The 57,534-nt window shown below is 69.5% G+C and carries 51 protein-coding genes and 1 pseudogene; 16 read left to right on the top strand and 36 right to left on the bottom strand.

What is annotated here, in order from left to right:
• Positions 1–321: 321 nt before the first annotated feature.
• From ACFXN1_RS18940 to ACFXN1_RS18925, 4 genes are all read right to left on the bottom strand, one after another.
• On the bottom strand, positions 322–2,703 hold the full coding sequence (locus ACFXN1_RS18940; RefSeq protein ID WP_379439974.1) for a hypothetical protein: 2,382 nt from the start codon (positions 2,701–2,703) through the stop codon (positions 322–324).
• Between the two features lie 75 nt (positions 2,704–2,778).
• Positions 2,779–3,093 (bottom strand): WXG100 family type VII secretion target, encoded by a 315-nt coding sequence (locus ACFXN1_RS18935; RefSeq protein WP_379439972.1) that lies wholly within the window; start codon positions 3,091–3,093, stop codon positions 2,779–2,781.
• A gap of 184 nt (positions 3,094–3,277) precedes the next feature.
• Positions 3,278–3,778 (bottom strand): hypothetical protein, encoded by a 501-nt coding sequence (locus ACFXN1_RS18930; RefSeq protein WP_379388871.1) that lies wholly within the window; start codon positions 3,776–3,778, stop codon positions 3,278–3,280.
• A gap of 272 nt (positions 3,779–4,050) precedes the next feature.
• Complete coding sequence (locus tag ACFXN1_RS18925) at positions 4,051–5,376, bottom strand: DNA polymerase IV (RefSeq protein ID WP_379439970.1); 1,326 nt, start codon at positions 5,374–5,376, stop codon at positions 4,051–4,053.
• Positions 5,377–5,606: 230 nt separating this feature from the next.
• On the opposite strand from ACFXN1_RS18925, the gene ACFXN1_RS18920 reads away from it, so the two are divergent.
• Together ACFXN1_RS18920 and ACFXN1_RS18915 are read left to right on the top strand one after the other, a co-directional pair.
• Positions 5,607–6,485 (top strand): UTP--glucose-1-phosphate uridylyltransferase, encoded by an 879-nt coding sequence (locus ACFXN1_RS18920; RefSeq protein ID WP_354842978.1) that lies wholly within the window; start codon positions 5,607–5,609, stop codon positions 6,483–6,485.
• 223 nt (positions 6,486–6,708) lie between these two features.
• Positions 6,709–7,716: an alpha/beta hydrolase gene (locus tag ACFXN1_RS18915; protein ID WP_379437076.1), complete on the top strand. Its 1,008-nt coding sequence runs from the start codon at positions 6,709–6,711 to the stop codon at positions 7,714–7,716.
• 43 nt (positions 7,717–7,759) lie between these two features.
• Here ACFXN1_RS18915 and ACFXN1_RS18910 read toward each other — a convergent pair whose 3' ends face one another.
• Positions 7,760–8,206 carry a MarR family winged helix-turn-helix transcriptional regulator gene (locus ACFXN1_RS18910; RefSeq protein WP_379437075.1) on the bottom strand — a complete coding sequence of 149 codons (447 nt, stop codon included), beginning with the start codon at positions 8,204–8,206 and terminating at the stop codon, positions 7,760–7,762.
• Positions 8,207–8,261: 55 nt separating this feature from the next.
• Here ACFXN1_RS18910 and ACFXN1_RS18905 point away from each other — a divergent pair, with 55 nt between their 5' ends.
• Complete coding sequence (locus ACFXN1_RS18905) at positions 8,262–9,329, top strand: hypothetical protein (RefSeq protein WP_379437073.1); 1,068 nt, start codon at positions 8,262–8,264, stop codon at positions 9,327–9,329.
• Between the two features lie 7 nt (positions 9,330–9,336).
• Here the strand turns inward: ACFXN1_RS18905 and ACFXN1_RS18900 are convergent, their stop codons facing one another.
• On the bottom strand, positions 9,337–9,876 hold the full coding sequence (locus tag ACFXN1_RS18900) for a TetR/AcrR family transcriptional regulator (RefSeq protein WP_379401661.1): 540 nt from the start codon (positions 9,874–9,876) through the stop codon (positions 9,337–9,339).
• 110 nt (positions 9,877–9,986) lie between these two features.
• On the opposite strand from ACFXN1_RS18900, the gene ACFXN1_RS18895 reads away from it, so the two are divergent.
• On the top strand, positions 9,987–10,400 hold the full coding sequence (locus tag ACFXN1_RS18895) for an organic hydroperoxide resistance protein (protein ID WP_354842991.1): 414 nt from the start codon (positions 9,987–9,989) through the stop codon (positions 10,398–10,400).
• Positions 10,401–10,406: 6 nt separating this feature from the next.
• On the opposite strand, the gene ACFXN1_RS18890 is transcribed toward ACFXN1_RS18895, so the two are convergent.
• The gene (locus ACFXN1_RS18890; protein ID WP_379401660.1) at positions 10,407–10,943 is read right to left on the bottom strand and encodes an NlpC/P60 family protein; all 537 of its coding nucleotides are present in this window, start codon (positions 10,941–10,943) and stop codon (positions 10,407–10,409) included.
• A gap of 250 nt (positions 10,944–11,193) precedes the next feature.
• Positions 11,194–11,415, bottom strand: coding sequence for a hypothetical protein (locus tag ACFXN1_RS18885; protein WP_379437072.1), 222 nt, complete (start codon positions 11,413–11,415; stop codon positions 11,194–11,196).
• Between ACFXN1_RS18885 and ACFXN1_RS18880 the strand changes: the two genes are divergently transcribed.
• Entirely contained in the window at positions 11,395–12,024 is a 630-nt protein-coding gene (locus tag ACFXN1_RS18880; protein ID WP_379437070.1) for a TetR/AcrR family transcriptional regulator, read from the top strand. The two genes, ACFXN1_RS18885 and ACFXN1_RS18880, sit on opposite strands and share 21 nt — an antisense overlap.
• 52 nt (positions 12,025–12,076) lie before the next feature.
• Here ACFXN1_RS18880 and ileS read toward each other — a convergent pair whose 3' ends face one another.
• The 21 genes from ileS to ACFXN1_RS18775 all read right to left on the bottom strand — a co-directional run bounded on the left by ileS (position 12,077) and on the right by ACFXN1_RS18775 (position 37,306).
• A complete protein-coding gene (gene ileS, locus ACFXN1_RS18875) occupies positions 12,077–15,256 on the bottom strand; it encodes an isoleucine--tRNA ligase (RefSeq protein WP_379437069.1) in 3,180 nt (1,059 codons plus the stop codon).
• Positions 15,257–15,567: 311 nt separating this feature from the next.
• Positions 15,568–15,771, bottom strand: coding sequence for a hypothetical protein (locus ACFXN1_RS18870; protein WP_379388941.1), 204 nt, complete (start codon positions 15,769–15,771; stop codon positions 15,568–15,570).
• Positions 15,772–15,897: 126 nt separating this feature from the next.
• Positions 15,898–16,728 carry a DivIVA domain-containing protein gene (locus tag ACFXN1_RS18865; RefSeq protein WP_357005481.1) on the bottom strand — a complete coding sequence of 277 codons (831 nt, stop codon included), beginning with the start codon at positions 16,726–16,728 and terminating at the stop codon, positions 15,898–15,900.
• A gap of 72 nt (positions 16,729–16,800) precedes the next feature.
• A complete protein-coding gene (locus ACFXN1_RS18860; RefSeq protein ID WP_040856625.1) occupies positions 16,801–17,103 on the bottom strand; it encodes a YggT family protein in 303 nt (100 codons plus the stop codon).
• Between the two features lie 510 nt (positions 17,104–17,613).
• Positions 17,614–18,411: a cell division protein SepF gene (locus tag ACFXN1_RS18855; protein WP_379437067.1), complete on the bottom strand. Its 798-nt coding sequence runs from the start codon at positions 18,409–18,411 to the stop codon at positions 17,614–17,616.
• Between the two features lie 104 nt (positions 18,412–18,515).
• Entirely contained in the window at positions 18,516–19,289 is a 774-nt protein-coding gene (locus ACFXN1_RS18850) for a YggS family pyridoxal phosphate-dependent enzyme (RefSeq protein WP_379437066.1), read from the bottom strand.
• A complete protein-coding gene (gene pgeF / locus ACFXN1_RS18845) occupies positions 19,286–20,026 on the bottom strand; it encodes a peptidoglycan editing factor PgeF (RefSeq protein WP_379437064.1) in 741 nt (246 codons plus the stop codon). The genes ACFXN1_RS18850 and pgeF overlap by 4 nt, the downstream gene beginning before the upstream one ends.
• 139 nt (positions 20,027–20,165) lie before the next feature.
• A complete protein-coding gene (gene ftsZ, locus ACFXN1_RS18840; RefSeq protein WP_379437062.1) occupies positions 20,166–21,425 on the bottom strand; it encodes a cell division protein FtsZ in 1,260 nt (419 codons plus the stop codon).
• 320 nt (positions 21,426–21,745) lie between these two features.
• Entirely contained in the window at positions 21,746–22,606 is an 861-nt protein-coding gene (locus ACFXN1_RS18835) for a cell division protein FtsQ/DivIB (protein ID WP_379437060.1), read from the bottom strand.
• A 6-nt stretch (positions 22,607–22,612) separates the two neighbouring features.
• Entirely contained in the window at positions 22,613–24,058 is a 1,446-nt protein-coding gene (murC, locus tag ACFXN1_RS18830) for a UDP-N-acetylmuramate--L-alanine ligase (protein ID WP_379437086.1), read from the bottom strand.
• Between the two features lie 77 nt (positions 24,059–24,135).
• Positions 24,136–25,629, bottom strand: coding sequence for a putative lipid II flippase FtsW (ftsW, locus tag ACFXN1_RS18825; protein WP_379437058.1), 1,494 nt, complete (start codon positions 25,627–25,629; stop codon positions 24,136–24,138).
• A complete protein-coding gene (gene murD, locus ACFXN1_RS18820; RefSeq protein WP_379401731.1) occupies positions 25,626–27,068 on the bottom strand; it encodes a UDP-N-acetylmuramoyl-L-alanine--D-glutamate ligase in 1,443 nt (480 codons plus the stop codon). Before murD ends, ftsW begins: the two co-directional genes overlap by 4 nt.
• A gap of 49 nt (positions 27,069–27,117) precedes the next feature.
• On the bottom strand, positions 27,118–28,194 hold the full coding sequence (mraY, locus tag ACFXN1_RS18815; protein WP_354843024.1) for a phospho-N-acetylmuramoyl-pentapeptide-transferase: 1,077 nt from the start codon (positions 28,192–28,194) through the stop codon (positions 27,118–27,120).
• Positions 28,191–29,675, bottom strand: a complete 1,485-nt coding sequence (gene murF, locus ACFXN1_RS18810; RefSeq protein ID WP_379437056.1) for a UDP-N-acetylmuramoyl-tripeptide--D-alanyl-D-alanine ligase — start codon at positions 29,673–29,675, stop codon at positions 28,191–28,193. Before murF ends, mraY begins: the two co-directional genes overlap by 4 nt.
• The gene (locus ACFXN1_RS18805; protein ID WP_379437054.1) at positions 29,672–31,288 is read right to left on the bottom strand and encodes a UDP-N-acetylmuramoyl-L-alanyl-D-glutamate--2,6-diaminopimelate ligase; all 1,617 of its coding nucleotides are present in this window, start codon (positions 31,286–31,288) and stop codon (positions 29,672–29,674) included. The genes murF and ACFXN1_RS18805 overlap by 4 nt, the downstream gene beginning before the upstream one ends.
• A 240-nt stretch (positions 31,289–31,528) precedes the next feature.
• The gene (locus ACFXN1_RS18800) at positions 31,529–33,487 is read right to left on the bottom strand and encodes a peptidoglycan D,D-transpeptidase FtsI family protein (RefSeq protein ID WP_379437052.1); all 1,959 of its coding nucleotides are present in this window, start codon (positions 33,485–33,487) and stop codon (positions 31,529–31,531) included.
• A 34-nt stretch (positions 33,488–33,521) separates the two neighbouring features.
• On the bottom strand, positions 33,522–34,205 hold the full coding sequence (locus ACFXN1_RS18795; protein ID WP_379437050.1) for a hypothetical protein: 684 nt from the start codon (positions 34,203–34,205) through the stop codon (positions 33,522–33,524).
• A gap of 55 nt (positions 34,206–34,260) precedes the next feature.
• The gene (rsmH, locus tag ACFXN1_RS18790) at positions 34,261–35,241 is read right to left on the bottom strand and encodes a 16S rRNA (cytosine(1402)-N(4))-methyltransferase RsmH (RefSeq protein ID WP_379401730.1); all 981 of its coding nucleotides are present in this window, start codon (positions 35,239–35,241) and stop codon (positions 34,261–34,263) included.
• Between the two features lie 184 nt (positions 35,242–35,425).
• The gene (gene mraZ, locus ACFXN1_RS18785; RefSeq protein ID WP_213560465.1) at positions 35,426–35,857 is read right to left on the bottom strand and encodes a division/cell wall cluster transcriptional repressor MraZ; all 432 of its coding nucleotides are present in this window, start codon (positions 35,855–35,857) and stop codon (positions 35,426–35,428) included.
• Positions 35,858–36,314: 457 nt separating this feature from the next.
• The gene (locus tag ACFXN1_RS18780) at positions 36,315–36,740 is read right to left on the bottom strand and encodes a DUF3040 domain-containing protein (protein WP_379401646.1); all 426 of its coding nucleotides are present in this window, start codon (positions 36,738–36,740) and stop codon (positions 36,315–36,317) included.
• A 125-nt stretch (positions 36,741–36,865) separates the two neighbouring features.
• Positions 36,866–37,306: an SAV_6107 family HEPN domain-containing protein gene (locus ACFXN1_RS18775; RefSeq protein ID WP_379401644.1), complete on the bottom strand. Its 441-nt coding sequence runs from the start codon at positions 37,304–37,306 to the stop codon at positions 36,866–36,868.
• A gap of 209 nt (positions 37,307–37,515) precedes the next feature.
• On the opposite strand from ACFXN1_RS18775, the gene ACFXN1_RS18770 reads away from it, so the two are divergent.
• The 5 genes from ACFXN1_RS18770 (at position 37,516) to ACFXN1_RS18750 (ending at position 42,627) form a co-directional block, all read left to right on the top strand.
• Positions 37,516–38,127, top strand: coding sequence for a GNAT family N-acetyltransferase (locus tag ACFXN1_RS18770; protein ID WP_379401643.1), 612 nt, complete (start codon positions 37,516–37,518; stop codon positions 38,125–38,127).
• Positions 38,124–39,740: a phytoene desaturase family protein gene (locus ACFXN1_RS18765; protein ID WP_379437048.1), complete on the top strand. Its 1,617-nt coding sequence runs from the start codon at positions 38,124–38,126 to the stop codon at positions 39,738–39,740. The genes ACFXN1_RS18770 and ACFXN1_RS18765 overlap by 4 nt, the downstream gene beginning before the upstream one ends.
• A complete protein-coding gene (locus ACFXN1_RS18760; RefSeq protein WP_379437046.1) occupies positions 39,737–40,672 on the top strand; it encodes a carotenoid biosynthesis protein in 936 nt (311 codons plus the stop codon). The genes ACFXN1_RS18765 and ACFXN1_RS18760 overlap by 4 nt, the downstream gene beginning before the upstream one ends.
• 108 nt (positions 40,673–40,780) lie before the next feature.
• Complete coding sequence (locus tag ACFXN1_RS18755) at positions 40,781–41,464, top strand: LppM family (lipo)protein (protein ID WP_379437085.1); 684 nt, start codon at positions 40,781–40,783, stop codon at positions 41,462–41,464.
• Positions 41,461–42,627, top strand: coding sequence for a glycosyltransferase (locus tag ACFXN1_RS18750; RefSeq protein ID WP_379437045.1), 1,167 nt, complete (start codon positions 41,461–41,463; stop codon positions 42,625–42,627). The genes ACFXN1_RS18755 and ACFXN1_RS18750 overlap by 4 nt, the downstream gene beginning before the upstream one ends.
• A gap of 9 nt (positions 42,628–42,636) precedes the next feature.
• On the opposite strand, the gene ACFXN1_RS18745 is transcribed toward ACFXN1_RS18750, so the two are convergent.
• The gene (locus ACFXN1_RS18745; protein WP_379437043.1) at positions 42,637–43,422 is read right to left on the bottom strand and encodes a hypothetical protein; all 786 of its coding nucleotides are present in this window, start codon (positions 43,420–43,422) and stop codon (positions 42,637–42,639) included.
• A 93-nt stretch (positions 43,423–43,515) separates the two neighbouring features.
• Complete coding sequence (locus tag ACFXN1_RS18740; RefSeq protein ID WP_379421417.1) at positions 43,516–44,514, bottom strand: methylenetetrahydrofolate reductase; 999 nt, start codon at positions 44,512–44,514, stop codon at positions 43,516–43,518.
• Between the two features lie 175 nt (positions 44,515–44,689).
• Between ACFXN1_RS18740 and ACFXN1_RS18735 the strand changes: the two genes are divergently transcribed.
• From ACFXN1_RS18735 to ACFXN1_RS18720, 4 genes are all read left to right on the top strand, one after another.
• Positions 44,690–45,799: a polyprenyl synthetase family protein gene (locus ACFXN1_RS18735; protein WP_379437084.1), complete on the top strand. Its 1,110-nt coding sequence runs from the start codon at positions 44,690–44,692 to the stop codon at positions 45,797–45,799.
• Positions 45,800–45,824: 25 nt separating this feature from the next.
• Positions 45,825–47,438 carry a phytoene desaturase family protein gene (gene crtI / locus ACFXN1_RS18730; RefSeq protein ID WP_379437042.1) on the top strand — a complete coding sequence of 538 codons (1,614 nt, stop codon included), beginning with the start codon at positions 45,825–45,827 and terminating at the stop codon, positions 47,436–47,438.
• 63 nt (positions 47,439–47,501) lie between these two features.
• The gene (locus ACFXN1_RS18725; protein ID WP_379437040.1) at positions 47,502–49,166 is read left to right on the top strand and encodes an alpha-(1->6)-mannopyranosyltransferase A; all 1,665 of its coding nucleotides are present in this window, start codon (positions 47,502–47,504) and stop codon (positions 49,164–49,166) included.
• A gap of 26 nt (positions 49,167–49,192) precedes the next feature.
• The gene (locus tag ACFXN1_RS18720; RefSeq protein WP_379437082.1) at positions 49,193–50,134 is read left to right on the top strand and encodes a phytoene/squalene synthase family protein; all 942 of its coding nucleotides are present in this window, start codon (positions 49,193–49,195) and stop codon (positions 50,132–50,134) included.
• Positions 50,135–50,338: 204 nt separating this feature from the next.
• Here the strand turns inward: ACFXN1_RS18720 and ACFXN1_RS18715 are convergent, their stop codons facing one another.
• Positions 50,339–50,707 (bottom strand): Rv2175c family DNA-binding protein, encoded by a 369-nt coding sequence (locus ACFXN1_RS18715; protein WP_354843075.1) that lies wholly within the window; start codon positions 50,705–50,707, stop codon positions 50,339–50,341.
• A 120-nt stretch (positions 50,708–50,827) separates the two neighbouring features.
• Here ACFXN1_RS18715 and ACFXN1_RS18710 point away from each other — a divergent pair, with 120 nt between their 5' ends.
• Positions 50,828–52,828 carry a PASTA domain-containing protein gene (locus ACFXN1_RS18710; protein ID WP_379421416.1) on the top strand — a complete coding sequence of 667 codons (2,001 nt, stop codon included), beginning with the start codon at positions 50,828–50,830 and terminating at the stop codon, positions 52,826–52,828.
• Positions 52,829–53,043: 215 nt separating this feature from the next.
• Here ACFXN1_RS18710 and ACFXN1_RS18705 read toward each other — a convergent pair whose 3' ends face one another.
• Entirely contained in the window at positions 53,044–54,432 is a 1,389-nt protein-coding gene (locus ACFXN1_RS18705) for a class II 3-deoxy-7-phosphoheptulonate synthase (RefSeq protein ID WP_354843080.1), read from the bottom strand.
• Positions 54,433–54,570: 138 nt separating this feature from the next.
• On the opposite strand from ACFXN1_RS18705, the gene ACFXN1_RS18700 reads away from it, so the two are divergent.
• Positions 54,571–55,068, top strand: coding sequence for a polyadenylate-specific 3'-exoribonuclease AS (locus ACFXN1_RS18700; protein WP_354843238.1), 498 nt, complete (start codon positions 54,571–54,573; stop codon positions 55,066–55,068).
• 63 nt (positions 55,069–55,131) lie between these two features.
• Here the strand turns inward: ACFXN1_RS18700 and ACFXN1_RS18695 are convergent, their stop codons facing one another.
• From ACFXN1_RS18695 to ACFXN1_RS18685, 3 genes and pseudogenes are all read right to left on the bottom strand, one after another.
• On the bottom strand, positions 55,132–55,857 hold the full coding sequence (locus ACFXN1_RS18695) for a lysophospholipid acyltransferase family protein (protein ID WP_357005413.1): 726 nt from the start codon (positions 55,855–55,857) through the stop codon (positions 55,132–55,134).
• A gap of 283 nt (positions 55,858–56,140) precedes the next feature.
• The gene (locus ACFXN1_RS18690) at positions 56,141–57,136 is read right to left on the bottom strand and encodes an ROK family glucokinase (protein ID WP_379437039.1); all 996 of its coding nucleotides are present in this window, start codon (positions 57,134–57,136) and stop codon (positions 56,141–56,143) included.
• Positions 57,133–57,534 (bottom strand): annotated as a pseudogene (locus tag ACFXN1_RS18685) (hypothetical protein); the annotation flags it as partial. The gene ACFXN1_RS18690 and the pseudogene ACFXN1_RS18685, both read right to left, overlap by 4 nt.

Raw genomic sequence — 57,534 nt, 5'->3', positions numbered from 1 at the left:
CGAGACACAGTCCGGCGCCCGGGGCCCAGGCCGAGGCCCAGGAGCGGGATTGTGACCTCCCGCTCGGCTCTCGGGCCTATTGACCAGGACCAGGGCCCGACCTATGACTGCGCTCCGACCCACTTCCTGACCCCGGCCCTTGCTCATGACCGTGCGCTGCGCCACTGCCATGATCGGGGCCATAGCCTCGGCCAACATCGTGCCCTGGCCCATGGCCGGGATCATGTCCATAACCGCCGTTCCCCGGCCTATGGTCATTTCGATGTCCTTGCCCCGGCTCATGACTGTGCGATGACCGCGGCCCTTGCCATGGCCAGGGTCCTATCCGTGCCCTTGCCCCTGGCCGGAGTTGTGTCCATGACCGCTGTTCCCCGGCCGGTCGCCATGTCCAGGTCCGTGGCCATGCTCTTGTCCCGGCCAGTGGCCGTGTCCCGGCCCACGCGGCGGGTGCGGCGGGATCGGCTTCGGTGGGTGGGGATGCACTGGCTTCGGCTCGGGCCCGGGGCGCGGCGGCGGGGCCGGCTTCGGCGGTTGCTCGGGTTCCCACACGCTCTCGGGCGGAGGCGCGGGCGCGGTGTACTCCGGAATCGGCGGAATCGAGAAGTACCGCGGCGTATAAGGAATCAGCGACGTCGTATCCGGCACATCGTCATCGTGAGGCGGCCGCGGCAACTCAACCGTCGGATGCTCACTTCCCGGAGGCAGCCGCCACGTCAACCGCGGATCCTGCCCCGGGGCACGAGCGCCCGACTCCGGCGTCGAACCCGCTCCTTCCTCAGGCAACCTCCATGTCAGTCTCGGATCCTGACCCCGCACAGGACCGCCCGACTCCAGAGCCGAGCCCTCGCCCTCCACCGGCAAACGCCAAGTCAACCTGGGGTCCTCAACCGGCCTTTGCCGCTGCGGCTCCGGCGTCGAGCCTTCACCCTCCTCAGGCAACCTCCATGTCAGTCTCGGATCCTGTCCCGGCGCAGGATTGCTCGGCGCTGGGGCTGAACCGTCGCCTTCAGCAGGCAGACGCCACGCCAAGCGGGGATCCGGAGCGGGACGGGCTGGGGTGGCAGGGTTTTCGGCCTGGCCGGCTCGACGGTAGTCGTCGAGGTCGGCGCGTAGTTGCCTGCGGATGTCTCCCAGATCGCGCATGCGCTGCTGGATGCCTTCGCGCTCCTCGAAGTACTTGTCCGGGCGCAGGTTCGCCTCGTCGAGGCGGGCCTGCGCATCCGACAGCTCGGCCGTGCGGCGCATGACCGCGTCCATACCGGCCCGGCCCATGTGCTCCGGGCTCATTCCTTCCGGATCGATGCCCAGCGAACGCAGCAGTGCGCGAGCCGAATCCAGCGCTTCGGCGGCCGTGCGCGGCCGCTCGGACTGCGGCTCCGGGCCTGCTTTCTCCCCAGACTCCGGCGTCGACTCCGGTCCACGACTGGATTGCGGGTGCGGCTCGGGCTCGCCGCCCGAGACCGGTTCCCGTTCGTGCGGGCGCGGTTCCGGCCCGCCCGTGCCGCCGGACTCGGGCCGGGTTTCCGTTGCGGACCCGCCCTTCGGCTCGGTCCCGGATTCGTGCACGGCCACCGGTTCGGACCGGGCCGGGACCGGTGCGGAGCCGTCGCCACGGGCCGGCGCACCCGTGTGCGACTCGGCGGCAGGCCCGCCGGTTGCCGGGCGCGACGGGTTGGCGGGATCGGTGCCCGCCCGGGTTGCTGCACGCGAGTTGGGCTCGGGCGCAGCCGAACCGCCAGGACGCGAATTGGACTCGGCCGCAGGTGAATTGCCGGTGCGCGGGCCGGACTCGCGGCTGGGCGTGGTCCCGCGAGCGCCGGACTCCGAGGCGGACGGGGTGCCGCCGCGCGAACCCGGCTCGGTGGCAGGCGAACTGGTTCCGCGCGTACCCGCGTCCGGAGCGGACGAGGGTTCGGTGCGGGTGCCGGGGTCGCCGAAAAGATTGGTGAGGGGTCGGGGCGATTCCGTGGTGGAACTGGTTGCGGAGGTGTGGGTTTGCGGGCCGGGGTCGCCGGTGGACAGGCCCGCGGCCGTGGATTGGGGGTGCGGGGTCCCCGCGGGCGCGCCCGACGGATCGGGCGTGGCCGTCGGGTGGGAGGCCGCCGCCGGTTCCGGATGGGGGGCCGGGGCGCTGCCGTCGCCCCCGGTAGGCATGTTCATGCGCGCGCTGGAGGGTGCCTCGAAGGAACCCGGGTGGACGCCGCCACCGGTGGGCAGGAGGAAGCCCTTGGTGCCGCCGGTCAGGACGCCATAGGAGGTGGCGCTGGTGAGCAGCCGGGGGTCCCAGGTCCACCCGTCCGTGGTGCCCCTGGTGATGAGGGTGGGGAGGCCGCCCACGCCCCACGAGGCGAAGGCTCCGGCGATGCCCGCGCCGGTGCCGACGAGAGCGCCGCGAACCGCATTGCCGAAGGGACTGCCCGCGAACGGAAGTCGGGTGGCGGCCTTGCCGAAGATCTCACCGGCGGGTCCGCCGGCCGCGCCCGCGGCAGCCGCCGTGAAGGCGGTCATGCCGACCCGTTCCCAATCCATGCCCTTGCGGTGGCCCTCGGCGATCTGGAGGCCCTGGATGGCGACGTCCTGACCAGCGCCCAGAACGGTGCTGATGACGACATGTTTCGCGAGGAAGCGGGCCAGTGCGGCGACGCCCAGTTTCTCCGCGTAGCGGGCGATGGCGGAGACCGCGCGCTCGCCCAGCAGCCGCACGGCGGTGCGCGTGATCAGCGACCCAGCCCAGCCACTGCAGTTCGCCCGGAATATCGATGGACAATGGCGGCCGGTCTACCGGTAGTGGCCAGCGTTGCCGTGGTCCATCCGCTCGAGAGTGTCCGCAGCCTCGTTCTGCCCGGACGCGTACGACCCCAGGGTCGTTGCCATATTGCGGAGTCCGTCCCGCAGATTGGCGTGGGCCGCGGCGTACCCTTGTCCGCCGTCGGCGAAGGTGCTGCCGTAGCTGTCGTCGCCCCAGGCCGCGCCCTTGGCGGACAGCGCCTGTTCCAGGGTGGCGAGAATGCCGTTGACGCGGCTTTCGAGATCCTGCATCTGCCCTGCGGCACTGCGCAATCGACCAGGAGTAACGCCGACTTTCTTTGCCACTGTTGCCCTTTCGCCGATGGACGGAAGATCAACGATGGCAACGGGTGCGGGCCGCGCAACAGGCCGGCGACCCCGAATTAACGCCGCCCTGACAGGTTTCGCCGTCTTCTTGACGAAACTCCGTGTGGGACAGGCAAAACCCGGTCCGGCATCCGCCGTTCGATGCCGGACCGGTCACACGGGACTAGCTGCAGGCCGGGGAGGTCTGGTTGGCCAGCGAGAGTGCGTTGCAGATCCATTCCTTCTGGACCTTCCACTTGCCGTCCTCGGCCACGAAGGGCACGACGGCCTGCTGCGGCGCGCCGCCGTTGATCGCGACCTGGGCGTCGGCGGTGATGGTGCCGTTGCCGAGGTCGGTCACGTTGGTGACGGTGATGGTGGCGTTGTTCTGCTTGTAGGCCTCCGCCAGCCGGGTGGGCAGGCTCGGGTCGGCCGAGACGCCCTGCAACATGTCGAGCTTCTCCGAGTCGGGGATGCTCGGGTCGAGCGCCTTCTGCAGTTCGGTGTTCAGGTCCGCCGCGGTCGGGGCCGGCGGGTAGTTCGTCTGCGCCGCGGTGGTCTTGGAGGTGGTGACCTTGGCGGGCTTGCTCTCCTTCTTGTCACCGCTCCCACACGCCGACAGCCCGAGTACGGTCACGACAGCCAGTGCCGCGACCGCGATGCGTCCAGTCTTCTGAAGCTTCAACTGCTCGTCCTTTGCGTTCGAGTAGGTCCGTTCGACAACGTGCCAGCTACACCCGACCGGCGGCGCTGCACGACACGCGACACTACCAACGCGGCGTCTCAGAAGCCGCCTTCGCGACGCACGGCGCGGCATTTTCAGGCTGAATCCTCATAATTCACGCATTCGGGCCACAGCGGTGGGACAAGCCCTGATAGCCCCGATAGCCCCGATAGCCCCGAAAAGTAAGGAAGACGGGCCTGGCTCCCGTACCCCCGGATGGCGCCGGAACCGGCTCAGCGCAGGCTGCCCAGTGGGTCGGCGCGGGTGAGGTCGGGGTCCTCGGCGGGGAACGTGCGGGCAGGACCCGGCCCCGTGGAACGGGTTTCGAACCTGATGGTCACGACCCCGTGGCCCGCGCCCTGTACCCAGCCGTGCCCGAATTCGGGGTGTTCGACATCGAGTCCCGGGTACCAGGTTCCGACGGCGAAGGAGCGAGTCGCGGGCGGCACCACCGGATCCGGGCCCTCGGGCACCGCGAAGGCGGGCTCCTCGGAGACCGCGCCATCGGTGTCGACCGTCTGATCCAACTCGGGGAACAGCGATTCCTGCCGAATCTCCGATAGTCCGGCGAAACCCACTCCCACCAGGCGAATCGGCCCGATCTCGGCCGGGTCCAGGGCGGACCGCTGCGCGGCGGCGGTGAGGGTGGCGAGATCCTCGGTGGCGTAGGGCAGCGTGGAGGAGCGGGTCACGATGCTCATGTCGGTCTTCTTGAGCTTGAGCACCACGGTGCGCGCCGCGCGGCCGTCGGTGGTGAGCCGCCGATGGGCGGAGGCGGCCATGGCGTCGATGGCCGGGCGCAGCTGGGCGAGGGTGAGAATGTCGGTCTCATAGGTGGTTTCGGCGCTGATCTGCTTGGCCTCCGCGCGCTCGGCCACCGGCCGGTCGTCGATGCCGCGGGCCAGCCGGTGCAGCGCCACCCCGATGCTGCCGCCGAGAATCGAGGACGCCTCCGACTCCGGCAGCGCCGCCAGCGCCCCCACGGTCTCGATTCCCAGTGAGCGCAACCGGCTTTCGGCCACCGGCCCGATCCCCCACAGTTTGCGTACCGGCAGCGCGGACAGGAACCCGTCCTGCTCGGCCGCCGGAATCACCCGCACCCCATCGGGTTTGGCCAGCCCGGAGGCGATCTTGGCGAGCTGCTTGCCGCTGCCTGCCCCGACCGAGGCCACCAGGCCGGTGCGCTCCCGCACCGCCGCCCGCAGCTCCTCGCAGAATTCGAGCACCCGCGCCGGAGTGGCCCCGGACAGTTCCGCGGGTTCCCCGAACGCCTCGTCGAACGACAGCGTCTCCAGCACCGGGATCCGGGTCCGCAGGGTGTCGAAGACCTGCCCGCTGAGTTCGCCGTACACCGCCCCGCGCGGTGGGATCACCACCGCCGCCCCGCCGACCAGCCGTCGCGCCTGATGCATGGGCATGGCCGAGCGCGCTCCGAACACCCGCGCCTCGTAGCTGGCGCCCGCCACCACGCCGCGCCCGCCCATGCCGCCCACGAGCACCGGCCGTCCGCGCAGGGTCGGGCGGGTCAGTTGCTCGACCGAGGCGAAGAACGCGTCCATATCTATATGCAGCACCCATCGCCGCTGTCCCGTACCTCGGGACCCGCTGTCGATTTGCTGAGTGTCCGAGCGGGCCCCGGCCGGCCCGCCGCCCCTGCCCTCCGGCCCTGCACAACCGGCTCCACCAGGCATGATGTCCCGGTTCGCGGGGTCGGCAGACGTGTTCACACCGGGAAATCTACAAGCGACTACCGACAGGCACGACCCGCCGGATGTGTGATGATTCGTCCATGACGATTCGCAAGGCCGTGATTCCCGCAGCGGGTATCGGCTCGCGCCTGCTGCCGCTGACCAAGGCGATCCCGAAGGAAATGCTCGCGGTGGGTGACAAGCCCGTCATCGAACACACCGTCCGCGAGCTCGTGGCCTCCGGCATCACCGACATCACCATCGTGGTGAGCGGCGGAAAGTCGTTGATCCAGGATCACTTCCGCCCCAACCCCGCCCTGGTCGCCCAGCTGCGCGCCGACGGCAAGACCGCTTTCGCAGACGCGGTCGAGGAGGTCGGTGAGCTGAGCCGGCAGGGCCACATCACCTATCTGGACCAGCACGGCCCCTACGGCAACGGCACCCCGGTGCTGAACGCGGCCCGCCACCTGGGCAACGAGCCCATGCTGGTGCTGTGGCCCGACGACGTCTTCGTCGCCGAGGTGCCGCGCGCCCAGCAGCTCATCGACGCCTACGAGAAGACCAACGCGCCGGTGCTGGCGCTGATGCCGATGGATCCGTCCGAGTCGCAGCGCTACGGCGTCCCGGTGGTCGAGGAGACGGTCGGCGAGGGTCTGATGCGGATCAGCGGCCTGAAGGAGAAGCCCAAGCCGGAAGACGCCCCGTCCTCCTTCGCCGCCATCGGCGGCTACGTGGTCACCCCGGGCATCATCGCCGAACTGCGCAAGCAGGTCGACAACTGGTACACCCACCGCACCGGCGAGGTGTATCTGACCGATGCCATCAATGTCTTCGCCGCCGAGAATCCGGTGTACGGCCAGGTGATCCGCGGGCGCTGGTACGACACCGGCAACCCGGCCGACTATCTGACCGCGCAATTCGCCTCGGCGCTGGCGCATCCGGAGTACGGTCCGCTGCTGCGGCAGCTCGTCGCCGAGTAGTCCGCCGCCGCCCCACAGGCCGCCAGCTTCGGCGCACAGGTGCCGTGCACCCAACCACGCCAGACCGAATTTGTCGAAACCCGAAACATGGGGGCATGTTTCGACGATCATGCCGGTGGGTCGGGATACCCCTCTGGATCGAAGGTCGGTTTTGCTAGGCGGATTGGGCACCCGGGCGGCACTGCTCGCGGCGGCAAGTTGTTCTCTTGTCACTACGTTCACCATGGTCGTACCCACTGGTCCGGCCCTCGGTGCCCCACCCGACCCGATAACCAGTACGGCGAGCCTCGCGGGCACCGCGGTGTCCGACGACGGGTCCGCCATCACCTCCTTCGAGGTGCACGACTCCCGCAACCTGACGCTGCACGTGCACTCGGCGGCCATGAACTCCGATATCACGGTCGAGGTGCAGCGTCCCGCCGACACCTCCGAGCCGCGCCCGGTGCTGTATCTGCTCAATGGCGCGGGTGGCGGCCAGGACACGGCGACCTGGAAGCGCAATACCGATTCCACCCAGTTCTTCATGGACAAGAACGTGAACGTGGTGATGCCGATCGGCGGCGCGTTCACCTACTACACCGATTGGCGCAGCCCCGATCCCCGGCTGGGTCAGCCCATGTGGAAGACCTTCCTCACCGAGGAGCTACCCCCGCTGGCCGACGCGGCCCTGGCCACCAATGGGATTCACGCCATCGCGGGCATGTCCATGTCGGGCACCTCGGTACTGCAGCTTCCGATCGCCGCGCCCGGCCTGTACCGGGCCGTCGCCGCCTACAGCGGGTGCGCCCAGATCAGCGATCCGGTCGGCCAGAAGTTCACCGACCTGGTGGTCTCCATCGGCGGCGGCAATCCGGTGAACATGTACGGGCCGATGGACGATCCGGAGTGGGCCGCCAACGACCCCTACGTGCACGCCGAGGCGCTGCGCGGCCTGGGGATCTATGTCTCCAACGGCTCCGGCCTGCCCGGCCGCCACGACAATGTGGCCGATGTGCGCAGCCTCGGTCCGGCGGACGGCGGTCTGCCGCAGCAGATCCTGGTCGGCGGCATCCTGGAGGCGGCCAGCGACTGGTGCGCCCGCAATCTCAAGACCCGCCTGCACCAGTTGGACATTCCCGCCACCTTCGATATCGCCAAGCCGGGCACACACTCGTGGGGCTACTGGCAGGACGCGCTGCGCGCCTCGTGGCCGGTGCTGGCCAAGGGCCTGGAGCTGCCCGAAACAGACTGAGCCGCGGCCGGTTCCGGCCCTCGGTGTCCCTCCGGCGAAGCCGCTAGCCCTCGTCGGCGGCGTTGTAGCGCACGAGATAGGCCGCGAGCCGTTCGACATCCGCGTCGTCCCAGTCGGCGAACCGTCCGGTGAACGCGGCGCTGCGGTTGCGGGCCGCGGCGCGGGCCACCCGTCTGCCCTCGGCGGTGGCGTGCAGCACCAGGTTGCGGCGGTTGGCCGGGTCGACCTCGCGGGCCAGGTAGCCGTCGCGTTCCAGCGCGGCCACCTGGCGGCTGACCGTGGACTTGTCGAGGTGGAAGTGCCCGGCCAGATCCGAGGCCAGGCACCCGTTCCGCTCGATCACCAGGTCGAGAATGCTGGAGGCCACCAGCGACAGCTCCGGATGCAGTTCGGCGGCCCGCCCGCGGGCGCGCCGGGCGAAGGCGGTGAGCTCGCGCTGTATGACCTCGATCGCATCGGATCGGCCGGGGAATGCGTCAGCGCTCTTCATAGTTGTAGACTACAACCTCGATTGGTTGTATTTACCAACTATTGGAGAAGAACCCGTGGCCTCGCATCAGATCCGGCATGTCGTCGTGCACCTGCTCACCCCGCTGCTCATGTGCCTCGGCATGGGGCTGGCGTACCTGGGCGCGTTCCATCAGCCCGAGCCCAACCACCTGGCGGTGGCCATCGTCGGCGACAGCCCGCAGGTCAAGGTGCTCGCGCAGACCCTGAAGGACAAGGGCGGCAATGCCCTCGACGTGATCACCGTGCCCACCCGCGATGATGCGGTGAGCCAGCTGCGCCACCGCGACCTGGCCGGCGCGTACGTCCCCGACACCGAGAAGCCCGAGCTGCTGGTCGCCAAAGCCGGATCCGACACCACCGCCATGGCCGCCGAGGCCGTCTTCGGCCAGGTCGCCGGACTTCAGAACGCGCCGCTGACCGTCACCGACGTCACCACCCCCAGCTCCGGCGACCCCACCGCGCAGGGCATCTTCTTCCTCCTGGTCGCCCTGAGCATCGGCTCCTACGGCAGCGTCGCCGCCATCGGCGCGGCGGGCGCGGGCCTGTCCATGTGGCTGCGCGGCGCGATCGGCCTGGTCACCTCGCTGCTGGTGAGCCTGATCGGTCTGGCCCTCGCCGGCCCGGTCTTCCACGTGGTCGACCACGACCTGGGCGCGATCTGGGGCATGTCGTGGCTGTACTCCGCGGGCATCCTGACCATCGGCATCGGCCTGCACACCTTCCTGAAGCGCTGGACCACCCTGGCTCTGATGGTGCTGTTCGTCATGCTGAACTTCACCAGCTCCGGCGGCGTCTACAGCCCGTGGCTGCAGAACGACTTCTTCGGCACGCTGCACCACTTCTGGAACGGCGCGGGCTTCGTCGAGGGCGCACGCAGCCTGCTCTACTTCGACAGCACCGGACTGGGTGGCCGGATGGCGAGCCTGGCGCTCTGGCTGGCGGCGGGCGTGCTGCTCCTGATCGTGGCGGGCCTGACCGAAAAGCGGCAGGCCGCAGCGCAATCCGCGCCGCGCCACGCCGCCCCCGAGCCCGTCGGGCAGGCCCCGTCCGCCGAGACCGCGGTGGCGGCCGAGGCGGAGATGGAGGAGGCGGTCGGCGTCTGAGGCCGGCCTACCGAATACCCAACTGCGACAAGGCGGTCCGGATGCCCACCCGGACCGTCTCGTTGTCTCCCATACCCCCGCTGACGGCCACGCCGTCGCGGGTCAGCAGCAGCGCCCGGGCGGCATCGTCGATGTCGGTGCGCCCCGCGGCGCGCAGCCGGTCGGCCATCAGATCCCGGAACCAGCCGCGATAGTCGTCGACGACCTTGCGCACGGCGTGCTCCGGATTCGGGAACTCCACGGCCGCATTGAGAAACGGGCAGCCCCGGAAGCCCGGTCCGCAGCTGAGCTCGCCCAGCCGCTCGAAGATGCCGACGATGGAGTCGGCGCCGGCGCCGGGGATGGCCTCCAATACCTCGCGCTGACGGCCGTATTCGCGCACCAGGTAGGCGACGACCAGGTCTTCCTTGGTCTTGAAGTGCCGGTAGAAGGTGGCCTTCGCGATGCCCGCCTCGGCGATGATGCGGTCGATGCCGACGGTGTGGATGCCCTCGGCGTAGAACAGCCGGGTCGCGGTGTCCAGCAGGCGATCACGGGCTTCGCTCATGGCTGACCTGCACTCCTTCCCCTCATCGGGCTTCGGTATTGACGATAGCAGACAGATCTGTCTACCCTGAGTCGCGTCTGAACAGACAAGTCTGTCTAGGGAGATTCGAAATGGCTAAGCTCTTCACCTCGTCCGCTACCTCCGTCGGCCGCGAGGGCCGCTCGGTCAGCTCCGACGGTTATCTCGACCTGAAGCTGGCCCAGCCCAAGGAGGCCGGCGGCAGCGGTGACGGCACCAACCCGGAGCAGCTGTTCGCGGTGGGCTACTCGGCCTGCTTCGCCGGCGCGCTGCAGGTGGTCGCCCGCAACCAGGGCATCGAGCTGGGCGACACCTCGGTGACCGCCGACGTCAGCCTGAACAAGGACGAGGAGACCGGTTTCGGCATCTCCGTCGTGCTGCGCGTCGAGCTGCCGGAGGAGCTGCAGAACGACAAGGGCCGCGAGCTGGTCGAGGCCGCCCACCAGGTGTGCCCCTACTCCAAGGCCACCCGCGGCAACATCCCCGTGGAACTGGTTGTCGAGTAAGACGATTCAGTAGAACCGGCGAATGGTGTAGATGTCGAACTGGCTCAGCGGAGTCAGGCCGACGGGCACACCCCAGTCGTACGCGTTCAGCACATTGCCGCCTCCCGCGTAGATGCCTACGTGGGAGGCGTCGTCGTTGAGGACGACGACGTCACCGACCTCCATGGAGCCGACCGGCACTTCGAGTCCGGCGTCGGCCTGCTGCCAGGTGGTACGTGGCATATCGATGCCGACGCTGCGAAAGGCCCACTGCACCAGGCCCGAGCAGTCCCAGGCGTCCGGGCCGGTGCCGCCCCAGCGATAGGGCTTGCCGGTCTGGGTGGTCGCGAGCGCGAGTGCGAGCATGGCCCGCGGACTGGCCACCGGCAGCTGCGCGGAACCGCTCGCACTGCCCGAGGCCGACCCGCTGGCGCTGCCGGAGGCGGACCCCGACGCCGAGCCGGTATCCGCGTGCGCCAGGCCGGCCCAGAGCGCGACGCTCAGCACCAGGGCCGCGGTCGTCGTGACGAATGATGCGAAACGGTGAACCTGCCTTCGAGCCATATGCGTGCCCCTTCATCGGCGAACCGCAGCAACATCTCGAGGAAGACAATTAGCTAACTGATAGCTGTTCTAGCGCACGCGCAACATACGTCACAAGAGAACCCGGCTCGGCGTGTCTCGAACCTCCCTCGCTCACCTCAAAAAACGCCTGTTCAAGCGATTGGACCCCGAAAAGCCGAGAGCGCCCGCCCGAACTTCGGGAAGGCGCTCAAAGTTTGCCAAAGGCCGATGATGCAGCGTCCGCCAGCGATCAGCGGTGCAGCCGCAGGGTCAGGTGGTGGTTGGCCTTCATCAGCATCGGGATCAGGACGTAGGTCGAAGTGGGCACCACGATCGCGGTCAGGACAAGGGTCCGCACGAACACCGGCAGGCTCGCCATCTCGGGGCCGAGCAGGGCCAGAGCGATGGTGATGGTCGGGTACACGGCCAGCCAGGTGATGAGCGCGCGCCGATGCACCGACGGAACCACCATGGGCGCAGCGGCATTCGCGGCAGCGACAGTGGCGGGGGTGGTGCCAATCCCGAACTGCGCAGCGCCAAGTCCCACCAGGCGATCCTCGACGCGACCTTCGAACTCGCCGTGCGCAATGGCTACGGCAAACTCACCATCGAGGCCATTGCCGCCAAAGCCGGCGTCGGCAAGCAGACCATCTACCGCTGGTGGCCTTCCAAGGGCGCGATCGCCCTCGAGGCCATCAATGACCAGATCGGTTCGGCCACCGACTTTCCCGACACCGGTGACATCGCCGCCGATCTGAAGGCGCAGATCGGCGGCCTCGCCCGAATGCTGGCCGGCGATGTCGGCTGCGTCTACCGCGGCGTCATCGCCGAGGCCCAGAACGACCCGAAGCTCATGCAGATGGTCCGGGAGACCTTCGTCGAACCCCGGGCCCGGAAGGGTGGGATCCGGCTCGAATCCGCCATCCGCGCCGGGCAGATCCGTGACGATCTGTCAGTGCTCGCCATGACCAATATGCTCTACGGCCCGGTCTACCTGCGGTTCCTGCTCGACGTCGGCGACGTCCTCGACGCCCCGGAACTGGTGGACCCCATCCTCGACGGACTGCGTCCCCGCTCCTGACGCAAAAGGGAAGGGGCGGAACCGGGTTCGGTTCCGCCCCTTGTCGCTTCGGCTACGCCTTGACGATCGAGACCTTCACGCCGCCGACGACCTCGGGGGCATCTGCACCCACCTCACCGAGAGACAGTGTGGTGGCGAGGATTTCGCCCGCGATCAGCTCACGGTGGGTCTCCGCCCAGCCCAGGCGCTCGGCCGGGACGTCGAGCACGACCGTGATGCGGTCGGAGACATCCAGGCCCAGTGACTTGCGGGTCTCCTGCAGGTCGCGGATGAGGTCGCGGGCCCAGCCCTCGGCCTCCAGCTCCTCGGTGACCGCCGAATTCAGCACCACCAGACCGATATTGCCGGGCAGGGCGGCGGTGGATTCGGGTTCGGCGGCGACCAGGCGCTGGGTGTACTCCTCCGGCAGCAGGGCGATGCCGGCGGCGGAGACGGTGCCGTCGGCGGCCTCGCTCCACTCCCCGGCCTTGACGGCCTTGATGACCGTCTGGACCTCCTTGCCCAGGCGCGGTCCGGCGGCGCGGGCGTTCACCACGAGCTCGAAGCGGCCGTGCGCGGCCACATCGGTGGTGAGGTCGACCTTCTTGACGTTCACCTCGTCGGCGATCAGATCCACGAAGGGCCGCAGGCGTTCCGCGTCGGCGGCGGCCACGGTGACCTCCGAGAGCGGCAGGCGCACGCGCAGGTTCTGGGCCTTGCGCAGGCTCAGCACCGTGGAGCAGACGGTGCGGACCTCGTCCATGGCCGACACCAGTTCGGCATCGTGCGGCAGGTCGGTGTCGCTCGGCCAGTCGGCCAGGTGCACCGAGCGCTCGCCGGTGAGACCGCGCCAGATCACCTCGGTCAGCAGCGGCAGCAGCGGGGCGGCCAGCCGGGTGGTCACCTCGAGCACCGTGTGCAGGGTGTCGATGGCGTCGCGGTCCTCTTCCCAGAAGCGCGAACGCGACCGGCGCACATACCAATTGGTGAGCGCGTCGGCGAAGGTGCGCAGCTCGTCGCAGGCCGTCGCGATGTCGTAGATCTCGAGGGCGTCGGTCATGACGTCGCGGGTCTGCGCCAGCTTGGCCAGGATGTAGCGGTCCAGCACGTTCGGCGAGTCCGTGCGCCAGGTACCCGGCTTGGAGGCGTAGAGCTGCAGGAAGGTCCACGCGTTCCAGAGCGGGCGCAGGGCCTGGCCGACACCCTCGCGGATGCCGCGCTCGGTGACGATGAGGTTGCCGCCGCGCAGCACCGGAGACGCCATGAGGAACCACCGCATGGCATCGGAGCCGTCGCGGTCGAAGACCTCGTTGACGTCCGGGTAGTTGCCCTTGGACTTGGACATCTTGAGTCCGTCGTCGCCGAGCACGATGCCGTGCGCCACCACCGATTTGAAGGCCGGGCGATCGAACAGCGCGGTCGAGAGGATGTGCAGGTTGTAGAACCAGCCGCGGGTCTGGCCGTTGTACTCGACGATGAAGTCGCCGGGGCTGTGCGCGGCAGCGACGGCGGTGCCGTCCGTGGACTCCGTGGGGGTGCCCTCGAACCATTCCTTGTTCTCGAACGGGTAGTGCACCTGCGCGTACGGCATGGAGCCCGACTCGAACCAGCAGTCCAGCACCTCGGGCGTGCGCCGCATCATCGACTTCCCGGTCGGATCATCGGGATTCGGGCGCACCAGCTCGTCGATGCCGGGCCGGTGCAGATCGCTCGGCCGCACGCCGAAGTCCTGCTCCAGCTGATCCAGCGAGCCGTACACGTCCACGCGCGGGTAGGCGGGGTCGTCGGAGATCCACACCGGGATGGGCGCACCCCAGTAGCGGTTGCGGCTGATGTTCCAGTCGTGCGCGTTCTGCAGCCACTTGCCGAACTGGCCGTCGCGGATGTGCTCGGGAACCCAGGTGATCTCCTTGTTGAGCTCCACCATGCGGTCGCGGAAGGTGGTGACCGCCACGAACCAGGACGGCACTGCCATGTAGATCAGCGGCTGGCCCGAGCGCCAGCTGTGCGGGTAGGAGTGCTCGATGGTCTCGTGCCGCAACAGCTTTCCGGCGGCCTTGAGGTCCTTGATGATGACCGGGTTGGCGTCGAAGACCATGAGGCCCTCGTAGGGCGGCACCATGGAGGTGAACTTGCCGCCCGGATCGAGGGGCTGCACGACCTCGATTCCATTGGCGGAGGCCACATCCATGTCCTCCTCACCGAACGCGGGCGCCAGATGCACCACGCCGGTACCGGAGTCGGTGGTCACGTAGTCGGCGTTGAGCACCCGGTGCGCGTTGGGGTGGCCGAGGAAGAAGTCGAAGGGCGGCAGGTAGTGCAGGCCCTCCAGCGCCGCGCCCGAATACTCGGACAGCACAGTCGGTTCCTCGCCCAGCTCGCGCGCGTAGTGCGAGACCCGCTCGGCGGCAAGCACATACCGCTTGCCGTCCTTGCCCTGGACGTGGGCGTAGGTGATGTCGGGGTGCACCGCGATCGCCAGGTTGGACGGCAGCGTCCACGGCGTGGTGGTCCAGATGAGGGCGTTGGCGCCATCCAGGGCGTGCAGCGGGTGCTCCGCGGGAACCCGCAGCACCATGTCGACGGTGACCGCCGGATCCTGGCGCATCCGGTAGGAGTCGTCGAGCCGCGCCTCCTGATTGGACAGCGGGGTCTGCTCGTACCAGCTGTAGGGCAGCACCCGGAAGCCCTGATAGATCAGGCCCTTGTCGTACAGCGACTTGAACGCCCACATGACCGATTCCATGAAGTCGAGGTCGAGGGTTTTGTAGTCGTTGTCGAAGTCGACCCACCGGGCCTGGCGTGTCACATAGTTACGCCACTCGTTCGTGTAGCGCAGTACCGAGGATTTGCATGCGGCATTGAATTCCGCGAGACCCATGGCATCGATCTGTGATTTGTCCGTGATACCGAGCTGCTTCTCCGCTTCGATTTCCGCGGGGAGGCCGTGAGTATCCCAACCGAATCGTCGTTCCACCTTCTTCCCGCGCATGGTTTGGAATCGCGGGATCAAATCCTTGACGTATCCGGTGAGCAGATGGCCGTAGTGCGGCAACCCATTGGCGAAGGGCGGGCCGTCGTAGAAGACGAATTCCTCTGCATCGGAACGGTTCTCGATGCTGGCGCGGAAGGTGTCGTCGGCGGCCCAGTAGTCCAGGACCCGCTGCTCCAACTCGGGGAACGACACCTGACCGGACGTCCGGCTCAGGTCAACGCGCGGATATGCGCTTCGGGTGGTGGTCTCGTCCGCCATCGCGGCCTCTCAGCTCCTCGTGCCAGCACTGTGGGCACGGGGACGATGCCGGCGCCCGGTGCGCCGTAACCGCGGTACCACCCCGCTTGCCCGGTCCAGGATCACGAAAACCCTGGCAGGACCGAGCCTCTCGTTGTGAGCTGTGACGGGCTCACCCGTTCGGTTCTAGTGAGCGAGGCCCTGTCGTTCACTGCTGAACGCAGACGCCCGCCGTTCTTCCGAAAGCTCCCCGGTGATGGCCGGATCAACGCCGTATAGCTCTCTACAGTCTAGCGGGGCCGGTCCAGCAGATATTCCGCGGACCCGCCCCACTAGTGCTTCGCATGTCTTCCGCTCGGCCGTGACGAGGTGTCCTCGTCATCGGTCCGCAGCGACAACGCACTGACGAGCAGCAGCACCGCGCCTATCACGCACACGATGATGCAGCCCCATGCCCAGATCACCGAACCGGTGGTCAGTGCGGTCACCAGCAGGCCGAAACCCACGGCTGCGAGCGCGAGCGTCACCACGAGCAAGTGCACCACCCCCTCGTTGGGCTTCGATAGCGATGGCTATCGGAGGACTCGAAAGGTTGGCGGCGATACCGCGCCACCCGGGAGTTCGTCCCGCGCGACCTGGCATCGCTGGCCGTATCTACGACTTTACTTGCTGCCCTTGAGAAGTGCGCCGTTGCCGGACGCATCCTGGCCGAACTCGCCGCCGTCGACCGGGACCGCCGAACCACGGTTCTCCAGCTCCTCCAGCTGCGATTCCAGGTAGGACTTCAGGCGCACACGGTATTCGCGCTCGAAGGTCTTGAGCTGCTCGATCCGGCTCTCCAGCACGCTGCGCTGCTGGGTGATGGTGGCCATGATCTCGGTGTGCTTGCGCTCGGCGTCGGCCTGCAGGGCGTCGGCCTTCTCCTTCGCCTGGCGCAGCTGGGAATCCGAGCGGGTCTGCGCGTCGGACAGCATGGCCTCGGCCTTCTGGCGGGCATCGGCGATCATCGCCTCGGAACGCGTACGCGCGTCGCTGACCAGGCGCTCCGAGTTGGCCCGAGCGTTGGCCAGCAGCTGCTCGGCCTCGGTCTTGGCATCGGAGGTGAGGCGGTCGGCCATCTCCTGGGCCAGCGAAAGCACCTTGGCGGCCTGCAAATTCGCGTCCGCGGAGGGTGCGTCCTGCTTGACGGCGGCCACCGGGACCGGAGCCGGCATCGGGGCCGGGGGCGGCGGCGGAGCGGCCTTGATGGGCTCCGGCGCGACGGGCGCCTTCACCGGCTGAACCGCGGGACCCCGATTCTTCTTGGCGTCAGCCAGTTCCGCGTCCAACTCGGCAACTCGCTGGCGAAGATCAGCGTTCTCCTCGATGAGGCGTGAGAGCTCCTGCTCGACCAGGTCGAGGAAGGCATCGACTTCATCCTCGTTGTAGCCGCGCTTCCCGATCGGCGGTTTGCTGAACGCGACGTTATGAACATCGGCGGGGGTCAGCGGCATGGAACGATCCCTTCACGCTTCGTATGGAGATCTAGCGGTAGATCTGGGCAAGCTTTCTTTCCGGCCATTCTGTCACACCTGAGCTATCGACTGCCCTGCCTGGCCCGTGATCGTCATCAAGATGAACACGATGAAAAGCAGGACCATAATGGACAGATCGAGCCGAATTCCCCCAAGATTCACTGGGGGTATCAAACGCCTCAGAAGTTTCACCGGAGGGTCGGTGACCGTGAAGATCACCTCCAGGATGATCACCACGAAGCCCGTCGGCCGCCAGTCTCGCGCGAAGCTGCGGATGAACTCGACGATGACTCGGCTGATCAGCAGCAGCCAGAAGAGGAACAGCAGTAGGTTCAACACCTGGAACAGGGCCACCGCACCACTGTGCCCTAGATTCCATGATCGGCAAAATAGAAACACTGGGCCCGATTGCCCTCCGCTTCGCTTCGGGCGGGTTCGCGGCCCTGTCACCTCGGCCTTCGGCGTCCATCTGCCCTCCGCTTCGCTCCGGGCGGGTTCGCAGCCCTGTCACCTCGGCCTTCCCTCCTCCGCTCCCCCGCTTCGCTCCTCCGCTCCAAGCGCGGGGAGGCGGAGCGCAGTCCGGGCCGAGGCGGGCCGCGAACTTCGAGTGGACCGCAGCATGGGACCGCATGAAGAGCAGCAAAGGACCACATCTAGAGCCCGAGTCCAGGCATGTGATTCATGACATGCCCATCTGAATGAGCGTGCGATACCCGACAACTCGGGCGCAAGACTCCCCCGCGAATCCCCCGCGACTATTTCGCAACCCCCGTTGACGAACGCAATTCGTTGCCGCCGTTCAGTTTTGGCGCAACGGTCGAACCCCGGCTGCCGCCTCCGCGCACTCGCGGCTGCGGCAGCTCGTCACTTCTGGTTGTAGAAGCCGTTTTCCGCGATCCGGCGGCGCTCCTCGGCGGAGACGTCCACATCCGCCGGTGAGAGCAGGAACACCTTGGTGGCGACCTTGTCGAACGAACCACGCAGGGCGAAGGCCAGGCCCGCGGCGAAGTCCACCAGGCGGCGGGCGTCGGAGTTGCTCATCTCGACCAGGTCCATGATCACCGGGGTGCCGTCGCGGAAGCGCTCACCGATGATGGCGGCCTCCGCGTAGGTGCGCGGGCGCAGTGTGGTGATCTTGGACAAGGTGCCTCCGTCCTCGAAGATCTGGGGACGGCGGGCCGCCTCGATCCGGCGCTCCTGCTCCCGCAGTTCCTCGATACGCCGCTCCGCCTCGGTATCCATCGCGAGCGCGCCGCGGGTGCTGCCACGCACCGAGGGCGCGCTGCCGCCCATGGCACGGGTGCGGCTGGACGGGGCGGTGTCGATGCGGGTGGGACGACGGGGCGCGTCGTAACGGTCGTCGGCGTCGTAGCGGTCGCGGTGGTCACGCTCGCGGTGATCGTCGGCGTAGTCGTCCCGGCGGGACGCGCTGTACCCGGGCTTGTAGGGCGCCTTGTAGGACGGCTCGTAGGCGGGCTCGTCGTCGTAGCGGTCCTCGCCGTATCGGTCGTAATCACGCTCGCGTTCGGCGTAGGGCCGGGGACGACGCTGGACACGCTCATCGGCGCTCCGGGCGGCTCCGCGGTCGTCGACGTAATCGTCTTCGTAATCCTCGAGCGGAACCATCCCGAAGTACGCCTTGAACTTGTGCAGCGTGCTCATCTGGTCGACCTTCCTTCGGCCCCGGTTGGCCTGGGGTGTTGTCCTGCTCAGTCCTCGTCTGCCACCAAGCATATGTTTCGAATGTGACTGGTGAGGTTTCTTTGCTACGCCGAGGTTATCGGTCGCGTGCCCATCAGGGCTGTACCGACACGCACGCAGGTGGATCCATGGCGGATGGCCGACTCCAAGTCGCCGGACATGCCCGCCGACAGTTCTTTCGCATCTGGGTGGACGGTTGTTAATGCGGCGTGGATGCGGGCCAGTTGCTCGAAGGCGGCATCCGGTTCCACGTCCAGCGGCGGGATGGCCATCAGGCCTGCGAGCTGCAGGGATCGCGAGGCGGCGACCTGATCGGCGAGCGCGTGCAGGGCCGCGTCGCGGGCGCCGCCGCGGGACGGGTCCGCGTCCAGGGACACCTGGAGCAGCACGCGCAAGGGGGTGGTGCGGGATCCGTCGTCCAATGCGGCCTCCGCGGCGGCGTCGAGGGCGCTCGCGAGCCGGTCGCTGTCCACCGAGTAGACCGTATCGGCCCAGCGTGCAACGGATTTCGCCTTGTTCCGCTGCAGCCGTCCGATGAAGTCCCAGCGTATCTGGGACAGGTGTCGCAGCTGCGCCACCTTGCCCGCCGCCTCCTGCTCACGGGACTCGCCGAACTCGCGGCAGCCCAATCCATAGAGGATCTCGATATCCGAGGCGGGGAAGAACTTGGTGACCGGCAGCAGGCGCACCGAACCCGGCACCCGGCCCGCGGCCGCGCACGCTGCGTCGATTCGCTCGATGAGTGCCGACAGGGCGGTGGCGAGCTCGCCGACGCGGCCGGCGCCGGACGTGACCTGCGCCGCATCGGATCCCTGTGCGGCGGTGAAGCTTTCGGTCATTCTGAAACTCCCTCGGATGACATCCAAATCACACCGGCGAGTCGGCCGGTCGGCGCGTCGCGGCGGTGCGAGAACAGCGTCCGGTCCTCGATGGTGCATCGCGGATCCACCGCGACCGCGCCCACGCCGGCCGCCTCCAGTTGCCGGCGGATGCCCGCGCGCAGATCCAGGCCGGGCGTGCCCTTGGCCGTGGTGGTCGCGCTGCCGGGCAGATGCGCCTCGACATCGGCGCGCATGGCGGCAGGCACCTCGTACTGGCGACCGCTGGCCGCCGGGCCGAGGAACGCGCCGATGCGCTCGGGCTTCGCGCCCACCGACACCATGGCCTCCAGCACTCGCGGCACGATCCCGATCCGGGCCCCGATCCGCCCCGCGTGCACGGCGGCGATGACGCCGGCCTCGTCGTCGGACAGCAGGATCGGCACGCAGTCGGCGGTCAGCACCACCAGCGCGAGATCGCGCCGGGTGGTCACCAGCGCATCGGTGGCGGGCACCGGCTCGGTCCGCGGACCGTCCACGATCTCCACGTTCCGCCCGTGGATCTGCTCCATCCACACCAGGCGGTCCGGCGCGAGCCCGATGTTCTCCGCGAGCCGAACCCGATTGCGCCGCACCGCCTCCGGATCGTCACCCACGTGATCGCCCAGGTTGAACGAGTCGTACGGCGCGGCCGAGAACCCGCCCGCCCGCGTCGTCACAACCCGTCTGGTCCGAAATATCCGTGCCGCTGCTGTCATGCCTTCGAGGGTAGTAGTCACCGATGGGCAACCCCGAACTCACCACCGCCCCCTGAACGACACCACCGCCCGGGAACGACATCGCGCCCGCTCCGGAGCCGGAGCGGGCGCGATGGATGAATCCGTCAGGGGCGCAACGTCAGCGGCGCATGAAGGAGGGGACGTCGACGTCGTCGTCATCGGCGTCCGGGGGCTGGATGTGGCCGCGAGTGTTGCTCGCGACCGTCGGGTCGACGGCCGGCCGGGGCGCGCTGTAGGACGGGGCCGGGCCGCGCTCGGCGACCGCCTGCGGCGGCGGGGCCGGCGCGGGCTCGGAGCGCGGGGCGGGAGCGGGCTCGGAGGTGCGGGCCGAGGTGTATTCGTGTGAGCGGCCGACGCTTCCGGCGCTGGCGCTCGCGGTGCCGCTGGTATTGGTGAACCGGCTGACCGCGGGTTCGATGCGCCGGGAGGGGCCGCTGCCGTCGAAGCCGGCGGCGATCACGGTGACGCGGACCTCATCGCCGAGGGAATCGTCGATGACCGTACCGAAGATGATGTTGGCCTCGATGTGCGCGGCCTCCTGCACCAGCGAGGCGGCCTCGTTGATCTCGAAGAGGCCGAGGTCGGAGCCGCCCGCGATGGACAGCAGCACGCCGTGCGCGCCGTCCATGGATGCTTCCAGCAGCGGCGAATTGATCGCTGCCTCAGCGGCCTTCACCGACCGGCCCTCGCCGCGCGCCGAGCCGATGCCCATGAGGGCCGAGCCCGCACCGGACATGACCGACTTGACGTCGGCGAAGTCGACATTGATCAGACCCGGGGTGGTGATCAGGTCGGTGATGCCCTGAACACCGTTGAGCAACACCTCGTCCGCGGAGCGGAAGGCGTCCATCAGGCTCACGGCCGCGTCGCCGAGCTGCAGCAGCCGGTCGTTCGGAATGACGATGAGGGTGTCGCAGGACTCGCGCAGCGCCTGGATGCCGGCCTCGGCCTGGTTGCTGCGGCGCTTGCCCTCGAACGAGAACGGCCGCGTCACGACACCGATGGTGAGCGCGCCGAGCTTGCGCGCGATGGAGGCCACGACCGGCGCGCCGCCGGTGCCGGTGCCGCCACCCTCGCCGGCGGTCACGAAGACCATGTCGGCGCCCTTGAGGACTTCCTCGATCTCGTCCTTGTGATCCTCGGCGGCCTTGCGGCCGACCTCCGGATCGGCGCCGGCGCCCAGACCGCGGGTGAGTTCCCGGCCGACATCGAGCTTCACGTCCGCATCCGACATCAACAACGCCTGCGCGTCGGTGTTGACGGCGATGAACTCGACTCCCTTGAGTCCCTGTTCGATCATCCGGTTGACGGCGTTCACGCCGCCGCCGCCGATACCGACGACCTTGATCACAGCAAGGTAGTTGTGCGGGGGCGTCATGGGCTCTCGCCTTCCTTCGATCTGAAACAGCTTGTCGTCTTCGGCTACTCGCAAAATACCGGCACCATGGTCTCGGTCCGGTAAACCCTCAACCATAGGTTCAGCGTTATGTCAAGTATCCGACTGGTGCCGAACGGTATTCGCAGCCACCGCGTTACGGGCGCAGGCGCGCCGAACCGAGCATCAGAATCTTGTGTGATTCGACTCGTCCGACCCACCCGAGCATCGTATCGTGGACGGTTGCCCTCCGGTCCTGGATCGGAACCGACGGTGCCCTTCCGGCAAACCACCGAAAATTTCGGCAGCCCAATGGGTATCGCTCACTTTACCGTGACCAGATTCGGACTCGAAACATCGAATACCTTGCCCGGCTGGGAAAGCAGGGGTCCGACCACCGCGGCCTTGCGCGCGGAGTCCCCGGTTCCGCCCCAGAGCACGGTCCGGCCGTCACGCAACTCCAGGGCAATATCCGAAACCGAGCGGGCCACAACCGCTCCCACGCCGACCTCGTCGCGCAGCGGAACCGGAATCGCGGCCATGACGGCCACCGCGGCCTTGGTCACCGGGTCCGATCCGCCCGGATGATCGGTCACCAGTTTGGGTATCCCCGGTCCCGGCGGCTCGATCGCGAATTCCACGCTGTCGCAATCGAGCAGATGGGCACCGTCGGGACTGTCGAAGTACAGCACGGGGATGCGCTCCACCACCGTCACCCGGACCGTGGACGGGAACACCCGCTGCACGCGCACGGAACGGACCTTGGGCAGCTGCGACACCCGTTCGGCCATGGCATTGGTGTCCAGCCGCATCATGGACAGACCGTCCGGTACCTGCAGCGCGTCCTGAACCTGTTGTTCCGGAACAGCACTCAGCCCTTCCACCTGCACCGTGCGCACCGACAGCAACGGCGTAAACCAGGCGACCAGTCCGAATGCGATCAGCACCACGACCCCGGCCAGGGCGCCCCACCGCACCCGGCGCGACTGCCACGCCGTCACGATCCGCGATTCGCGGCGAACCCGCCCACGGCGCAGCCGGGCCCGCCGGGCCGCCGCGCTCTCGCCCGCGGATTCGGCGCTGTTGTCCGCTGCCGCAGCGGATTCGGTGTCGTAATCGTCCGCGTCGTAGCTATCGCCGGCGGCCGGATCCGGCCGATCCGCCGCTCCCCCACCCGAGCCCACGGTGGCTCACCGTCCGTGTGAGGGTCGTGCGCGCAGCCCGTCCAGAATCTGGCTGCCCAGCATGGTCACATCGCCCGCGCCCATGGTGATCACCACGTCGCCGGGCCGCGCCAGCGCGCCCACCTGCTTGCCGACCCGGGACATATCCGGCTGGTAGTGCACGGGTTTTGTGACCGCGTTGGCCACCAGCGCGCCGTTCACACCCGGCAGCGGTTCTTCACGTGCGCCGTACACATCGAGCACCACCACCTCGTCGGCCAGCGACAGCGCCGCGCCGAACTCGGTCGCGAAAGTGGCGGTGCGGCTGTACAAGTGGGGCTGGAACACCACGATCACCCGGCCCGGCCGCGAGCGCGCGCCGTCGCGCGCCTCCTGCGCGACCAGTTCGGCGGCAGCGGAGAGCACCGCGCGCACCTCGGTCGGATGGTGGGCGTAGTCGTCGAAGACGCGCACGCCGTTCTCACGTCCGGTGAGCTGGAAGCGGCGGTGCACGCCGCCGAAACCCTCCAGGCCCTGGATGATCTCGCCCATGTCGGCGCCGGTCGCGCGGGCTGCCAGCAGCGCGCCCAGCGCATTGAGGGCCATGTGCCGACCGGGCACCGACAGGCGCAGGGTGCGCGGGGCATGCTCGTCGGCGAGCTGGAAGACGGCCACGCCGCCGACATCGCGCGGCTCCCAGGACAGCAGCTGCGCACCGACCGGGACACCGGACGTGGCGAAATCGCCGGAGCCGTAACCGATCACCTGGATGCCGCGCGGATCCTCGGCCAGCCGGGCCACCGACCGCTGCGCCAGGCCCAGCGAACCCGGATCGTCCACGCACACCACCAGGCGGCCGCCCGGTTCCACCCGGTCCACGAAGTCGTCGAAGACCTGGACGTAGGCCTCGTCCGTACCGAAGTAATCCAGGTGGTCGGACTCGATATTGGTGACCACCGCGACGTCGGGCGCGTACTGCAGCAGCGATCCGTCGCTCTCGTCGGCCTCGGCCACGAAGATGCCGCCGGTGCCGTGGTGGGCATTGGTGCCGGCCTCGTTGAGTTCGCCGCCGACGGCGAAGGACGGGTCGTACCCGCAGTGCTGCAGGGCCACCACCAGCATGGAGGTGGTCGAGGTCTTGCCGTGCGTGCCCGACACCAGCAGCGTCTTGTGGCCCTGCATGAGCGAGGCCAGCACGGCCGGGCGCAGCAGCACCGGCACGCCGCGCCGATGCGCCTCCACCAGCTCGGGATTGGTCTTGGGAATGGCGGCGTAGGTGGTCACCACGGCGGTGGGCCCGCCGGGCAGCAGGTCCAGGGCGCCGGCGTCGTGGCCGATGCGCACCTGCGCGCCGCGCGCCCGCAGTGCCAGCACGCCGCGGCTCTCCTTGGCGTCGGAGCCGGAGACCATGCCGCCACGCGACAGGAGAATTCGGGCGATCCCGGACATACCGGCACCACCGATGCCGATCATGTGCACGCGTTGCAGATGGTCGGGTAGGTCGGTGTGAGTCTCGGCGGTTCCCACATCGCTGTCCGGCCGCTCCACTGTCACCTCGAATTACCCCGTTCCCTGGCGTGTTTCATCGGATAGTTGGGCTCCCAGGCCCGGGTGCTGCGCCACGACTCCGTGGAGCGGCTGGTGCGCCGGGCCGAATCCGAATCTATCGACCGCCGCGCCGCCGACTCCGAGCCGCCCCGGCTCCGACCCGAGGGTAGCGCGCGCCGCTGCGGGGCGGACTTCACCTTGGCCTTCGCCTTGGCCTTGGTGCGGGCCCGGGAGGCCTGCGCCCGCGCGGGCGAGTACAGCTCGGGTTTCGGCAGGCGCAGCAGCCGGCTGAAGCGGCCGTCCTGGCCCGCGTGCAGGGCCGCCACCGCCTCGGGCTCGTGCCGGGCGGCATTGGCGATGATGCCGAACATGAGCAGCGTGATGGCCAGCGAGGAACCACCCGCCGACACCAGCGGCAGCTGCAGGCCGGTCACCGGCAGCAAACCGACGACATAGCCGACATTGATCAGCGCCTGACCGGTGATCCAGGTGGTGGCCGAGGCGGTGAGCAACCGGATGAACGGATCCACCGAGCGGGTCGCGATGCGCAACCCGGCGTAGACGAAGAGTGCGAAAAGCCCGAGCACCAGCACACATCCGAGGAACCCGAGCTCCTCGCCGATGATGGCGAAGATGAAGTCGTTGTGCGCGTTGGGCAGATAGCTCCACTTGGCCCGGGACTGACCCAGCCCGCGACCCCAGATGCCGCCGTCGGCGAGCGAGTACATGGCCTGCCGGGCCTGGTAGCCGATGCCCTGCGGGTCGTCGCCCGGGCTGAAGAAGGCGCGCATGCGGTCGGACCGGTAGCCGGCCGAGAGGGCCAGGATCGCCGCCGCGACACCGCCCGAGACCGCGATGGTCACGAACATGCGCAGCGGCAGCCCGCCGAACCACAGCAGCGAGGTCAGCACGATGCCGAGCGCGATGGTGGTCGACAGGTTGGGTTCCAGCACGACCAGGAAGCACACCAGCAGGCCCGCGGGCACCAGCGGCATGAGAATGTCCTTGTACCCGGCCTTTTCGGTCTGCCGGGAGGCCAGCAGGTGCGAACCCCACACCACCAGCGTGACTTTCACGATCTCCGAGGGCTGTACCGACACCACGCCGAGGTCGAACCAGCGCCGCGAGCCCTGCACCTCGCTGCCGATGCCGGGGATGAGCACCAGCACCAGCAGCACCACCGACAGCGCGAAGACCGGGAACGACAACCGGCGCATCACCCGCATCGGAACCCGCAGCGCGATATAGAACAGCACCGCGCCGAAGACGGCCAGCACCGCCTGCTGGATGAACAGCCTGTAGGCCGAGCCGCCGTCGGCGTAGGACTCCACGCTGGACGCCGAGAGCACCATGACCAGGCCGAGCACGGTGAGCAGCACCGCGATCGCCACCACGAGATGGAACGACGCCAGCGGGCGGGCCAGCCAGGCCCCGAACCATCCGATTCTCGGTCGCTGGGTCTGGTTCCCGGCCCGCCGCGGCGTCGCCGTCGTCATTCGGTTCTCCCGATGTCCTTCTCGTCCAGGGCCTGCACGGCGGCGGCGAAGCTGCGGCCGCGGTGCGTGTAGTCGGCGAACATGTCCAGGGACGCCGCGGCCGGGGCCAGCAGCACGGTATCGCCGCGGTGGGCGAAGCCGGCCGCCACGCGCACCGCGCGCGCCATCACCGCTTCGGGCTCGATCTCGGTGAAGGGGTCACCCATCCGAGCATCGTCCCCCGAATTCAGCTCCACGACCGGCACATCGGGCGCGTGTCGCGCCAGTGCGGCCGCGATCGCCGCCGCGTCCTGGCCGAACAGCACGGCCGCGACGAGATGGTCGCGGCATTCCTCGATGAGGTCCTCCACACTGGCGCCCTTGAGCTGACCGCCGGCTACCCAGATCACGCTGGGGTGGGCCAGGATCGAGGAGCGCGCGGCGTGCGGGTTGGTGGCCTTGGAGTCGTCGACGAATTCCACGCCGGACAGCTCCCGCACGAAGGCCGCCCGGTGCGGGCCGACCTTGTGCTCCTGCAGGCCCTCCTTCACGAACTGCGGTGCCACGTCGATGGATCGGGTCAGGGCGGCGGCGGCCAGGGCGTCGGCCACACCGGCCGGGCCCTGCGGGCTGATATCGCCGACCTCGGCCAGGATGGCGGCCTTGGTGAAGGCGCGGTCGAGCAGCTTGCCGTCCACCACGCCCAGCTCGCCGTCGGCGGGGACGCCGATGCGGAAGCCGACGGTGCGGCGCGCCTTGGACTTTCGCGCCAGCGCGGCGGCGACGGCGTCGTCCAGGCCGACCACGCCGACCCGTCCGGTCAGCGCGCGCGCCTTGGCGGCGGCGTAGGCGTCCAGGCCGCCGTGCCAATCCAGGTGATCCTCGGCCACGTTCAGCACCACGCCGGCCTCCGGGCGCACCGACGGCGCCCAGTGCAGCTGGAACGAGGACAGTTCCACCGCCAGGATCTGCGGGCCCGGGGTGCGGCGCAGCGCGTCCAGAATGGGCAGTCCGATATTGCCGCAGGCCACCGAGGGAATCCCGGCGGCGCGCAGGATGGAGTGCGTCATCTGAGTGGTGGTGGTCTTGCCGTTGGTGCCGGTCACCACCAGCCACTTGCGGACCGGGCCATAGATCCGGGCCTGATCGACCCACCAGGCGAACTCGACATCGCCCCACACCGGGATGCCCTCGGTGACGGCCGAGACCAGCACCGGGGAGTCCGGCCGCCAGCCCGGGCTGGTGATCACCAGCGCGAAGCGTTGCAGCGCATCGGGTTTGAGCAGGTCGGCACTGGTGGCGGTGCCCAGGCCCAGTTCGGCGGCCTCGGTGAGCGCCTTCTCGCCGCTGTCGGTGACCACCGGGCGCGCGCCGATGTCCTGCAGCGGCTCGATCAGCGAGCGTCCGGAGACGCCCCAACCGGCCACCAGCACATCACGGCCACGCAGGAATTCGAGCATGGGCCCCGGCGATCGCAGGACCCTCGGAGAATGTTCGGACATTGCTCACTCACCCTGCCGCAGAGAGGTATTCGCTGTAGAACAGGCCCAGTCCGATCGCCGAGGCCATACCGGCCAGCAACCAGAACCGGATGATGACCGAGGTCTCGGCCCACCCGCTCAGCTCGAAGTGGTGATGGAACGGTGCCATCTTGAACAGGCGATTGCGCGTGGCGCGGAAGACCGCCACCTGCAGCACCACCGACGCGGCCTCGGCCACGAACAGCGCGCCGATGACGACCATCAGCAGCTCGGTGCGGGTGGTGATGGACAGGCCCGCGAGCAGACCGCCCAGCATCAGCGAGCCGGTGTCGCCCATGAAGATCTTGGCGGGCGCGGCATTCCACCAGAGGAAGCCGATACAGGCCGCGCCGCCCGCGGCGCAGACCAGGGCCAGATCGAGCGGATCCCGAACCTGGTAGCAGCCCGCGACCGCGTGTGCGGAGCAGGAGTTACGCCACTGCCAGAAGGTGATGATCATGTACGCGCCCAGCACCAGGCTCATCGAGCCGGCGGCCAGGCCGTCCAGGCCGTCGGTCAGGTTCACCGCGTTGGACCAGGCCACCACCAGCAGGCAGACGAATGCCAGGAAGACCACCACGCTCATGGACAGCGTATTGATGTCGCGCGTGTAGGACAGTCGCTTGTCGCCGGGGGTCAGGCCGTGAATGTTCTTGAACTGCAGGGCCAGGACGCCGAAGACGACGGCCGCGGTGAGCTGGCCGATGTACTTGCCGGCCGCGGTCAGGCCCAGGTTGCGCTGTTTGCGCAGCTTGATCAGGTCATCGGTGAAGCCGACGAAGCCCAGCGCGGTGGCCAGGCCCATGACCAGCAGACCCGAGGCCGAGGGACCCGGCTCGCCGTAGGTCATGGAGATCAGGTGCGAGCCGAGGTAGCCGGCCCACATGCCGATCATGATGGCGACGCCGCCCATGGTGGGGGTACCGCGCTTGGCCTTGTGGCTCTCCGGGCCGTCGACCCGGATCTCCTGTCCGAAGCCCTGTTTGGCGAAGTAGCGGATCACCACGGGGGTCAGCAGGATGGAGACGGTCAGCGCGATGGCCGCCGACAGCAGAATCTGGGTCATCGCGCGGCCTCCTGCTCCGCACCGATCAGGTGTTCGGCGACCGTCCACAGGCCGACCGACTTCGAGGCCTTCACCAGCACCACCGCACCCGGCTCCAATTCCTCGTCGAGCAGGGCGATGGCGGACGCGATATCGGGCACGTGGATGGCCTCCTCACCCCAGGAGCCCTCCTGCACCGCGCCCTGGAACAGGGCGCGCACCGGACGGCCCTGGCCGACCACGATCAGGCGGTCCACGTCCAGCCGCACCACCAGGCGGCCGATCCGGTCGTGTTCGAGGACGGATTCCTCGCCCAGTTCACCCATTTCGCCGAGCACCGCCCAGCTGGGGCGCGGCTCGGTCCCGGCCTTGGACATGGTGACCAGCGCCTTGAGGGCGGCGCGCACCGAATCCGGGTTGGCGTTGTAGGAGTCGTTGACCACGGTGACACCGTCGGCGCGGGTGCGCACGTCCATGCGGCGGGCCGACACGGGGGTCGCGCCGGACAGCGCCCGCGCGACGGTCGCGAGGTCCGCGCCCTGGTCCAGGGCGACGGCCGCCGCGGACAGCGCATTGCCGACCTGGTGCTCACCGTGCACGGCCAGCTGGATCTCGATCGATTCGCCGTTGGCGTGCAAGGTGAATCGGGCGCGGGCCCGATCGTCGAGCACCACGTCGGAGGCGCGGACATCGGCCTGCGCGGCGTGGCCGACGGTCACCACGCGGGCGGCGGTCCGTTCGGCCATCGTGGCGACCAGGTGGTCGTCGGCGTTCAGGACGGCCAGGCCGGAGGCCGGAAGCGCCTCGACGAGTTCGCCTTTGGTCTGCGCGATGACCTCGCGGCTGCCGAACTCGCCCAGGTGCGCGGTGCCGACATTGAGCACCACACCCACGCTCGGCGGGGCGATCTCGGTGAGGGCCTTGATGTGCCCGGGTCCGCGGGCGGACAGCTCGAGCACCAGGAAGCGGGTGCCGGCGTCGGCGCGCAGCGCGGTCCACGGGTGGCCGAGCTCGTTGTTGAACGAACCGGGCGGGGCCACAACGGGTCCCAGCGGGGCGAGCACCGCCGCCAGCAGATCCTTGGTGGAGGTCTTGCCCGAGGAACCGGTCACCCCGACCACCGTCAGGTTCCCGGCCCGGACCAGCCGGTCCACACTGACGCGGGCCAGGGCGGCCAGCGCGTCCAGCACCGCCGCGCCGGAGCCGTCGGTGTCGTGGGCCAGCGCGATGGCGCGTGTGTTCCCGGGACGGGGTGCCACCACGATGGCGGGCACCCCGACAGGCCGGGCGGCCAGCACCGCGACCGCGCCCTGCGCGACGGCCTGCGCCGCGAAGTCGTGGCCGTCGGCGCGCTCACCGGGCAGCGCCAGGAACAGGTCACCGGAACCGATACGGCGCGAATCGAATTCGGCCGAGCCGGTGACCTTCGCCTCGGGATCGGGGGCGTCGTGCAGCGTGCCGCCGACGACCTCCGCGATCTCCCGCAAAGTCATCTCGATCATGAAAGCGTCAGGTTCCTCGTCTTTTCCGACAGGGCGGCCGCGAGTACCTCGCGGTCGTCGAACGGATGCTTCACGCCTGAAATCTCCTGCCCTGTCTCATGTCCCTTGCCCGCGACCAGCACCACGTCGCCGGGCTGCGCCCAGTCGACGGCGGTCCTGATCGCGGCCGCCCGGTCCCCAACCTCCCGGACCTCACCGCGTTCCGCGACCGGTACCGCTTCGGCACCGGCGAGCACCGCGGCGCGGATGGCGGCCGGGTCCTCACTGCGCGGATTGTCGTCGGTAATGATGGCCAGATCGCTGCCGCGCGCCGCCGCCGCACCCATCAGGGGCCGCTTGCCGGCATCGCGATCACCGCCCGCGCCCACCACTACGGCCAGACGGCCCTCCCCCTGTTCGGACAACCACGTGCGCAGGGTCGCCACGACCGATTCGATCGCGGCGGGCTTGTGCGCGTAATCGACCACGGCCAGAAACTCCTGACCCTTATCCACCCGCTGCATACGGCCCGGCACATCGACCGTGCCGAGCGCCGCAGCGGCAGTCTCCGCCTCGACCCCGGCTGCCGCGCACACCGCGACGGCCAGGATTCCATTGGCGATGTTGTACGCACCCGGAAGCCGCAGCCGCACATCCACATTGACACCCGGCCCCGAAGCGGTGAACTCCTGGGTGCCGCCGAGCCCGGCGGTGGCCGCGCCGGCGGTCCAGTCCGCGGGCACGCCCGGCCGGATCGCCACCGTGCGCAGGCGGCCGGTGGTATCACCGGATCCCGCTGCGAGGCAGTCGGATACGTCGTCTGCCAGGCGCCGGCCCCACATGTCGTCGACGCAGATCACGGCCGTGCGCGCGGCCACCGACGGGCGCGCCGCGGCGGCCGAGTCCGGCCCGTCCGGAATGAACAGGCGGCGCTTGGCGGCGAAATAGTCCTCGAAATCGGAGTGGAAGTCGAGGTGGTCCTGGGACAGGTTGGTGAACGCGCCGACCGCGAAACTCACCCCGTCCACCCGGCCCAGCGCCAGGGCATGACTGGAGACCTCCATGACCACCGCATCCACACCCCGCTCGACCATGAGCGCGAACATGGCGTGCAGCTGCGGAGCCTCGGGCGTGGTGAGCGCCGAGGGCACCCGGACGCCGCCGATGCGGGTCTCGATGGTGCCGATGAGGGCGGTGCTCAGCCCGGCCGCGGCGAGCCCGGCCTCCACCAGATACGACGTCGTCGTCTTGCCGGACGTACCGGTGATACCGACGATGCGGAGTTTGCGAGACGGATCACCGTAAAGGGCCGAGGACAACTCGCCGAGCACCGCGCGCGGCGCATCGTGCACGAGCACCGGGACGGCGATCTCGCCGATCAGTTCCGCGCCCGCCGGATCGGTGAACACCGCGACCGCGCCACGCTCGACCGCGTCGTGGGCGAAACGCGCGCCGTGCGCGTGGGCTCCGGCCAAACCGGCGAACAGGTCACCCGGCAGCACCGCGTTCGAGCGCTGCTCGATGCCGGTGACCTGGATGTCCTCGAGAGATGCCGCGAATTCCGCGGGCCGCGCGCCCGTCAGTTCCGCCACCGCGCGCAGGGTGGTCGCCGGCGGCGCGGCGGGCCGAAGCACCTGCGGCTCCGCCGTTCTTCCGCTCGGCGGCTCTGCTCGATCACCGCTGTACGGAACCGACTGCGCGGGCACGAAGCTCCTCTCCAAGGGGCGGTCATATGCATGAATCGGTCCGGATGACCGGATCGACGTGTCAGGTTACCTGTGTTCGATCGCCGCGCGATCGGCACGGCGGAGTTCGGTCACCCGCCGGTGCACGCACCACGCGGCGGTGGGCGTCACAACCATCCGCTCCCTGCTCTAACTCGCCTGCAGAATCAGCTGTTTGGCAGGCGGCGACGGCGGGATGCGGTCGCGCTGCAACAGCCACGAGGCGATGCTGTGGAACAGGGGCGCGGCCGAACCGCCACCACTGCCGTCGGAGCTGCGCACCGGCGCATCCAGCATCATGCCGATCACATAGCGGGGATTGTCGGCGGGGGCCATGCCCGCGAAGGTGATCCAGTAGCGGTCGCTGGAGTAGCAGTGGCACTTCGGGTCGATCTGCTGGGCCGTGCCGGTCTTCCCCGCGATCTGATAGCCCTCCACGGCGGCCGGGCTGCCGGTGCCGCTCTGGATACCGCGCGGATCCTTCTGCACGATGGCCTGGAACATCTGGCGCAGCGTCTGCGCGGTCTGCGGGGTGACCACCCTGACGCCCTCCGGCGGCTCCTCCTCGGTGCGGGTGCCGTCCGGGGCGATCTTGGCCTTCACGATGCGCGGCGGCATCCGCACGCCATCATTGGCGATGGCCTGGTACATGGCGGTCATCTGCAGGGTCGTCATCGAAAGGCCCTGGCCGATGGGCAGGTTGGCGAAGGTGGAGCCGGACCACTGGTCCCGGGCGGGCACCACGCCCGCGCTCTCACCCGGCAGTCCGACACCGGTGCGCTGGCCCAGGCCGAACTTCTTGAGCATGTCGAAATAGCGGTCCTCGCCGACGCGCTGCGCCAGCATGAGGGTGCCCACGTTCGAGGACTTACCGAAGATGCCGGTGGTGGTGTACGGGGCCACGCCGTGCTCCCAGGCGTCGTGCACAGTAACACCGCCCATGAAGATGCTGCCCGGAACCTGGTGCACCTCATCGGGAGTGGTGAGGCCGTACTCGATGGCCGCGGCCGCGGTGACGATCTTGTTCACCGAGCCCGGCTCGAACACCTCCTGCACCGACGGATTGCCCAGATCGGTGGTGGACCAATACTGCGGTCCCATGGCGGGATTGAAGGTGTTGTCATTGGCCATCGCCAGCACCTGGCCGGTGTGCACGTCCAGCACCACCGCCGAGGCCGCGCTCGCGCCCGAGAGGTCCTTGGCCTGCTGCACCTGCTGCTGCACGTAGTACTGCAGATCCGAATCCAGGGTGAGCTCGAGGCCGTAGCCGTTCACCGCGGGCTGGCGATCACGCCACGAACCCGGGATCACCGCGCCGTCGGAGCCGCGGTCGTAGGTCTCCGAGCCGTCGGAGCCGGCCAGCAGCGCGTCCATCGAGGACTCCAGGCCGATCTGGCCGTGCCCGTCCCAACCGGTCGCGCCGATCACATTGGCGGCCAGGGATCCACCCGGGTACTCGCGCATATCCTGCCGATCCATCCCGACCTCGGGGAACTGCAGAGTGATGTCCGAGGCGACCCGGGGATCCACATTCCGCGCGAGGTACACGAACGGCTCGTCGCTCTTCAGCTTGGCCAGGATGTCCTTCTCGGGCGCGTCATTGCCCAGCTTCTCGTGAATGTATTTGGCGATGGCCGCCAGCCGATCGTCCGGATCCGGCGCGGTCTTGGGCGTCTTGTCGTGCGCGTCCGCCAAATCCTTGCGCACCCGCACCGGCTGAAAGCTCAGCTCCTTCGCCGCGATGGTGAATGCCAGCGACTTCCCGTACCGATCGGTGATCGGCCCCCGGTTGGCCGGATCGGCCACCTTCACGGTGCGCTGGCTGGCCGCCTCCGCCGACAGCTTCGGCGCGGAAATACTCTGCACCCACAGCAATTGGATGGCCGCCACCGCGAGCGCCACCAGCATCACCAGCCGGCCCACCCCGAACCGGAAGCGCGCGCTCGAGTCCAAGCCCGGAGCGGGCCGCGGTCTGGACTGCCGGCCCGGCCCCGAACCGGCACGGCCGGAACCCGACCGGCTCCGGCCGGCGGCGGCGACCCGCCCTCGACCGGAATCGGACCGGCCCCGGCCGGAATCGCGCCCGCGCCCCGCGCGGGTAGGGCTCATCGACCAGCCCCGTTCGCCGGCGATGCGGTGCGGCTCATCGGGGCGCTCCGTTCGCCTGCACCTGCGGGTTCTGCGGAGTCGCGACCGGCGCCGCCGGAACGGGATTCGCGGCGGTGGTGGTCGGCGGGGCCGCGGCCGGCGGGGCGGGCGTCGTGGTCACCGGGACCACCCGCTCGGCCTGGGCCTGCTGCAGCTTCGGCGGCTGCGCGGCGGCCGACGGCGTCGTGTTGAGCGGCGGCGCGGGCGCGCCCTCAGCGGGCTGCGGGTTGCCGACCACGGTGACCTGACCGTCCGGGCCGATCACCAGCCGGGCCGGATCCTTGGCCGGAATCATGCCCAGTTCGGCTGCGCGCTTGGCCAATTCGGGAGCCGAATCGGCGGAGGCCACCTCACGCTGCAGCGCGTCCCGCTCGTCGGACAGCTTCTGGTTGGCGCGGCGCTGATCGCCGAGCTGATAGCTGTCCTCGGTGGCGCGGGTGGTGAGCAGCAGCGTCAGCGCCAGGCCACAGCCCAGCAGCGCGATAATGGTGGCCACGAAGGACATACGGCCGCGCGGCATCGGATCGCTGCGCCGACCGCGGCGCATACCCGGCAGGTCGGCCCCGCCCTCCCGATTGCGCCGGCGCGCGTAGGCCCGTTGCGCCGCACCCGATTTCACCCGTTCGGCGGCCTGCACCCGGCGGGCCCCCCGGCCCGTCGCCTGCGTCCTGATCGTCATAGTGCGGCTCCGATCCAGCGGATGCCCGCTCGACGCGCCGTTCCACCCCGGAACCTCACGATTGCTCCTCCCCTACGATCCGTTCGGCCGCCCGCATGCGCACCGGAGCGGCTCGCGGGTTGTCCTCGATCTCCTGCTCGGTGGCCTTCTCCGCGCCGCGGGTCAGAATCCTGAATTCCGGTCCCATACCCGGCAATTCGACCGGCAGGTCCAGGGGGGTGCGCGACACCGACCGCTTGGCCAGCGCCGCCTTCACCACCCGGTCCTCCAGGGACTGGTAGCTCATGACCACGATGCGGCCGCCCGGGGCCAGCGCGTCCAGCGCCGCGGGCATCGCGGCCTCCAGGGACTCCAGTTCGCGGTTGACCTCCACCCGCAATGCCTGGAAGGTGCGCTTGGCCGGATGCCCGCCCGTGCGCCGGGCCGCGGCCGGGATGGCGTCGTAGAGCAGCTCCACCAGCTGCGCGCTGGTGGTGAACGGGGTGCGCTGACGACGCCGCACGATCTCGGCGGCGATCTTGCCCGCGAACCGTTCCTCGCCATAGGTTTTCAGCACCCGGGCCAGCTCGCCGTGGCTGTAGGTGTTGAGCACGTCGGCGGCCGTGGGGCCGGTGCTGGAGTCCATCCGCATGTCCAGCGGTGCGTCGATGGAGTAGGCGAAGCCGCGATCGGCCTCGTCCAGCTGCATGGAGGACACACCCAGGTCCATCAGAATCGCGCTGACCGAACCCTTGTCGGGCAGCCCGGCCTGCTCGAGCGCGGGCGCGATGCCGTCATACCTGGTGTGCACCAGGGTGATCCGGTCCCGGAACGGGGCTAGTCGCTCGCCCGCCAGCTTCAGCGCCGCGGTGTCGCGATCCAGCCCGACCAGGCGGATGTTCGGATACGTCTGCAGGAAGTACTCGGCGTGACCGCCGAGCCCCAGCGTGCAGTCCAGGTAGACCGCGCCCTCGGAATGCAGTGCGGGACCGAGGATTTCGTCGGCGCGATGGAGGAGAACCGGAACATGGCGGGGGCCGTCACTGCCTCGGTGCACCTCGACCTCCCGGAATTCCTGCCTCACGTTTCATTCGCACGGCCACCTGGGGTCGCTAGCGAAAAGGACCTTCGAATTGGGCGAATGCCCCGTGGTCTCTGACCGAAGCACCGCACCTGGCGTTGGGGAAGTACGTCAGGGTCGGTGTCGGGCAGAGGCCGCAGGGCACTCGCCTCGCTGCGGGCTAGAAGATCTCGCCCAGCGACTCGTCTCTGGCCTGCGAGTAATCCTCCTCGTGTTCGGCGAGGTAGGAATCCCACGCCGTCTTGTCCCATATTTCGAGGAAGTCGACCGAGCCGATCACCACGCAATCCTTGGACAGATTGGCGTAGCGGCGATGCTCGGCCGACAGCATGATCCGGCCCTGTGCATCCGGACGCTGCTCATCGCTGGAAGCCGCCAAGGCCCGGACGAATGCGCGGGCCTGCGGATTGGACCGGGATGCCGCCGCGGCTCTCCGCGCCAGCGCGGTGAACTCGTCCTTGGGATACACGGCAAGGCTGTGGTCCTGTCCCTTCGTGACCATCAACCCTCCCGCCAGCTCGTCCCGGAACTTCGCAGGCAACGTCAGTCGCCCTTTGTCGTCCAACCGAGGGGTATAGGTCCCGAGAAACAAGCCTCGACACCTCCTGCCGGATCACCCTCTCGACTGTTCGGCCTCCTGTAGTGCGGGCTCCACATTACCCCACTTTCCCCCACTTTCAATCGAAAGCGTCGGTGATCTCGGTCCCCGCTTGGCGAACTTCGCAGGTCACACCAGCTATCACCGAGGTGGGGAAGATTTCGCGCAGTTCCCCCGACACGCGCGACGCGCGCCGGCGAGCATCCGACAACCGCCAGCAAACCCGCAGATAGCGTGCATTTCCGGCATTCGTGGGGCGCGGTGGGGAGGCTCCGTGGGGAGGTGTGGGGAATCCTGGACCGCTCCCGACACGCCGAATCGGCACCAACGAGAAACGCCGTGACGCCACACCCCAAATCGGTGTGGCGCCACGGCGTGTCGCTGAATCTTCAGTTAGCCGATCATCCGCTGCCGCGCGACGCCGAAAGCCTTCGGCGGCACGGCAGCCCGGTCAACTGTCCTGTTCGAACCTCTTGCGGAACCGGTCCTCCATCCGCGCGGAGAACCCGCCCTGCTTACGGGGCTTCCCGCGGCCGGCGCCGGGAGCGCCACCCGCGCTGGGATGCGCATCGGCGCCGCGACTGCTCGGCGCGCCCATCCGAGGGCCACCGATCAGCAACAGCACACCCGCGCTGAACATGACGATGAATCCGACCAGACTGATGATCGGGAAGCCGCCCGGCTTGAACGGTGCGGCAATACCGGCCACCAATAGGAACAGACCGAGGACGAACAGGGCGGCCGCCTGAAGTCTGCGTCGACCAGTGGCAGAACGTAACCGTCCACCCCGAACAGTCGAGGCGAACTTCGGATCCTCAGCATAGAGCGCGCTCTCGATCTGTTCGAGCATGCGCTGCTCGTGCTCGGAGAGTGGCACGGTACCTCCCCCGGCACTAGGTGGTGGCTGTCGTCTCCGGGTAGACGACGGATAGCCGACCTTGGCGGCTGTCTGCCACCAATAATACGAGTTCGATCAGACTGCGACCACCTACTCGCCGATACTCACGCCAGCATTCCGGTTACCCACCCTGAACTGGGCCGCAGCCGGGCCGCGGCGGCCAGCAGGTCCGCCACGTCGTGTAGGAATGCGTTTACCCGCGAAGCGAACTCGTCCGCGCGACGATCATCGATGGGCCGCGGCAACCCGGCCTCCAGGGCCGCCCTGGTCTCGGATTGACCGGTGAAATAGTCGGCCCACATCACGAATTCCGGTGCCGCGCGCTGCATCAGGACCCAGGCGTTGCGAGAACGCGCGCGGGGCGCGCGGTCTGCCCCCGTGAGGGCCAGCACGGCGCCCGCACCGCGGAGGGCGGCGAGGTAGGCCGTACGGAAGCGCTCCGCCGGGTCGGTTTCCCCCTGGGCTGCCAGCAATAGACCGTCCGCCTTGCGCAGTAGATCGCCGGCGCGGCCGGGATGGCTCGGTCGTTCAGTTTTCCCGCTCATTTCGGGTACCTCCCCACTCGTACACCTGATTCACCTTCCAGGAGGACATCCGGTCCCGATCAGGCATTTCGCCCGCTGGAAAGATCGAACAGATATTCGAAGGTTTCTCGTGGGTTTGAATATAGAGAGACCCACCGACAAGTTGACGCCGCCACGTGGCGCTACTGTCGACCCCATCCGTCCGCGCCAACGAGAGTTGCGTCCAGCCGATGACCGCAGTCACTCCCAAACCGACGCCAGCGCCCGTGGTGGTCGACCTGTCGGCCGCGACCCTGCGGCACCGGCTGCACGACGCCCTCTCGGTCTACGTGGCGGCAATGGACTACCCGCGCGGCACCGAACACCAGCGCGCGCCCATGTGGACCGAGCACACCACCCGGCCCGGCTGGCAGGCCGTGGCGGCGGTGCTGCCCGACGACGACGGACGGCTCGACCTGCGCACCGCGCCCATCGTGGCCATCGCCTACGGGTATCACGGCGCGCCGCACCAGTGGTGGCACCAGCAGGTGTACAGCGGCATGCGGCGCACCGGATGGCCCGAACACGCCGCGCGAGAACTGCTTTCGGACTACTTCGAGCTCACCGAGCTGCACGTGCACCCGGCGGCGCAGGGCCGCGGGCTCGGCGAGATCCTGCTCACCCGGCTGCTGCAGAACCGGCCCGAGCCGACCGTGCTGCTGTCCACGCCCGAGGTGGATCGCGAATCCAACCGGGCCTGGCGGCTGTATCGGCGGCATGGGTTCGGAGATGTGGTGCGGCACTTCATCTTCTCCGGCGACACCCGGCGATTCGCGGTGCTCGGCCGGCGGCTGCCCCTGTGAGCCGCGGCGACCTCGGCGCCCGCCGCGTCGTCATCGTCGGTTCCGGGCACAATGCGCTGGTCGCGGCCTGCTATCTGGCGCGGGCCGGGCATCGGGTCGAGGTGCTCGAGCGCGACACCGTGCTGGGCGGGGCGGTGTCCACGGTGGAGCGGTTCCCGGGTCACCTGGTCGATCGGGGCTCGTCGGCGCACATCATGATCCGGCACACCGGGATCATCGAGGAACTGGAGCTGGCCCGGTTCGGGCTGCGGTACATCGACTGCGACCCATGGGCTTTCGCGCCCGCACCGCCCGGGAGCGGGCTGCCGCCGATCGTGTTCCATCGCGATGTGGACCGGACCTGCGCGTCCATCGCGGCGGCGTGCGGGGAACGGGATGCCGAGGCGTATCGGCGGTTCGTGACCGTGTGGGGGCCGCGCAGCGCCCGGGTGATGCGGGCGTTCTCGGCGACGCCGACAGGCGGGAACCTGCTGAAGGCGTTCTGGGGCATGGACCCTCGCGAGGCCGCCGGGGCGACCGGCCGCACCAGTGCCGGGGCCCTGTCGCGGGAGATGATGCAGACCGGAGACGCGCTGCTGGACAGCCTCTTCGACAGTGAACGGCTCAAGGCCGCGCTGGCCTGGTTCGGCGCGCAGTCCGGGCCACCCATGTCCGAACCCGGGTCCGCGCCCATGGTGGGATTCGCGGCGCTCATGCACACGCTGCCGCCGGGCCGCGCGGTCGGCGGCAGCGGGGCGCTGACCGCGGCGCTGGTGGCGCGGCTGGAATCCGATGGCGGCATCGTGAGCGCCGGGGACGCGGTCACCGCCATCGCCCGGGCCGGGGGCACCTGGGAGGTGCGCACCGCGGACGGCCGAAACGTGCAGGCGGACACCGTGATCGCGGGCACCCACATCCTCACCACGCTGAACCTGTTGGAGCAGGGCGGATTCGACGCCGGGGTGCTCGCCGGGTGGCGGCGGCGCATTCGGGTGGGGCCGGGCATCGGCATGGTGGTGCGGGCCGCGCTCAGCGACCTGCCCCGGTATCCGGGCGCGGAGACCGCCGAATCGGCCCACGGCCTACAGCTTCTCGTCACCGATCGCCGCGAGCTGCGCCGCGCGCACGGCGCCGCGCTGGCCGGGGATCTGCCGCCGCGACCGGTCGTGCTGGCCATGAGTTTCAGCGCCCTGGATCCGAGCATCGCGCCCGCGGGCGAGCATCAGGTCACGCTGTGGTCGCAGTGGCATCCCTATGACCTGGCCGACGGCACCGCCTGGTCCGCGCACGCCGACCGGGAGGCCGACCGCATCATCGCCGAAGTCGACGCGCACGCACCGGGATTCGCCGGGACGGTGACGCAGCGCTTCGTCCAGACGCCCGCCGACCTGGAACGCGAGCTGGGCCTGCTGGGCGGCAATGTCATGCACGTCGAGATGTCCATCGACCAGATGTTCATGTGGCGGCCGCTGCCCGAGCTCTCGGGGCAGCGGGTTCCGGGGGCGCCGGGGCTGTACCTGACAGGCGCGTCCACGCATCCCGGCGGCGGCGTCTCCGGTGCGAGCGGACGCAGCGCGGCCCGCCTGGTCGAACACGACCTGCGACCGCGCCGTCTGTTTCCGCTGCGCCGATGACCTCCCGGGGCCTACCCGAGCCCACCACGAATCCCACTGCGGCCGCGCCCAAACCGGCGTGGTGGCCGCGGTGGCCGGCGCAAGAGCCATCGCCTCGGCGCCCCGGAAGTCCGACGACGATCGGCGCGGGGCGAGCGGACACCGGATTCCGCGGCCGGGTCGTGGCGATCGCGGCGACGCCGGCGGTGCTGGTGCAGATCACGTATCCGCTGGCGCACGGGCTGGGGCGGGATCGGGTGACCGTGGTGGTCGTACTGCTCTCGCTGGGGATCGCTCTGGTGCATGCCGGGGTGACACGCGGGGTGCGGTGGGCCGTGGGTTTGCTGGCGATCGTGTTCGGGATCGGGTTCGGTGCGGAGGTGCTGGGGATCGCGACGGGGTTTCCGTTCGGTAGCTACGACTATGCGAGCGGGCGGCTGGGGCCCGAGCTGCTCGGGGTGCCGTTGATCGTGCCGCTGGCCTGGACCGGTGGGCTGTATCCGGTGTGGGTGGTGGCCGGGATGCTGGGTCATGGTGCAGTTGGGCGGATTTCGCTGACGGCGCTCGGGGCCGTCGGGTGGGATCTGTTCCTGGATCCGCAGATGGTCGCGGATGGGCAGTGGACGTGGCGCTCGACTGGTGCGGGTTTGCCCGGTCTGGGCCAGATTCCGGTCACCAACTATCTCGGCTGGTTCGCGGTGGCGCTGGTGATGGCGGGACTGCTGGAGTGGTGGGATCGGACCGCTCCGGATACCGGCGCGGCGCGGATGGTTCCGGTGGCGGTGTTCCTGTGGACCTGGCTGGGCTCGACGCTGGCGCACGCGGTGTTCCTGGGGCTGCCGGTGTCGGCCGGATACGGGTTCTGTGGGCTCGGTCTGCTGGGGATTCCGCTGGTTCGGACGCTGAGCGCCCGTCGAATCACCCTGTGGCCCGGGGCGCATGGCACGATGTGACCCGTGCAGCCGAGTCCCAACATGTCGACAGCAGAGGAAACACCCGAATCCATGACACCGTCGGATCCCAGCGCATCGGGAGCGCGGCGACCGCGCCGGTGGGTGCGGATGCTGGCCGTGGTCCTGTTCGCGGGGCTCACCGTCATGCTGACCGGATGCCTGCGGGTGCAGGTGTCGATGGGTGTGTCCTCCAATGACCGGGTGTCGGGCCGCATCGTCGCGGCGGCCGTGCCCCAGAACGACAAGGACAAGGGGCCGCAGCTGAAGGCGCCCGACGGGTTGCAGGGCAAGGTGCGGGTGGATTCCTACGCACAGGACGGATACGTCGGCAGCCAGGTGTATTTCGACGACCTCACCTTCGGTGAGGTGCAGCAGCTGGGCGGCATGTCCGACCAGACCTCCGGCATGTTCAACCTGGTCTTCAGCCGCACCGGCGACCTGGTCACCCTGACCGGCCGGGTGGACCTGAAGAGCCTGCCGCCCCAGGGTTCCGACGTGCAGCTGACCGTGGCCTTCCCGGCCCGCGTCGCCACCACCAACGGCACCCGCGAGGGCGACTCCGTGGTGTCCTGGAAGCTCCCCGCCGGCGATGTCAGCACGCTGCGCGCGGAAGTCGGCTACGCGGACCCGAATACGCGCTCCTTCGCCGGCTGGGCGGGCATCGTCGGCGGCATCACCCTCGCGGTGGCGGCCATGGTCGCGGTCCTCGCCTTCATGACCCGCAACCCCGACCCGCCGGCCTACGTCCGCGCGGCCCGCTGGCTGCGCCCCGATCGCACCAAGACTCGATGACCCTCGCCGCCAGGGCGGTGGCGGCCGGTAGCGCCGTCGCCGCCCTCGGCGCCGCCACCGCCCTGGCGAACCGCCTCGGCACCCGCCGCCTCCGGCCGGCCGGCGGGCCCGTCACCGAATCGGTCACCGTCTGCGTCCCCGCCCGCAACGAGGCCGCCCGCCTCCCTGCCCTCATTGCCGATCTGCGCGCCCAGCAGGGCATTCCACGGCTCCGGATCCTCATCCTCGACGACGGCTCCACCGACGGCACCACCGACGCCGCCCGCACCGCCATCGGCGACGACAACCGATTCCTGCTCTCCCGCAACGACATCGATCCCGCCCCCGGCTGGACCGGCAAGACTGCCGCCTGCGCCCGCCTGGCAGACCTCGCCCTCGAGCCGCCCGCACCCGGATCCCCCGCCGGCGCGCTGGTCTTCCTCGACGCCGACATCCGGCTCGCGCCCGCCGCGCTGGCGGCAGCCGTGCGCGAATTGCGTTCGGCCCGGGCCGACCTGGTGTGCCCTTGGCCCCGGCAGCGCGCCGAATCGCCCGTGGAGCGCCTGGTCCAGCCGCTCCTGTGCTGGTCCTGGGCCTCGACATTGCCCATCGCCCTGGCCAACCGCACCCTGCGCCCCTCGATGGCCGTAGCCTGCGGCCAGTTCCTGGTCTTCGACGCCGCGGCCTACGCCGCCCTCGGCGGTCACGCGGCCGTGGCCGACAGCATGACCGAAGACCTGGCGATCGCCCGCCGCCTCCGCCGCACCGGACGCCACACCGCCCTGGTCACGGCCGGTCCCCTCGCCGAAACCCGGATGTACCGCAACACCACCGAACTCACCGAGGGATACACCCGCTGGCTGTGGTCCGCCTACGGCGGACCGGCCGGCAGCCTCGCGGTCGGTTCGATTGCGGCCCTGGCGTTCTGGGCCCCGCCACTGGCAGCGATCTGCGGGCGGGGACGACTGCGCCGGATGGGACTGCTGGGTTACGGCGCAGCGGTTACCGCCCGGCTGCTGGCCCGCTCGACCGAGAGCGGGGGCACCGCGGGCGGCGCGGATCTCGTTGCCGCGCTGGCACACCCGCTGTCGGTCGCGGCCTACCTGACGCTGTCGTTTCGCTCCCATCGCGCGTACCGGGCGGGCGGGCTGCGGTGGAAGGACCGCTCACTCGGCACTCGCTGACCGTGCCGGTCAGGGGACGGGGGTCATGCCGATGGTCGGGAGGAAGAAGCAGGTGGAGGTGCCGCTGCGGACGGTGCCGAAGACGGCGGCGAGGACGGTGCCGGAGCCGGTGGTGACGGGGACCGCGCGGACGCCGCCGACGGGGAGGGCGGCGGTGAAGTAGTCGTGGACGGCCTGTTCGACCATGGGACGGAGTTCGGCGGGGACCTGGGGCGGGATCATGGCGTTGAGGACCTGGCTCAGCGGGCCCATGGGGACGAGGCCGCCGCGGCCGGTGGACAGGTTGAACCAGGCGACCTGCATGCCGGAGGTGTCGGCGCCGTCGGGGCTGATGCCGTAGGGGACGAAGGCGAACATGGTCTGGCCCGCCTTGACGGCCGAAAGATCAAGGCCGGGAATGGAAACCGTGTACTTGGGCCACGGGCCGAGGATGGCGCCCGCCACGCCGGGGGCGATGCCGAGGGTGGTGCCGCCGAGGCAGAAGGGGGCGGCGGTCGGGTAGAGGAAGGGCTGGATGCCCAGGGCCTTCAAGCCGTCGACGGCTTGATCGTAGGCGGAGAGCCAGTCGGATGGGCCGGCGGTATTGGATCTGGCCGATGGATCGGACCCGGCGGTCTTGCCCGCGGCGGTGATGGCGGCCAGAGCGGCGGCCGCCTCCTGGGTCACGGCCGCCGCGGGCGAATCGGCGGGGGCCGCGGCGGTCGGGCCGGCCAGGGTTGCCGGACCGGCGGCAGTCAGGACGGCGCAGGCGCCGACAGCGCCTGCGACACGGACGAGACTGTGGAACACGGACATGGGTAGCTCCCCTCGAGGTCACGATTCGAGGGCGACGCTACTCCGCTGACCAGCGCATACCGGGGATTTGATCCGGCATGCCGGGTCGTTGGATCAGGCGTTCGCGGGAGTCGCCGACATGGTGTAGCCAAGGTTTGCTAGGACTTCGCTGGTGGTCTTGGCGAAATTCAGGGTGATGAAATGCAGGCAGGGCGCGCCCTCGGCGATGAGGCGCTGGGCCATCTCCGTGGCGATCTCGATGCCGACCTCGCGGACCGCCGCGCGATCCTCCTCCGGCCCGTCGCCCGCGGCCTTCCGCAGCCGCTCCATCACCGCGTCCGGCAGCGGACGGCCCGACAGCTCCTCCGCGCGCTGTACGGTGCGCAGCGAGGTGACCGGCATGAGCTCGGGAATGATCGGCTTGGCGCCCTCGACCGGATCGCAGGCGATGGCCCGATCTCGCAGGCGCAGATAGTGCTCCACGTCGAAGAACATCTGGGTGATCGAATACTCCGCGCCCGCACGGAGTTTCGACACCAGGAAGTGGGTGTCCTGGTCGAGGTCGGTGGAGCGCGGGTGGCCCTGCGGGAACGAGGCCACACCCACGTGGAAGTCGCCCAGGTCGCGGACGATGCGCACGAGTTCGTCGGCGTACTCGACGCCCTCGGGGTGCTTGATCCACTCTCCCAGCACGTCGCCGGGCGGATCGCCGCGCAACACCAGCAGATTCCGGATGCCGGCGTCGGCGTAGGCGCCGACGATCGACCGCAGCTCGGCGACCGAGTGATCCACCGCGGTCAGGTGCGCGACCGTGAGCAGCGTGGTCTCGCGCGCCAGCTGGCCGGTGACCCGGATGGTGCGGTCGCGGGTGGAGCCGCCCGCGCCGTAGGTCATGGACACGAAGGCCGGATGCAGCCGCTCGAACTCGCGTGCGGCCCGCCACAGGCGCGCCTCACCGGCGGCGTCGCGCGGCGGATTGAACTCGACCGAGAACGGGATCGACCCGTCCGGGCGTGGGCCCAGCTGCTGAACGATGGAGCGAGTTCCGGACACTCGAGGCGTGCGGGAAACTCGGCCTGGGGTCGAATATCCCCGTACATTGTCGAAACTCACGCGGACATTTTACGGGCCCGTACCGGGTGCTGGACCGCGACCTGCGCTTATCCCAGCAGGTGAGACCGATTCGAACCCGACCGATTCCCGTCGGCGACCCGGTGGTCGGTAGAGTCGGACACAACCCCGCTGGCTGCGCACGCGCCGCGCCGCGGCTCTCACCAAGGAGGCTCCCCTGTCCGCCGGACCCGGTACCCCGACCCGCCACCCGGTCGGCGCGGGATCACTCGTCGCCGCCGTGGAGGACCGTCTCGCCGCCTTCTTCCGCACCCGGGAACCGATCGTCGCGCCGCTCGGACCGGTGTTCGTGGACGCGGCGGCGGCCCTGGAGGACTTCGTCATTCGCGGCGGCAAGCGGACCCGGCCCTCCTTCGCGTGGACCGGCTGGCTGGGCGCGGGCCGCAGCGCCGACGATCCGGACGCCGACGCCGTGCTCACCGCGTGCTCCGCGTTGGAACTGGTGCAGGCGTGCGCGCTCATCCACGACGACATCATCGACTCCTCGCGCACCCGGCGTGGCTTCCCGACCGTGCACGTGGATTACGAACAGCGGCACCGGGATCAGCGCTGGGCGGGTGACAGCGACCACTACGGCGTGAGCGTCGCCATCCTCATCGGTGATCTGGCCCTGGCCTGGGCCGACGACATGACCCGCGACGCCGGCCTGCCCGCCGACGCCGCCGCGCGTTTCGCCCCGGTGTGGGCGGCCATGCGCACCGAGGTGCTGGGCGGGCAGCTGCTCGACATCCACGGCGAGTCCGCCGGCGACGAGACCGTGGAGGCCGCGCTGCGGATCAACCGGTACAAGACCGCGGCGTACACCATCGAGCGCCCGCTGCACATGGGCGCGGCGCTGGCCGGGGCCTCCCCCGAACTGGTCGCCGCCTACCGCGAGTTCGGCACCGATATCGGCATCGCCTTCCAGCTGCGCGACGACCTGCTCGGCGTCTTCGGCGATCCCGCCGTCACCGGCAAGCCCTCCGGTGACGACCTGCGTGAGGGCAAGCGCACCGTCCTCATCGCCGAGGCCCTGCAGCGCGCCGACGCCACCGCCCCGGCCGCCGCGGACCTCATCCGCTCCAGCCTCGGCACCGACGTCACCCCCGAGCAGGTCGCCGAATTGCGTACGGTTCTCACCGAACTCGGCGCGGTCGACGCCGTGGAGAAGCGGATCGGCTCGCTCACCGACCAGGCGCTCACCGCCCTGGACGCCAGCACCGCCACCCCGGACGCCAAGCGGCAGCTGCGCGCCATGGCCCTGGCCGCCACCGCGCGCTCCTACTGACCGGCCGGGCGCGAGGGTGCGGGGCATGAGAACTGTTGGGGGACCGGCCGATCGGGTCGTGGTGATCGGTGCCGGACTGTCCGGGCTGGCCGCCGCGCTGCACCTGGTGGCGGCCGGACGGCAGGTGACCATCCTGGAACGCGATGATCGCCCGGGCGGGCGGGTCGGCGCGTATCGCGGACCGGACTACGAGATCGACTCCGGGGCAACGATTCTCACCCTGCCCGAGCTCATCGACGAGACGCTCGCGGTGGTCGGGCAGACGCGCGAGTCGGTCGGCCTGCGGATTCTCGACCTGGCCCCGGCGTATCGGGCGCGGTTCGCGGACGGCTCCCAGATCGGCGTCTACGCCGACGAGGAGCAGATGGCGGCCGAGGTCGCGCAGGTGCGCGGGCCGGGCACGGCACACCGCTACCGGCGGCTGCGCGGCTGGCTGAAAGACGTGTACGAGGCCGAGTTCCGGCAGTTCATGGACACCAACTTCGATTCCCCGCTGGACATGGTGCGGATTCCGGAGAAGCGGGTGGCGCTGGCGAAACTGGTGCGGCTCGGCGCGTTCGGGCGGCTCGGGCCCAAGGTCCGGCGACTCGTGCGGGACCCGGAGGTGGCGCGGCTGTTCAGCTTCCAGGCCCTGTTCGCGGGGATGGCGCCGAACCGGGCGCTCGGGGTGTACGGCGCGATCCCGTACATGGACACCTGCCTGGGCGTCACCTACCCCGAGGGCGGGATGCGAGCCATCGCCGAGGCGCTCGGCCGCGCGTTCACCGCCGCGGGCGGGACGCTCGAACTGAACGCCGAGGTGATCGGCATCGACTACGCGGGCCGGCGGGCCACCGCCGTGCGCACCGCAGACGGAGGTGCCTTCGACTGCGACGCCGTCGTGGTGACCGCCGACCTCGGATCGCTGCCGCGCTTCGGGCTGCGGCGCCGGATCGGACTGCGGGCCTCGCCGTCGGCGGTGGTGGCGCACGGCACGATTCCCGCCGCCGTCGCCCAGAGTTGGCCCGTGCAGGCACATCACACCATCGACTTCGGCCAGGAGTGGGACCGGACCTTCCGCGAGATCGCCGCCCGGCGCGGCCATGGGCGGCTGATGAGCGATCCCTCGCTGCTGCTCACCCGGCCCGCGCTCACCGATCCGGCCCTCTACATCGAGCGCGCCGAACAGCACATCGACCGGAACGGGCACCTGCGCGACACCGTCCGCTACGAGCCGCTCTCGCTGCTGGCCCCATGCCCGAATCTCGACGCCGCGCCGCTGGCCTGGGAGCAACTCGGCCCCCACTACCTGCGCGAACTGCTCGCCACCCTGGAAGAGCGCGGCTATCAAGGCATTTCGCGATACTTCCGGATCGACCACCTCGACACCCCGCGCACCTGGCGGGACAAGGGCATGATCGCCGGCACCCCGTTCTCGGCCGCGCACCTGTTCCGGCAGACCGGACCGTTCCGCACCCGGAACCTGGTGCGGGGCCGCGCGAATGTGGTTCTCGCAGGCTCGGGCACCGTGCCCGGTGTCGGCGTGCCGACCGTGCTGTTGTCCGGGAAACTGGCAGCGGCGCGCCTGACGGGTGATCCACGACATGCCGGTGTCGGATCCGCCGACTCCGGGGCTGTGGCCCCCGCGCCCACACACTAGACTGACCGCGTCCTGAACCAACGCGGCTGCCGCCGCCTACCTTTCCGGGGGGAACGACCGCCTATGCCGACCCCCTCCATGGACGCCGCCATCCCGGAGGCCGCGGGCGCCACGCGCCTCGCACCGGCCGAACCGGCCATCCCGAGCGTCCCCGCCACCGACGGCACCGCCACGCAGCGCTGGCTGCGCCACGCCTCCGACTTCACCCGCAGCCCCGAAGGACACGCGGCGACGCTCGGATTCTTCGGCGCCCTGCTGATCACCTTCGGCGGGTTCGGCGCGGGCAGTGTGCGACGCAGCGACCCACTGCTGGAGGTCATGCACCTGTCGTGGCTGCGGTTCGGGCACGGGCTGGTGCTGTCGTCGGTGTTCGTGTGGCTCGGCGTCATCGCCATGATCACCGCGTGGGTCCGGCTGGGGCGCATCGTGATCGGCAAGCAGCCGGGCGCCACCGTGTCGCTCAACGAGCTGCGCGCGATCGTCGGCATCTGGATCTTCCCGCTGCTGTTCTCGGTCCCCCTGTTCAGCCGCGACGCCTACTCGTATCTGGCCCAGGGCGCGATGCTCCGCGACCACATCAACCCGTACGTGTTCGGTCCGTCGGAGTTGAAGGCGAATGCCGCTGCGGTACTGGACAATGTGAGCCCCGTCTGGCTCAACACGACCGCGCCGTACGGTCCGGTCTTCCTGCTGATCGGGCGGGCGATCACCACCATCACCGGTGACAATGTGGTGGCGGGCACCATCGCGCTGCGGCTGGTGATGCTGCCGGGCCTGGTGCTGATGGTGTGGGCGATCCCGCATCTGACCAAGCACCTGGGCGGCAAGCCGACCATCGCGCTGTGGCTGGCGGTGCTGAATCCGCTGGTGCTGATCCACCTGATCGGCGGAGTGCACAACGAGATGCTGATGGTGGGCCTGATGGCCGCGGGCATCGCGCTGGTGCTCGAGCATCATCACGTGGCTGGGATCGTGGTGGTCGCGATCGGGGTGGCGGTGAAGGCGACCGCCGGTGTGGCACTGCCGTTCCTGGTGTGGATCTGGATGATTCACGAACGCGAGCGACGCGCGGCGCAGGACGAGGGCGATCTGCCGCATCCGATCCGGACCTTCGCCAAGATCACCGCGCTGGGCGTGGCCATCTTCGCGGCCGTGTTCGTGCTGGCCACCTGGGCCACCGGCCTGCGGGACCACCAGATCGGCTGGCTCACCGCGCTGTCCGGGTCCAAGAAGATCATCAACTGGCTGTCGCTGCCGACCATCATGGCGCACGTGGTCAGCTGGGTGACCCCGTTGCCGTTGGAGTCGGTGCTGCCGTGGACCCGCACCCTGTGCGCGGTGGTGATGGTGGCCGGCCTGGTGTGGGCCTGGTGGCGGTTCAGGAACAGTGAACGGGAGGCCGTGCTCGGCATTCTCGTCGCGTTCGTGGCCATCGTGATCCTCTCGCCCGCGGCACTGCCCTGGTACTACTCGTGGCCGCTGGCGCTGGCCGCCGGATTCGCGCTGTCCACCCGGACCCTGCAGGTGCTGGTGGGGTTGTGCACCTGGCTCATGCTGGTGTTCCAGCCGGACGGTTCGCCCGTGACCAATTCCGTGCACGGCACGCTGGCCATCCTCGCGGCCGTGGTGGCGGCGCTGTCGCTGTGCACGGTGGATCCGCTGAAACTGCGGGCCGCCCGCCCGCAGACCGATCAGCTCGGCGTCGCGCCCGCGCCCGGCCCGGCGTGAACCAGCCCGCCGCGCCCGACCAGGCCGTGCTGCCGGATCGGTCCGGACGACTCGACCGCGCCTACCGCGACTGCCGCCGGATCGCGGCCGCCCACGGCCGCACCTACTTCCTGGCCACCCGGCTGCTGGAACCGGAGCGAAGACCGGCCGTACACGCGCTGTACGCCTTCGCCCGGATGGTCGACGACATCGTCGACGCGAGCGACGCGCCCAGTCGCGCAGCGGAATCCGCGGCGCGACTGGATCGGATCGAACACGAGCTGCGGGCCCGCCTGGTGGACGCGCCCGTCGACGCGGGCGACGGGCCCGAGGACCCGGCGCTGCTCGCGGTGTCCGACACCATCCGCCGGTATTCGATTGCCGCCGAACACTTCTGGGTGTTCCTGGACTCCATGCGCATGGACATCCCCGGCGGGCCGCAGTATCGCGACCGCTACCCCACTATGGCCGACCTGCGCGACTACATGCGCGGCTCGGCGGCCGCCATCGGACTGCAACTGCTGCCGGTGCTGGGCACGGTCGTCCCGGTGGCCGATGCCGAACCCGCGGCGGCGGCGCTGGGAGAAGCCTTCCAGCTCACCAACTTCCTGCGCGATATCGGCGAGGACCTCGATCGCGGGCGGGTGTATCTGCCCGCCGACGAACTGGCGGCCTTCGGCGTGGACGCCGAACTGCTGCACCACTGCCGGGAATCCGGCCACACGGACCCGCGGGTACGACGCGCACTGGCCCACCTGATCGCCATCAACCGCGGCGTCTACCGCCGCGCCGCCCCCGGTATCGAACTGCTCAGCCCCCGCGTGCGCCCGGCCATCCGCACCGCGGCCACGCTGTACGGCAGCATCCTCGACGAGATCGAACGCGCCGACTACGCCGTCTTCACCCGCCGAGCGGTGGTACCGCAGCATCGCCGGTTGCGCGTCGCGGCACGGGAACTTGCCACTACCCGGCGCGTCAACCAGAACTGACCGCGGGCCGATCGAAACACGACACGACCCGCAGGTGTCCCGACCGCTAGGCGCCAACTGATTTGGCACCGTGCGGGTAACTCGTCGGGTACGCCCAGAAGCCAACCCGCTCCCTGCCGTCGGCCCGGCGACCTACATGAGGGGGCTCCCCACGACCGGCAAAAGGCGCGGAGAGGCGGACGAGCCGCGGGGAGGCGGGCGAGCTCAGAAGGGGTCGGCCGCGGCGCGGCGCAGGACCTCACGGGCCAGCGGGCCGTGGATGGCGTCGATCGGACGGCCGGGGAGGCTGTCGTCCTCGGTGTAGATCCACTCGAGGATTTCCTCGTCGGTGTACTTGCCGTCGCGCATCACCGTGATCAGACCGGTCAGATGCTTGGCGACGGCGCCCGTGGAGTCGAAGAACTCCTTCGGGATGCCGGCCACGCCGTCCCGGCGGACGGCGAGGATCTGGTGGTCGCGCAGCATCTGGTGAACCCGGGTGACCACCATGCCCAACTGGTCGGCCACGTCGGGCAGCGGGATCAGGGTCACCGAATCCGGCAGGACGTCTTCGCTGCATGGAAAGGCACTCACGCCGACCACGGTAGTCTCTCGCGTCGCGACCGTCGCATCACACCCCGACGCGACTACCATCGGGTGAGCCGCACCGGGCGGACTCGGGAAAATCGGAAGGGTTGCAGTTTGATCGGCCAGATGCTGGAAGGGCGCTACCGCATCGACGCGCCGATCGCGCGTGGTGGCATGTCCATGGTGTTCCGGGGGGTCGACACCAGATTGGATCGACCGGTCGCCATCAAGGTGATGGACCCGAAGTTCGCCAGCGACCCCCAATTCCTCACCCGCTTCGAGCTCGAGGCGCGGGCCGTGGCCAAACTCAAGCACCCGTCGCTGGTCGCGGTCTACGACCAGGGCGTGGACGGCGACCATCCGTTCCTCATCATGGAACTGGTCGAGGGCGGCACACTGCGCGAACTGCTGCGCGAACGCGGGCCCATGCCCCCGCACGCGGTGCGGGCCGTCGCCGAGCCCGTGCTCTACGCCATCGGCGTGGCCCACGCGGCCGGGCTGGTGCACCGCGACATCAAACCGGAGAACGTGCTCATCTCCGACTCCGGCGAGGTGAAGATCGCCGACTTCGGACTGGTGCGCGCGGTCGCCGAAGCCAAGATCACCTCCGACAGCGTGATCCTCGGCACCGCCGCGTACCTCTCGCCCGAGCAGGTCACCAGCGGCACCGCCGACGCCCGCAGCGACGTCTACTCCGCGGGCATCCTGATCTTCGAAATGCTCACCGGCCGAACACCCTTCACCGGCGACAACTCGCTGTCGATCGCACTGCAGCGGGTCGAGAAGGACGTGCCCAGCCCGGGCCGCCTGATCAACGGCGTCCCACCGGAAATCGACGAGCTGGTCGCGCACGCCACCGCGCGCGAGCCCATGCACCGCTACACCGACGCCACCGAGATGGCGAACGACCTGCGCCGCATCGCCCGCGAACTGCAGCTGCCCGACTACCGGGTGCCCGCGCCCACCGAATCGGCCGAGCATCTCAGCGCCAAGTACCGGATCGGGCCCACCCCCGCACCGCGCGGACCGGTCTCGCCGCCGTCCCGGCCCCTGCCGGGCGCGGCCGATCTCACCACGCGGCTGCCCGCGGACCCGCCGACCGTGCACATGCAGCCGCAGGCGCAGCAGACCCGGGTGATGACCGCGGCGCGGGAACTCCCGCCGGAGTACCAGCCGCAGCCCGAGTACGCGCCGCCGCCCGGAGCGCCGGGCGGCCACGGCTACGGCTCGGACCTGATCGAGGATCGCGGCAAGTCGCGGCGCAAGGTCGTCATCTGGTTGAGCATCGTGGTCGCGCTGGCGGTGCTGCTGGGCCTCGGCGGCTGGTGGCTCGGCGTGGGCAGATATTCGGCGGTGCCGTCGATCGCCGGCATGGACACCCAGAAGGCCGTTTCCACACTGCAGGGCGCGGGCTTCAAGACCGAGACCCGGCAGAAGGCCTCGGACATGATTCCGGTGGGCAATGTGGTCGGTACCGATCCGCCCGCCGGAACCCGGGTCACCAAGGGATCATTGGTCGCGGTGCTGGTCTCCAGCGGCAAGCCGAAGGTCCCCGACATCCAGCCCGGACAGGACGTCACCTCGGTCGACAAGGCCATCAGAGACGCCGGACTGACGCCGGTGGACGCCGGTGAGATGGGCAGTACCGCACCGAAGGGCACCGTCGCCAAGGTGGATCCGGGACCCGGCACCGTACTCCCGGCCAATGCCCAGGTGAAGGTCTACCGCAGCAAGGGTTCCCAGCCGGTCAAGGTGCCGGATGTGCGGGGCAAGACCGAGGACGAGGCCAGGACGGCCCTGCAGAAGGCCGGGCTCACCGTCAGCTCCACCCGCGACCAGTACGACGCCAAGATCAAGTCCGGGCAGGTGATCGGCACCGATCCCGCCACGGGCACCAGCACCGAATCCGGCAGTGGCGTGGTCCTCATCGTCAACAGCGCGATCGACATGCCGAACCTGCTGGGCGCCAACGTCTCCACCGCGCGCAGCAAACTGCAGGCCCTCGGCCTCTCGGTCACGGTCCGGCAGCTGGCCAATAACGACAGCTCGATCGTCATCTCGCAGAGCACCGCACCCGGCGACGCCGTCCAGCCCGGCTCCACCATCACGCTGGTGGCGATACCGTAGCCGCCTCCCCGGGACTTCAGCGGACAGCCGAGAGCCGTTGACCGCAATGCATCCGTGCCGGCGGTCGGGTTCCGAACCAATTATGGGCGTACCCGACGAGTTACCCCGCCGGTACGAAATCAGTTGTCGCCTTGGGCGACGAGATACGAAAAGCCGAGAGCCCGGGCCGCTTACGTGGCCCAGGCTCTTGGCTGTTACGGAACGCTATCAGGCAATTAGCGCAGCATCTCCGCAACGAGGAAGGCCAGCTCCAGCGACTGCTGGGTGTTCAGGCGCGGGTCGCAGGCGGTCTCGTAGCGCTCCTCGAGGTTGAGGTCCGAGATGTCCTGCGCGCCGCCGAGGCACTCGGTGACGTTCTCACCGGTGAGCTCGATGTGCAGGCCGCCCGGGTGGGTGCCCAGCGCGTGGTGCACCTCGAAGAAGCCCTGCACCTCGTCGACGATGCGGTCGAAGTGCCGGGTCTTGTAGCCGGTGGAGGACTCGTGGGTGTTGCCGTGCATGGGGTCGCACTGCCAGATCACCTGGTGGCCGGTGGCCTGTACCTTCTCGATGATCGGGGGCAGCACGTCACGGACCTTCTGATTGCCCATGCGCGCGACCAGGGTCAGGCGGCCGGGCTCGTTGTTGGGGTCCAGGCGCTCGACGTACTCCACGGCCTGATCGGGCGTGGTGGTCGGGCCGATCTTGAGGCCGATCGGGTTGGCCACCAGTTCCGCGAAGGCGACGTGCGCGCCGTCGAGCTGACGGGTGCGCTCACCGATCCACAGGAAGTGCGCCGACAGGTCGTAGAGCACCGGCTCGCCCGAGACCGGGTGCTCGCTCAGGCGCAGCATGGCCCGCTCGTAGTCGAGCACCAGCGCCTCGTGGCTGGCGTAGAGCCGGGCGCTGGACAGGTTGGGATCGTTGACGCGACACGCCTTCATGAAGGCCAGCGCGCGATCGATCTCGGTGGCCATCTGCTCGTAGCGGGCGCCGGCCGGGGACTGGCTCACGAACTCGCGGTTCCAGTCGTGCACCTTGTGCAGGTCGGCCATGCCGGCGGAGGTGAGCGCCCGCACCAGGTTCATGGCCGCCGAGGCATTGGCGTAGGCACGGACCAGTCGCGACGGATCGTGTTCGCGCAGCGCCGCATCCGCGACCAGCGAGTTCACCATGTCACCGCGGTAGGACCGCAGGCCCAGCGAATCGATGTCGGCGGAACGGGGTTTGGCGTACTGACCCGCGATGCGGGCCACCTTCACCACCGGCAGGCTGGCGCCGTAGGTGAGCACCACGGCCATCTGCAGCAGGGTGCGGATATTGCCGCGGATGTGCGGCTCGGTGTTGTCGGCGAAGGTCTCCGCGCAGTCACCGCCCTGCATGAGGAACGCCTCGCCGCGGGCCACCTCGGCCAGGCGCAGGCGCAGCTCCTCGACCTCGGCGGGCACGCAGATGGGCGGCACGCTCTCCAGCACGGTGCGCATCTTGGCGGCCTGCTCTGGATCCCAGGACGGCTGCTGCAGCGCCGGGCGGGCCAGCGCGTCGTCGAGACGCCGACGGAGCTCGGCGGGCAGCGGAGGAAGTTCCGGCAAGCGATCGATCGGTACGTCGACGGTCCAGTTCACGAGTTCAGAATACGGATTGCTCTCGGTGAACCGGACCACCCCCAGGGCTCGAGTTCCTCACAGCGGGTCGCCGCCTACGCTGGGACCCGATGATCTGCCCATCCGACCCGGACCTGAGCTGAGGAGAGACCCATCTCACTGCGGTACTTTTACGATTCGGAATTCATCGAGGACGGGACCGTCATCGACCTCGTGTCCATCGCGGTGGTGTGCGAGGACGGACGCGAGTTCTACGCGGTCTCCACCGAATTCGATCCCGAGAAGGCCGGGCCGTTCGTCCGCCGCAATGTCCTGCCCAAGCTACCGCCGCCGTCCTCGCCGCTGTGGCGTTCGCGCGAGCGCATCCGCGACGACCTCTACAAGTTCCTGGTCCCCCGCCCCGGCGTGGAACCCGAACTGTGGGCCTGGGTCGGCGCCTACGACCACGTGGCGCTGTGCCAGCTGTGGGGCTCCATGGTCGATCTCCCCAACGCACTGCCCCGCTACACCAATGAGCTGCGCCAGCATTGGGAGCAGCACGGCCGGCCGCCACTGCCGCCGGTACCGAAGGACGCGCACGATGCGCTCGCCGACGCCCGCCACAACCTCGCCAAATTCGAGGCCATCGAGGCGGCCCGGCGCCTGCGCGCGGTCTGAGATCAGCATGCGAAAGGCCCCGGGAGACTTGGTCTCCCGGGGCCTTTCCGGTGGTCCGGCAGGCTAGCCCGCCATGGTCTCCGGAATGCGGTCCGCGTCGGGGCGGCTGCCCGACGGCACGCCCTTCTTCAGGCTCGCGGCGTACACGTCGACGTACTCCTGATCGCCCATCCGCATGAGCTCGTACATGATCTCGTCGGTGACGGCGCGCTCGACGAAGCGGTTGCCGCCCATGCCCTCGTAGCGCGAGAAGTCGATCGGCTCACCGAATTTCACGGTGACCTTGCGCGGCCGCCAGCGGAAAGGACCGGGCGGGCACACCTCGTCGGTACCGATCAGGGCGACCGGGATCACCGGCACTCCGGTCTCCAGGGCGAGGCGTGCCACACCGGTCTTGCCTTTGTAGAGGCGGCCGTCCGGGGAGCGGGTGCCTTCGGGGTACAGGCCCACCAGGCGACCCTCGTCCAGCAGCTTGCGCGCGGTATTGAGGGCGCTCTCGGCGGCGTCCGCACCGGAGCGGTCGATCGGGTACTGACCGGCACCGGAGAAGAACCATTTCTGCAACCGGCCCTTGAGACCGGGCGTGGTGAAGTATTCGGCCTTGGCCAGATAGGTGATCCGGCGCGGGCTCATCAGCGGAGTGAAGAGCCAGTCGGTGAACGACAAGTGATTGCCGGCCAGAATCGCTGCGCCCTTGGCGGGAATGTTCTCGACGCCCTCCACCTGGGGCCGGTTGACGAGATGCATCCATGGACCCGGGAACACATACTTCAGCAGCCAGTAGAACATTGCGTCCTTTCCCCTGTTTTCGATACCCGGGACCGGCCTCGTTGCGGGCACCACCACTCGCTTGCCTACCCTACTCCACCGCCTCCCCGAACCTTCAGCGGACAGCCCGGAGCCGTTGCCCGTCGTGCACCCGTGCCGGCGGTCAAGTGCCGAACCGATTTTGGGGGTACCCGACGAGTTACCCCAACCGGCACTAAATCAGTTGTCACTTCGAGTAACGAGACACCAAATCAGTTGCTACTTCTGGCAACGGGACGACAAAGCGGAATCGGTCGGGCGGTGATCAGCGGTGGGCCGGTACCGCGTCCTGTGAGGCTAGTACCGCAGCGCGTGCCAGTTCGGCCGCGCCGATCATGCCTGCGGCCTCGCCCAGCTGAGCGGTGCGGATGCGGGCCAGATGGCGGTGGCGGGCGCCGGTGATGGAGGCCGCGTAGTGCTCACGGGCATCGTCGAGGAACAGTGGGGCCGAACTGCTCACGCCGCCCGCCACCACGATCAGGTCCGGGTCGAAGATGTCGCTCACGAAGGCCAGGCCGAGGCCGAGCCAGCGCGCGAAATCGGCCATCACGTCGAGGGCGACCGGGTCGCCGTCCTGCGCCGCGCCCGCCACCCGGCGACCGGTCAGCGAGCCGGGATCGCGCCCGGACTCCCGGGCCAGCACCGTGGAGCGCTGTGGATCGGTGGCCAGCAGTTCGATCGCGGTGTCCACCAGAGCCGTTCCGCTGCAATACCTTTCCCAGCAGCCGCGCTTGCCGCAGGCGCAGGCGCGGCCGTTGGGCACCACCTGCAGATGCCCGAGTTCCGGTGCGACACCGAAGCTTCCGCGATACAGCTGGCCGTTGCTGAGCAGCGCCGCGCCGATACCGGTGCCGATGGCCACCAGCACCACATTGCGGCCGCCCGCCGCCGCGCCGAAGCGATACTCCGCCCACAGCGCGGCATTCGCGTCGTGCTCGAGGATCACCGGCAGGCCGAGGCGGTCGGTGAGCCGCTGCGCGACCGGGGCGTCCTCCCACGGCAGGTGCGGGGCGAAACGCACGGTGGCGCGGTCCTCGTCGACGAAACCCGCCACCGCGAGACCGACCGCGCCGATGGCGTGGCGGGAGCACAGGTCACGCACCGCCCGGGCCAGACCGTCCTCGAGGGCGCGGGCGGAATGCGGGGTCGGCGCGGTCACGGTGTCGAGCACCTCGCCCGCACCGTCCACCACCGACGCCCGAATATTCGTGCCGCCCACATCGATACCCACGGTCAACGGCACGTCCTCACCGCCCGTCATGCCTTGATCGTCACGTTGATGGGCACGTACTTGGCGCGCTTGGACCTCCTGCCGCCACCGGGCTGCGTACTGCCGCGGCCGGCGGCCGGGCCCGAATCGCGGGCGGGCTGTCCCGTGGAGCCGGCGGGACCGGGCTCGGCGTCCGGGTGCGCGACCGGCGGGCCGAAGGGACGGTCGGGGGCGGGCTGATCACCGGTCACTCGTTCGCTGGCGGACTCTGTACGGAAATCGTTGTGCGGCACCGCGTCCGAGTCATCCGGGTCACTGCCTCCGGGGCGGCGTGCCGCGCCCGGGCCGGGACCGAAGGGGTCGTCCGACGCCTCGTCGGCCGGGTAGGCGTGGGATCGACTCCGGGCCGCCGCACGGCCCTGCGCACCGGCGAGGAAACGTGCGAACAC

The sequence above is a fragment of the Nocardia sp. NPDC059154 genome (assembly GCF_042755705.1).
Taxonomy (GTDB): Bacteria; Actinomycetota; Actinomycetes; order Mycobacteriales; family Mycobacteriaceae; genus Nocardia.
This window is presented reverse-complemented; position numbering and strand designations above follow the sequence as displayed.

Bases quoted from the DNA above. Each gene is read 5' to 3' on its own strand.
- ACFXN1_RS18925 (WP_379439970.1), bottom strand. From the start codon at position 5,376: ATGGACGCGTTCTTCGCCTCGGTCGAGCAACTGACCCGCCCGACCCTG.
- ACFXN1_RS18920 (WP_354842978.1), top strand. From the start codon at position 5,607: ATGACGATTCGCAAGGCCGTGATTCCCGCAGCGGGTATCGGCTCGCGC.
- ACFXN1_RS18915 (WP_379437076.1), top strand. From the start codon at position 6,709: ATGGTCGTACCCACTGGTCCGGCCCTCGGTGCCCCACCCGACCCGATA.
- ACFXN1_RS18910 (WP_379437075.1), bottom strand. From the start codon at position 8,206: ATGAAGAGCGCTGACGCATTCCCCGGCCGATCCGATGCGATCGAGGTC.
- ACFXN1_RS18900 (WP_379401661.1), bottom strand. From the start codon at position 9,876: ATGAGCGAAGCCCGTGATCGCCTGCTGGACACCGCGACCCGGCTGTTC.
- ACFXN1_RS18895 (WP_354842991.1), top strand. From the start codon at position 9,987: ATGGCTAAGCTCTTCACCTCGTCCGCTACCTCCGTCGGCCGCGAGGGC.
- ACFXN1_RS18890 (WP_379401660.1), bottom strand. From the start codon at position 10,943: ATGGCTCGAAGGCAGGTTCACCGTTTCGCATCATTCGTCACGACGACC.
- ACFXN1_RS18880 (WP_379437070.1), top strand. From the start codon at position 11,395: ATGCACCGACGGAACCACCATGGGCGCAGCGGCATTCGCGGCAGCGAC.
- ACFXN1_RS18885 (WP_379437072.1), bottom strand. From the start codon at position 11,415: ATGGTGGTTCCGTCGGTGCATCGGCGCGCGCTCATCACCTGGCTGGCC.
- ileS (WP_379437069.1), bottom strand. From the start codon at position 15,256: ATGGCGGACGAGACCACCACCCGAAGCGCATATCCGCGCGTTGACCTG.
- ACFXN1_RS18865 (WP_357005481.1), bottom strand. From the start codon at position 16,728: ATGCCGCTGACCCCCGCCGATGTTCATAACGTCGCGTTCAGCAAACCG.
- ACFXN1_RS18855 (WP_379437067.1), bottom strand. From the start codon at position 18,411: ATGAGCACGCTGCACAAGTTCAAGGCGTACTTCGGGATGGTTCCGCTC.
- ACFXN1_RS18850 (WP_379437066.1), bottom strand. From the start codon at position 19,289: ATGACCGAAAGCTTCACCGCCGCACAGGGATCCGATGCGGCGCAGGTC.
- pgeF (WP_379437064.1), bottom strand. From the start codon at position 20,026: ATGACAGCAGCGGCACGGATATTTCGGACCAGACGGGTTGTGACGACG.
- ftsZ (WP_379437062.1), bottom strand. From the start codon at position 21,425: ATGACGCCCCCGCACAACTACCTTGCTGTGATCAAGGTCGTCGGTATC.
- murC (WP_379437086.1), bottom strand. From the start codon at position 24,058: ATGATCGGCATCGGTGGTGCCGGTATGTCCGGGATCGCCCGAATTCTC.
- ftsW (WP_379437058.1), bottom strand. From the start codon at position 25,629: ATGACGACGGCGACGCCGCGGCGGGCCGGGAACCAGACCCAGCGACCG.
- murD (WP_379401731.1), bottom strand. From the start codon at position 27,068: ATGCTCGAATTCCTGCGTGGCCGTGATGTGCTGGTGGCCGGTTGGGGC.
- mraY (WP_354843024.1), bottom strand. From the start codon at position 28,194: ATGACCCAGATTCTGCTGTCGGCGGCCATCGCGCTGACCGTCTCCATC.
- murF (WP_379437056.1), bottom strand. From the start codon at position 29,675: ATGATCGAGATGACTTTGCGGGAGATCGCGGAGGTCGTCGGCGGCACG.
- ACFXN1_RS18800 (WP_379437052.1), bottom strand. From the start codon at position 33,487: ATGAGCCCTACCCGCGCGGGGCGCGGGCGCGATTCCGGCCGGGGCCGG.
- ACFXN1_RS18795 (WP_379437050.1), bottom strand. From the start codon at position 34,205: ATGACGATCAGGACGCAGGCGACGGGCCGGGGGGCCCGCCGGGTGCAG.
- ACFXN1_RS18775 (WP_379401644.1), bottom strand. From the start codon at position 37,306: ATGAGCGGGAAAACTGAACGACCGAGCCATCCCGGCCGCGCCGGCGAT.
- ACFXN1_RS18770 (WP_379401643.1), top strand. From the start codon at position 37,516: ATGACCGCAGTCACTCCCAAACCGACGCCAGCGCCCGTGGTGGTCGAC.
- ACFXN1_RS18760 (WP_379437046.1), top strand. From the start codon at position 39,737: ATGACCTCCCGGGGCCTACCCGAGCCCACCACGAATCCCACTGCGGCC.
- ACFXN1_RS18755 (WP_379437085.1), top strand. From the start codon at position 40,781: ATGCTGGCCGTGGTCCTGTTCGCGGGGCTCACCGTCATGCTGACCGGA.
- ACFXN1_RS18750 (WP_379437045.1), top strand. From the start codon at position 41,461: ATGACCCTCGCCGCCAGGGCGGTGGCGGCCGGTAGCGCCGTCGCCGCC.
- ACFXN1_RS18745 (WP_379437043.1), bottom strand. From the start codon at position 43,422: ATGTCCGTGTTCCACAGTCTCGTCCGTGTCGCAGGCGCTGTCGGCGCC.
- crtI (WP_379437042.1), top strand. From the start codon at position 45,825: ATGAGAACTGTTGGGGGACCGGCCGATCGGGTCGTGGTGATCGGTGCC.
- ACFXN1_RS18725 (WP_379437040.1), top strand. From the start codon at position 47,502: ATGCCGACCCCCTCCATGGACGCCGCCATCCCGGAGGCCGCGGGCGCC.
- ACFXN1_RS18710 (WP_379421416.1), top strand. From the start codon at position 50,828: ATGCTGGAAGGGCGCTACCGCATCGACGCGCCGATCGCGCGTGGTGGC.
- ACFXN1_RS18695 (WP_357005413.1), bottom strand. From the start codon at position 55,857: ATGTTCTACTGGCTGCTGAAGTATGTGTTCCCGGGTCCATGGATGCAT.
- ACFXN1_RS18690 (WP_379437039.1), bottom strand. From the start codon at position 57,136: ATGACGGGCGGTGAGGACGTGCCGTTGACCGTGGGTATCGATGTGGGC.